Source organism: Crenobacter intestini (assembly GCF_004919095.1).
GTDB classification, from domain to species: domain Bacteria; phylum Pseudomonadota; class Gammaproteobacteria; order Burkholderiales; family Chromobacteriaceae; genus Craterilacuibacter; species Craterilacuibacter intestini.
In genome coordinates this window covers 1-56,009 of sequence record NZ_STGJ01000019.1, presented here as the reverse complement: position 1 = coordinate 56,009, position 56,009 = coordinate 1, and the positions used below count along the sequence as shown (strand labels likewise).

Below are 56,009 nucleotides of genomic sequence, written 5' to 3'. Positions count from 1 at the left end.
CGACTTTTCCAGCCGCATCGGCTTCAAGGGCAACGAAGACCTGGGCAACGGCCTGAAGGCGATCTGGAAGCTGGAAAACGGCTTCCGCGTGGATGGCACCACGGGCGCTGGTTCCAGCTCCGGCACCTTCGCCAACCGCGAGTCCTTCGTCGGTCTGCAGGGCGACTTCGGTACCCTCCGCCTGGGCTTCCTGGACGACGTGCTGACCGATACCGAATTGACCGACTTCTGGATCGGGCCGCGCAACGCTGGCGCTGAACTGTTCCCGAACTACGAGCGTGCCGACGATACCGTCAAGAACGCGGTCAAGTACAACAGCCCGTCCTTCGGCGGCTTTGACTTCAGCGCCTTCTGGGGTACCAACGAGACCAACGTCAACGACAACGGTGTGGCCGTTGACGCCAAGCACACCTACGGTGCGCGCGCTGGTTACGCGGCCAACGGTCTGATGGCCGGTCTGGCCTATCAAGTGGCGACCGATGCCAACAAGGCTGCTAACAAGGACGACAAGTCGCTGCGCTTCGAAGTCGGCTACGAAGCCAATGACCTGTTCGTCGCGGCAACTGCCCAGCAAGAACGCTACTACGATGGCGGTGTGGACGAGATCAAGCAGAACGCCTACGCGCTGTCCGCTTCGTACACCATCGGCCAGTTCACGCCGAAGGCCACCTACTCCTGGCTGAGCAACGACAAGAACTCCGATGCCAAGGATGGTTCGAAGCAGTTCGCGATCGGTGTTGACTACGCAGCCAGCAAGCGCACCACCCTGTTCGCCCAGTACGGCCAGATCAAGTACAACAGCGAGCAGGAAGTAACCAAGAAAGTGAATGGTGTTGACGTTGTGACCGGTCGCGGCGATAAAGGCAGCACCGTCAACGTCGGCGTGAAGCACAACTTCTGATCGTTGCCTTCGGGCTTCGCAAAGGCCGCCTCGCGCGGCCTTTTTTCATTTGCCGTACGCTAATACAATTGTCGTAACGACCCCACGGTGCGACCGACTTGAACGACATACCGCTGTCCCTGCTGTTCCTCTCGCTGGCCTTGCTGCTGGCGATCTCCGCGTTTTTCTCGATGTCGGAAACCGGCATGATGGCGGCCAACCGCTTCCGCCTGAAATCGAAGGCGGCTGCCGGCAGCCGCGGCGCGGCGCGGGCGCTCTCCTTGCTTGGGCGGACCGACAAGCTGCTCGGCGTGATCCTGCTCGGCAACAACTTCGTCAACTCGGCCGCCGCGTCGCTGTCGACCGTCATCGTGTTCCGCCTGTTCGGGCAGAACGAGCTTGCGCTCGGCATTGCCACGCTGGCGGTGACCTTCGCGATCCTGGTGTTCTCCGAGGCGACGCCCAAGGTGCTCGCCGCCAACCATGCGCTTAAAGTCGCCGAGCGGGTCAGCCTGCCGCTTGCGCTGCTGCTCAAGCTGTTCTACCCGGCGGTGTGGTTCGTCAACCTGTTCGTGTCGGCCCTGCTCAATTTGCTCCGCGTGCGCGAGAAGCAGGACAGCGGACAGCTCTCGGCGCAGGATTTACGGCTGCTGGCGCTGGAGTCGACCCGCTTCGACCAGGCCAAGCACCGTAGCATGCTGGTCAACCTGTTCGAGCTCGAGGGCTTCACCGTCGAAGACGTGATGGTGCCCAGGCGCCACATCGAGGCGGTTGATCTCGCCGAGCCGTGGCCGGACTTGCTCGACAAGCTGCATACCTGCCACCATTCACGTATTCTGGTATGCGAAAATGGGTTGGAAAACCTGATTGGCATTTTGCATGTGCGCAAAGTGTTGCATCTGCTGCGCGAGCCGCTGGACGCGGCACGCCTGCGCGAGGTGGTGCGCGAGCCGTATTTCGTGCCGGCGACCACGCCGCTGTTCACCCAGCTGCAGAACTTCCAGGAGAACCGGCGCCGGGTCGGCGTGGTGGTCGACGAGTACGGCGAGCTGATGGGGCTGGTGACGCTGGAGGACATCCTCGAGGTGGTGGTCGGCGACTTCACCACGCAGGCGCCGGACCAGGAGGCGCACGCCAGGCGCGACGCCGACGGCAGCTTCATGGTCGACGCGAGCCAGAGCCTGCGCGAACTGAACCGGGAGCTGGGGCTGGCTTTGCCGACCGACGGGCCGAAGACGCTGAACGGGCTGTTGGCCGAGCATTTCGGCGACATCCCGGAAGTCGGTACCTGCTGGAAGATGCACGGCTGCGTGGTTGAAATCGTCCAGGTCGGCGAGCGCGCGGTGCGCCGGGTGAGGCTCACGCCGCTGGCCAAACGCGCGAAGTAGGCCGGGCCGGCATAACAAGAACAATTTTGGAGGGAGGCGGATGGATCAGAATACCGCGCTGTCGGGGATGGGGCGCGCGCTGGTGCAGCACGGGCGGCTGTCGCAGGGGGAGGCCGACGAGATCGCGCACAAGGCGCAGGCCGACGGACGCTCGTTTGTCGAGGCGCTGGTCGCCAGCAAGCGTTTGAGCGCGGCCGAGGTGGCCGTGTTCGCGTCGCAGTCGTTCGGGCTGCCGCTGTTCGACGTTTCCGCCTTGTCCGCCTCCAGCGTGCCGCGCGGGGTGGTCGACGACGCGCTGATCGTCGAGCGGCGGCTGTTGCCGCTGTTCAAGCGCGGCAGCCGCCTGTTTGTCGGCTGCTCCGACCCGACGCTGTCGCAGGCGCTGCACGCGATCACCTTCAAGACGGGCCTGACCGTCGACGTGGTGGTGGTCGAGGACGACAAGCTGGGCGCGCTGATCGCGCGTTCGCGCGAGGCCGACCCCGGCGCCGCGCTCAACGCGATGATCGACGACGACCTGGGCTCGCTCGAGCTGGTCGACCCGGACGCGCCAAGTGCCGACAAGCTGCCGGACGTGGAAGACGCGCCGGTGGTGAAGTTCATCCACAAGGTGCTGGTCGACGCGATCGCGCTGGGCGCCTCCGACATTCACTTCGAGCCGTACGAGAAGTACTACCGCATCCGCTACCGGGTCGACGGTGCGCTGCGCGAAGTCGCGCGCCCGCCCTTGGCGATCCGCGACAAGATCGCGTCGCGCATCAAGGTGATCTCGCGGCTCGACATTTCCGAGAAGCGCGTGCCGCAGGACGGCCGCCTGAAGATCCGCCTCGACAAGCACCGCGCGGTCGACTTCCGGGTCAGCACGCTGCCGACGCTGTACGGCGAGAAGATCGTGATGCGTATCCTCGACGCGTCGGCCGCGTCGCTGAACATCGAGCAACTGGGCTTCGAGCCCGAGCAGAAAGCGATGCTGATGGACGCGATCGGGCGGCCGTACGGCATGGTGCTGGTGACCGGGCCGACCGGCTCGGGCAAGACGGTGTCGCTGTACTCCTGCCTGAACATCCTCAACAAGCCGGACAGCAATATCTCGACCGCCGAGGACCCGGTCGAAATCAACCTGCCGGGGATCAACCAGGTCAACGTCAACGAGAAGGCGGGGCTGACCTTCGCGTCGGCGCTGCGCGCCTTCCTGCGCCAGGACCCGGACATCGTGATGATCGGCGAGATCCGCGACTTCGAGACGGCGGACATCGCGATCAAGGCCGCGCAGACCGGCCACATGGTGTTCTCGACGCTGCACACCAACAACGCGCCGGCGACGCTGACTCGTCTGCTCAATATGGGCGTCGCGCCGTTCAACGTGGCAAGCTCGGTGCTGTTGATCATGGCGCAGCGCCTGGCGCGCCGCTTGTGCCCTCAGTGCAAGGCGCCGGTCGACATCCCGCGCGAGGCCTTGCTGCGCTCGGGTTTCAGCGAGGCAGAGCTTGACGGCAGCTGGCAGCCGATGGGGCCGGTCGGCTGCGAGCACTGCCGCGACACCGGCTACAAGGGGCGGGTCGGCCTCTACGAGCTGATGCCGATGACCGACGCGATGGTGCGGCTGATCCTCAAGGGCGGCAACGCCGCCGAGATCGCCGACCTCGCCCGTGCCGAGGGCATGGTCGACTTGCGCCACGCGGGCCTGAAGAAAGTGCGGCAGGGGCTGACCTCGCTGACCGAGATCGAGGCGGTGACCAACGAATGACAACCCAGACAAGACGGACGCACGCATGGCGAACGCTCAAGCGATGAAACAGCCCCCCCAGTACAACTGGGCGTGGGAAGGGAAGGGCCGGGATGGCAAGGTGGTGCGCGGCGAGATCCGCGCCGAGAGCGAGGCTGTCGCCAAGATGCAGCTGCGCCGCCAGGGCGTGCTGGTGCACAAGATCGCCCGCCAGCGGGCGAAGCTCGGGCGCAGCATCAGCGAGAAGGACGTCGCGCTGTTCACCCGCCAGCTCTCGACGATGATGAAGGCCGGCGTGCCGCTCCTGCAGGCGTTCGATATCACCGCGCGTGGCCACAACAACCCGCGCATGGTCAAGCTGCTGCTCGACATCCGCGCCGACGTCGAGTCGGGCACCGCCTTGTCGGCGGCGTTCCGCAAGCACCCGCTGTACTTCGACGCCTTGTTCTGCAACCTGATCGCGGCCGGCGAGACCGGCGGCGTGCTCGACGCGCTGCTCGACAAGCTGGCGACCTACAAGGAAAAGACGCTGGCGATCAAGGGCAAGATCAAGTCGGCGCTGATCTACCCGACGGCGATCATCGGCACCGCCTTCATCATCACCGCGGTGATCATGATCTACGTGATCCCGGCGTTCAAGGACCTGTTCTCCAGCTTCGGCGCGGACCTGCCGGCGCCGACGCTGTTCGTGATCTGGCTGTCCGACTTCTTCGTCGAATGGTGGTGGCTGATCTTCGGCGGCCTGATCGGCGGGATCTTCGGCGGTGTCTTTGCGTTCAAGCGTTCGCCCGCCGCGCACCGCGCGATGGACCGCTTCATCCTCAAGGTTCCGGTGATCGGCGAGATCGTCAGGAAGGCGACCATCGCGCGCTGGACGCGCACGCTGGCGACGCTGTTCACCGCCGGCGTGCCGCTGGTCGAGGCGCTCGACTCGGTCGGCGGCGCGTCGGGCAACCAGGTCTACAGCGACGCGACGCAGAAGATCCGCACCGAGGTGAGCACCGGCTCGAGCCTGACCTTCGCGATGGGCAAGAGCGAGCTGTTCCCGAACATGGTGATGCAGATGACCGCGATCGGCGAGGAGTCGGGCTCGCTCGACTCGATGCTCGAGAAGGTCGCCGACTTCTACGAGGAAGAGGTCGACAACGCGGTGGCCGCGCTGTCCAGCCTGCTTGAACCGCTGATCATGGTGGTGCTCGGCGTGCTGATCGGCGGCCTGGTCGTCGCCATGTACCTGCCGATCTTCAAGATGGGCCAGGTGGTCGGCTGATGGAAGCATTCGAGATCCTGCTCGCGCTGCCGCCGGCGGCCTTTGCCGCCCTGGTCGGCGTGTTCGGCCTGTTTGTCGGCAGCTTCCTCAACGTGGTGATCGCCCGGCTGCCGGTGATGCTCGAGCGGCGCTGGGCCGCCGAGTGCGCCGAACTGGGCGGCCAGCCGGTGCCTGAACACCCGCCGTTCAACCTGCTGCGTCCGGGTTCGCGCTGCCCGCATTGCGGCGCGCTCGTGCGGCCGTGGCACAACGTGCCGCTCGCGGGCTACCTGCTGCTGGGCGGGCGCTGCGCCGACTGCCGCGCGCCGATCTCGCCGCGCTACCCGCTGATCGAACTCTCAACCGGCGTGCTGTTCGCGCTGAACGCGTGGCTGCTCGGGCCCGGCGTGTGGCTCTCGGGAGCCTTGCTGCTGACCGCCGCGCTTGTCGCGCTGACCATGATCGACGCTGCCACCCAGCTGTTGCCGGACGACATCACGCTGCCGCTGGTGTGGGCGGGCATCGCCTTTCACCTGGTGTACGGCGTGCTGCCGCTTGCCGACGCGGTGGTCGGCGCGATGGCCGGTTACCTCGTGCTGTGGAGCGTGTACTGGCTGTTCAAGCTCGTCACCGGCAAGGAGGGCATGGGCTACGGCGACTTCAAGCTGTTGGCCGCGCTCGGCGCGTGGCTGGGCTGGCAGATGCTGCCGTTGATCATCCTGTTGTCGAGCCTGGTCGGCGCGCTGTGGGGCATCCTGCAGATCGCGCTCTCGCGCATGGGGCGCGGCCAGCCCCTGCCGTTCGGGCCTTACCTTGCCGCAGCGGGCTATGTCGCGCTGTTGTGGGGGCACGACATCGTGGGGTGGTACCTTGGCCGGCTGTAAGCGTTTCGTGGTCGGCCTGACCGGCGGCATCGGCTCGGGCAAGAGCGCGGTCGCCGAGCGATTTGCCGCGTTGGGCGCCGACATCGTCGACACCGACGCGATCGCGCACGCGCTGACCGCGCCCGGCGGCGCGGCGATGCCGGCGATCGCCGGTTCGTTCGGCGCCGGCGTGGTCGCGGCGGACGGCCGGCTCGACCGCGCGGCGATGCGCGAGCGGGTGTTTGCCGACGCCGCCGCCCGCGAGCGGCTGGAAGCCATCCTGCACCCGCTGATCCGCGAGGAGGCGCTGCGCCAGCTTGCAGGCGGGCAGGGCGTGTACGCGGTACTCGCCGTGCCGCTGCTGTTCGAGAAGGGCGGCTACCTCGAACTGGTCGACCGCACGCTGGTGGTCGACTGCCCGGAAGAGACGCAGCTTACGCGGGTGATGGCGCGCAGTTCGCTGCCCGCCGACGCGGTGCGCGCGATCATGGCCGCGCAGTTGCCGCGCGCCGAGCGCACCGCGCGAGCGGACGACGTGATCGACAATAGCGGCAGGCTTGATAAGCTGGCGCTTCAAGTCGCCGCCAAACACCGTTATTATCTGGCCTGTCTTGCACGCGCGGACTGTCCGCCGTCAACCACCGCACCCACGGATCCCGCGCAGTGATTAGTTTCGAGTTTCCGGTCACCGAACGAACCCGCAGCCTGCTCAGGCTGGAGCAGCTCTATCAGCGGCTGTCTTTCTTCGTCGAGCGCGATCACCCGTACGAACACCATTCGGCCTTGCTGGTGCTGTTCGAGATCCTCGAGGTCGCCTCGCGCGCCGAGCTCAAGTCCGACCTGTTGCAGGAGCTCGAGCGGCAAAAGCAGCTGCTCGACGCCTGGCACGACAACCCGGCGATCGACCAGGCGATGCTCGACGCGACCATCGACCAGATCGAGCGCGTCGCGCAGCAGTTGCTGGGGCTGACCAGCAAGTTCGGCCAGCACCTGCGCGAGAACGAGTGGCTGATGGCGATCAAGCAGCGCTCGGTGATCGCCGGCGGCACCTGCTCGTTCGACCTGCCCTCGTACGCCTTGTGGCAGGCGCGCGACGCCGACGAGCGGCGCGCCGACATCCGCCGTTGGGCGGCGCCCCTGATGCCGACCTCCGAGGCGGCGACTCTGCTGTTGCGGCTGTTGCGCGACAGCGGCAAGACCTTCCACTTCGTCGCCCGCAACGGCGCGTTCCAGCAGATGTCCGGCGGGCGGGTGGTCCAGCTGATCCGCGTCGACTACCCGGCGGGGCTGGATGCGCTGCCCGAATTGTCCGCCAACAAGTACGCGATCAACCTGCGCTTCGTGCAGGCGTACGCGGAAGGCGCGCGGCCGCGCACGCTGGCCCGGGACGTCGAATTCTCGATGACCTTCTGCAAGTTTTGAGGAGACCGCGATGAGCGAAAAGCCAGAAACCGTCCGCGTGGTCGCCTGCCCGCAATGCGGCGCGCCGGTGCGCTGGGAAGCCGCGAGCCGCTACCGGCCGTTCTGTTCCGAGCGCTGCCGCCTGATCGACCTGGGGCAGTGGGCGGACGAAAGCTACCGGGTGCCCGCGTCGCCGCCGGACGGCGAGGACGCGCCGCAGTAAGGCGCACCATAGAAAAAGCGGAACCACAGGTTCCGCTTTTTTGTTTTGCAGTGTGCTCCGCTCAGCCTTGCGCGTACAGCGTGCTTTGCCCGAAGTAGCCCTTGATGCCGGCGAGCAGCGACTCGGCCATCCTGCGCTGGAAGGCCGGGTCGACCAGCTTCTTCTCTTCTTCCGGGTTGCTGATGAAGGCGGTCTCGACCAGGATCGACGGGATGTCCGGCGCCTTGAGCACCGCGAAGCCCGCCTGCTCGACACGCGGCTTGTGCAGGGTGTTCAGGTTGCCCATATGGCCGAGCACCGCCTTGCCGAGTTTCAGGCTGTCGTTGATGGTCGCCGTCTGCGTCAGGTCGAGCAGGGTGTGCGCGAGGTACTTGTCCTTGCCGCCGATGCGCACGCCGCCGATCAAGTCGGCGTCGTTCTGCGTCTTGGCGAGGAAGCGCGCGGCGGTCGAGGTGGCGCCCTTCTCGGACAGCGCGAACACCGACGAGCCGCGGGCGGTCGGCGTGGTGAACGCGTCGGCGTGGATCGAGATGAACAGGTCGGCGCCGAGCTTGCGCGCCTTGGCCACGCGCACGCCCAGCGGGATGAACACGTCTTCGTCGCGGGTCAGGTGCGCGCGCATATTGCGCTGGCTGTTGATCAGCTGGCGCAGTTCGCGCGCGATGCGCAGCACGACGTCCTTCTCGCGCACGCCGGACGGGCCGACCGCACCCGGGTCCTCGCCGCCGTGGCCGGGGTCGAGCACGATGGTGACCGGACGGTCGACGCCGGCCTTGCCCGGCTGCGGCTTCAGCTGCGGGCGCTCGTCGAGCTTGCCGCGGTTGTAGTCCTGCAACAGCGCGAGCAGCGGGTCGTCCTGCGGCTTGGCCGGGTAGAGGTCGACCACCAGCCGGTCGCGGAACTCGGCGACCGGGTTCAGCGTGAACACCTGTGGCGCGATCTCGGTCTTCAGTTCCAGCACCAGGCGCACGGTGTCCGGCGAGAACTGCGCGGCGCGCGCGCTCTTCACGAAGGGGTCGCCGCCGTTGATCAGCGTGCCGATGCCCTGCAGGGTCGCGTTCAGCTCGACCCCCTCGAGGTCGATCACCAGCCGGTCGGGGCTGGCGAGCGTGAACTGCTTGTACTTGAGCGGGCTGCTCGATTCGAGCGTCACCCGCGTGTAGGTGGACGAGGGCCAGATGCGCAGCGCGACGATTTGCGGCACCGCGGCAAAGCCCACCCTGCTCACCGCGAGCAGCCAGGTGGCCGCCGCGGCGCCGACCAGGCGGCGGCGGCTCAGCTTGAGAGTCTTGTCAGGCATTGTCTTCCCGTGTCGTCGTGGGCGGTCAGCCGGTAGCGGCGACCCTCGCCATCCACAGCCAGCGCGACGGTCAAATCCGGCGGCGGCAACAAGCCTTCAGCCTTGTCCGGCCACTCGACCAGACAGAGGCTGTGCGCGCCGAAAAGTTCGGCCAGTCCCGAGTCGTCCCACTCCTGCGGGTCGTTGAAGCGGTACAGGTCGAAGTGGTGGACCTCCAGACCGTCGAAGGCGTAGCTCTCGACCAGCGCGTACGTCGGGCTCTTCACGCGGCCGGCGTGGCCCAGGGCGCGCAAGAGGCCGCGCGTCAGCGTGGTCTTGCCGGCGCCCAGGTCGCCGTCGAGGTAGACGACCATGCCCGGCGTCAGGCTTCCGGCGAGTGCACCGCCCAGCGCGAGGGTGGCGGCTTCGTCGGCCAGAAGGCCGCTTGTGCTGCTGCTATCATCCATGGCCATGATCGAGTGTGGATTGCAAAACGTGGATTATCCAGAATTGGCCCGCCAAATCAAAGCGTGGGCGCTTGAGGCGGGCTTTGCCGGCGCGCGCATCAGCCGCGCGAGCCTGCCGGATGAGGCGAGGGCGGCGCTTGAGGCCTGGCTTGCCGATGGCTGCCACGGGCAGATGGACTACATGGCGCGCCACGGCACGCTCAGGCTTGACCCGGCGGGCCTGGTGCCCGGCGCGCTGTCGGTGGTTTCGCTCAGGATGGATTACTGGCCCGACGCGCGCGACGCGCACGCGGTGCTCGCCGACGGCGAGGCTGCGTATGTGTCGCGTTACGCGCTCGGCCGCGACTACCACAAGGTGCTGCGCAAGCGGCTGCAGGCGCTCGCCAGCCGCATCGAGGGCGAGGTCGGCGCCTACGGCTACCGGGTGTTCACCGACAGCGCGCCTTTGGCCGAGGTGTCATTTGCCGCGCAGGCGGGCCTGGGCTGGCGAGGCAAGCACACCTTGCTGCTCAACCGCGACGCAGGCTCGCTGTTTTTCCTCGGCGAGATCGTCACCGACCTGCCGCTGCCCGAGGACGCGGCCGAAGAAGGCCACTGCGGCCGCTGCACTCGCTGCATCGACGCGTGCCCGACCGGCGCCATCGTCGCGCCGTACCGGGTCGACGCGCGCCTGTGCATCTCCTACCTGACCATCGAACTCCCTGGCGCCATCCCCGAGGCGTTGCGGCCGCGCTTGGGCAACCGCGTGTACGGCTGCGACGACTGCCAGCTCTCGTGCCCGTGGAACCGCTTTGCCAGGCTGTCGGGCGAGGGGGATTTTGCAGTGCGGCATGGGCTCGACGCGGCGAGCCTTGCCGAGCTATTCGCGTGGAGCGAGGCGGACTTTCGCGAGCGCACCGCCGGCAGCCCGATCTGGCGGATCGGCTACCAGCGCTGGCTGCGCAACCTGGCGGTTGGCCTGGGGAACGCGCCGGCGACACCGGCGGTGTTGGCTGCGCTTGCGGCGCGGCGGAATGATGCGTCGGCGCTGGTGCGCGAACATGTTGAATGGGCGCTGGCGCGGCATGGCGCCGACGCCCGTTAGCGCTTATTCAGGCTTGGCCGGCGCGATCACCAGCGACTCGCCCTCGAGGATCAGCTTGCCGCTGACGAAGCACTCGGTGAGCAGCTTGACGCGGCGCTTGGCCGGGTCAAGCTCGGTGACGGTCGCACGCGCTGTCACCGTCTCGCCGATCTTGACCGGCGCCTTGAAGCGGGTCGATTGCGACAGATAAATGGTGCCGGGGCCAGGCAAGCGGGTGCCGAGCACGCAGGAAATCAGGCTGGCGCTGAGCATGCCGTGCGCGATGCGGCCGCCGAACATCGTCTGTTCAGCGTATTCCTGGTTGATGTGCACGGGGTTATCGTCGCCGGAGACGGCCGCGAACATCAGGATGTCGGCTTCGGTGATGGTCTTCGCGTATTCGGCAGAGTCGCCGATCCTGATGTCTTCAAAGTAGACGGTCATGCGCTTGCTCCCGTATTATGCAGTTGAAATGTTGCGGTGCATTGTACACGCAGGTGACGTGTGTCAGGGGAGCGTCCGTGCACGCGGGTCTGGACATTTGCATTTTTGCGACGTCATAATCGGTCAAACGATCGTTTGAACGATCGTCGACGCCGGCCCGCCCCTGCGCTGGCGGCAACATGCCTCTTCACCAGGGTTTGATCAATCTGTTTCGGGCTCTTTAGAGCTGGAGGAATATGAAAGTTCTAGTCGCTGTGAAACGCGTTGTGGATTACAACGTGAAGGTCCGGGCCAAGGCTGACGGCACCGGTGTCGACATCGCCAACGCCAAGATGTCGATGAACCCGTTCGACGAGATCGCCGTGGAAGAGGCGGTCCGCCTGAAGGAAGCCGGCAAGGCGAGCGAGATCGTCGTGGTGTCGATGGGCGTCAAGCAGTGCGAAGAGACCCTGCGCACCGCGCTGGCGATGGGCGCCGACCGCGCCATCCTGGTCGAGACCGAAGCCGAACTGCAGCCGCTGGCCGTCGCCAAGCTGCTCAAGGAAATCGCCGTCAAGGAAGCGCCGCAGCTGATGATCCTCGGCAAGCAGGCGATCGACGACGATGCCAACCAGACCGGCCAGATGGTCGCCGCGCTGTTGGGCTGGGGCCAGGGCACCTTCGCCTCCAAGGTCGACCTCGCCGCCGAGACCGTGAACGTCACCCGCGAGATCGACGGCGGCCTCGAGACCCTCAAGCTCGCGCTCCCGGCGGTGGTCACCACCGACCTGCGCCTGAACGAGCCGCGCTACGTCAAGCTGCCGAACATCATGGCTGCCAAGAAGAAGCCGCTGGACAAGACCACGCCGGCCGATCTGGGCGTCGACGTCACCCCGCGCCTGACCACGCTGAAAGTCGCCGAGCCGGCCAAGCGCAGCGCCGGCATCAAGGTCGCCAACGCCGCCGAACTCGTCGCCAAACTCAAAACGGAAGCAAAGGTGCTGTAAGCCATGGCCATCCTCGTTATCGCTGAACACGACAACCAGAGCCTGAAGACAGGCACCCTGAACACCGTGACCGCCGCAGCCAAGCTCGGCGGCGACATCCATGTGCTGGTCGCAGGCAGCGGCTGCGCGGCTGCCGCCGAGGCCGCCCGCGCCGTCGCCGGCGTCACCAAGGTGCTCATCGCCGACGCGCCGCAGTACGCGCACGGCCTCGCCGAGAACCTCGCCCCGCTGGCGGTTGACCTCGCCAAGGCTTACAGCCATGTGCTCGCGCCGGCGTCCTCGTTCGGCAAGAACCTGCTGCCGCGCGTCGCAGCCTTGCTCGACGTCGCGCAGATCTCCGAGATCTCCGCCATCGAGTCGGCCGACACCTTCGTGCGCCCGATCTACGCGGGCAACGTGCTGGCCACCGTCCAGTCGGCCGACCCGATCAAGGTGATCACCGTGCGCACCACCGCGTTCGAAGCGGCGGCTAACGGCGGTTCGGCTGAGCTTCAGAGCGTTGCCGCGGGCACGGACGCTGGCGTGTCGACCTTCGTCGGCGCCGAGCTGACTAAGTCCGACCGTCCGGAACTGGGCGCGGCCAAGATCGTCGTCTCCGGCGGCCGTGCGCTGGGTTCCGACGCGCAGTTCAAGGCCGTGATCGAGCCCTTGGCCGACAAGCTGGGCGCCGCCGTCGGCGCGTCGCGTGCGGCGGTCGACGCCGGCTACGCGCCGAACGACTACCAGGTCGGCCAGACCGGCAAGGTCGTCGCGCCGCAGCTCTACGTCGCGGTCGGCATCTCCGGCGCGATCCAGCACCTGGCGGGCATGAAGGACTCCAAGGTGATCGTCGCGATCAACAAGGACGAAGAAGCGCCGATCTTCCAGGTGGCCGACTACGGCATCGTCGGTGACCTGTTCACCGTCGTGCCCGAACTGGTCGCCGAGCTGTCGAAGTAAGCGTCACCACAGGACGAGGCCGGCCACAGACGCCGGCCCGCACAGAAGAACGAACCGGCCGACGGTTCGCCCGGGAGACTGCGCCGCGTATGCGGCGCCGGGCGGCGATGCGGCCGGTTTTTGCACATATCGAGACTGCAAGGAGAAATCATGATCTACAACGCTCCGGTCAAGGAAATCCGTTTTGCGCTGAACGAGCTGGCCGAACTGCCGGCGATCTGCTCGCTGCCGGGTTACGAGGACTGCTCGGTCGACCTGGTCGACGCCATCCTCGAGGAAGCCGCCAAGTTCGCCGAAGGCGTGCTCGCGCCGATCAACAAGCAGGGCGACCAGGGCGCCAAGTGGCACAGCGACTTCAGCGTCACCTCGGCGCCCGGCTTCAAGGACGCGTGGCTGCAGTACGTCGAGGCCGGCTGGCCCGGCCTGCGCGCGCCGGCCGACTTCGGCGGGCAGGGCATGCCGGCCTTGGTCGCGCTCGCCGCCGAAGAGATGTGGTGCTCGGCCAACCTCTCGTTCTCGCTCGCGCCGCTTCTGACGCTGGGTGCGGTCGAGGCGATCAACCACCACGCCAGTGAAGAGCTGAAGGCCGTCTACCTGCCGAAGATGTCGAGCGGCGAGTGGACCGGCACCATGAACCTGACCGAGCCGCAGGCCGGTTCCGACCTCGCGCAGGTGCGCTCGAGGGCTGTGCCGGTCGGCGACGGCAGCTACAAGGTCAGCGGCCAGAAGATCTTCATCACCTGGGGCGAGCACGACATGGCGGACAACATCGTCCACCTGGTGCTGGCGCGCCTGCCGGACGCGCCGGCCGGCGTGAAGGGGATCTCGCTGTTCATCGTGCCGAAGTTCCTGGTGAACGAAGACGGCAGCCTCGGCGCGCGCAACGACGTGCGCTGCGTGTCGCTCGAGCACAAGCTGGGCATCCACGGCAGTCCGACCGCGGTGATGAGCTTCGGCGACGAAGGCGGCGCCATCGGCTACCTGGTCGGCGAAGCCAACAAGGGCCTCGCCTACATGTTCACCATGATGAACCACGCGCGCCTGGGCGTCGGCGTCGAGGGCATGGCCGTGTCCGAGCGCGCCTACCAGAAGGCGGTCGAGTACGCGCGCGATCGCGTGCAAAGCCGCGCCGTCGGCTCGCCCGACGCATCCGGCGTCGCCATCATCCGGCACCCGGACGTGCGCCGCATGCTGATGACCATCCGCGCCGGTGTCGAGGCGCAGCGCGCGCTCGCCTGCGTCGCCGCCGCCGCGCTCGACCGCGCGAGCCGTCACCCGGTGGCGTCCGAAGCGGCCAGCAACCAGGCGCTGGTCAACTTCCTGATCCCGATCGTCAAGGGCTGGAACACCGAAGAAGCCAATAGCCTGACCAGCCTCGCGGTACAGGTGCACGGCGGCATGGGCTTCATCGAGGAGACCGGCGTCGCCCAGTACTACCGCGACGCGCGTATCACTGCGATCTACGAAGGCACCACCGGCATCCACGGCCTCGATTTGATCGGCCGCAAGACTTTCTCCGAGGGCGGCGCCACCGCGCGCGCACTCTTGGAAGAAGCCAAACTGACCGCTGGCAAGCTCGCCGCCGCCGGCTTCGCCTCGTTCGCCGCCAACCTGGAAGCCGCCGTCGCCGACGCCGGCCGCTGTGTCGACTACATCCTCGCCACCTTCAAGGAGCAGCCGCAACTGGCGGCCGCCGGTTCGGTGCCCTTCCTCAAGCTGATGGGCATCGTGCTCGGCGGCTGGCAGATGGGCCGCGCCGCGTTGATCGCGCAAGCGAAGCAGGGTGAAGACGGCGCCGACGCCGACTTCTACACCGCCAAGCTCGCGACCTGCCGCTTCTACGGTGAGCACTACCTGCCGCAGGTGTCGGGCCTGGCCGCCGCCGTGGTCGACGGCGCCGGCAGCGTGCTGGACATGCCGGAAGCGCTGTTCTGATCGCTACGCTTGTAAAGAAAAACGCCACGGCTTGCCGTGGCGTTTTTGTTGGCAGGCCCGGTTGGCTGGCAGAACCATGCCGCCCTGGCCGGGGGTCAGACGCCGATCACGCCGCCATCGGTTCGGGTCACCACCACGGTAGCCGAACGCGGGCGGGCCGTGGCGGCGCGGTCCGTCTGGCTGGCCGGCCAGGCGCTGCTAGGCGTTGCCAGCGAGCCGTCTTCGCCTGGGTGCTGCACGTTGAAGAACAGCGTCTTGGCGTCCGGCGTGACCGCGATGCCGGTGATCTCGCAATCCTTGGGGCCGACTAGGAAGCGGCGCACGGTACCGGCCGTCGCGCTGGCGCCCTTGAGGGTGGCGGTGCCGCCAGCCGCGGTGACCTTGCCGCCGTCGCCGACCTTGCCCGGCACGGCGGCCAGCATCATGCAGTTGGTCACGTCGGTGTACGCGCCGTCGTCGGTCTGGATCCACAGCATGCCGCGCTTGTCGAAGTACAGGCCGTCCGGGCTGGAGAAGTCGTTGACGTTGGTCAGGCCGGACAGGTTGACGTCGGCCGCCGCGTCGGCCTGCGCGCCGAACAGGTAGATGTCCCAGGCGAAGGCGGTGGCGGCGCCGCTATTGCCCGCCTCGCGCCAGCGGATGATATGGCCGTTGGGGTTGCCCTTCTGCGAAGTCGTGCCCTTCATGTCCTCGTAGTAGCGCGGGTTGGCGGCGTCCGGCTTGAGCTGGCTGGTGTTGGGGGCGGGCGTGGCGGTGGCGGCGATGCGGTTGCTGTTGTTGGTGAGGGTCATGTAGACCTCGCCGTTCACCGGATTCACCGCGCCCCACTCCGGGCGGTCCATCTTGGTCGCGCCAAGGAAGTCCGCGGCCAGCCGGCAGTGCGTCACCACGTCGGCCTGGTCGGCGAAGGGGTAGAGGGTGTTGCTGGCGTCCAGGCCGTTCTTGTTGTGGGTCAGCTCCAGCCACTGGCCGGTGCCGTCGGCGTTGAACTTCGCGACGAACAGGGTGCCCTCGTCAAGATACTTGGCCCCGGCGGCCAGGCCGCCGTTGACGTCCTTGGCGTCCCATAGCGCCTTGGAGACGAACTTGTAGATGTATTCGTTGCGCGCGTCATCGCCCGAATAGATCACTATGGGCTGGCCGGCCACCGCCGGTGCGGGCCACGCACCTTCGTGGTTGAAGCGGCCGAGTGCCGTGCGCTTCACCGGCGTGGAATCGGGTGCGAACGGGTCGATCTCGACCACCCAGCCGAAGGTGTTGATGGTGTTGCGGTAGTCTTCCTGCGGAGAGTTTCCGGTGACCGAAGACGTCCAGCGGGCGAACAGGTCGTCAGGGCCGGCGGTATCCCAGGCGTAGCGCGATAGGGTGTTTTGCTTGAGACCGTAACGATTGAGCGCGATTACCTCCTTCGGATCTAGGCGCTTGGCGTCGTCCCCATTTGCCCGGCTGATTACGTTGAGAAAGTTTTCCTCGCAGGTGAGGTAGGTACCCCAGGGAGTGTAGCCGTTGGCACAGTTGTTGTTGGTGCCGCGGGTCTTCTGGCCGTCGGTCGAGAACTTGGTGCGCACCAGAGTGCTGCCCTTGACCGGGCCGCCGAACACCATCTCGGTCGCCGAGGTGACACGGCGGTTGTAGCGCGAGTTGCGCACCATGGCCATCTCGTTGCCGCTGGTACCGCGCTTGACCTCGCAGACGCTGACGCCGTGGGCGTAGATCTCCTTTTCAACTTCAGCTGCGATGCGGGGGGTGCCGGCTGTTTTGCCGTTGGGGTGCAGCACGAATGGGCTGACTACATACTCGTGGTTGACGGCGAGCAGGCCGCGGTCGGAACGCTCGGCCTGGTATTTGCCGTCGTCCGAGAGGCCGAAGTAGTACATGCCGTCGTGGCCGTCGCCGATGCGGCGGTTGTACGAATCGGCGCTTTCGCTGCCGTCGCCTTTCCAGGCCGGGTCGGTGAAGTGCAGCGGGTCGCCCAGCGCGTGCAGGACCGACACCCGGTAGCCCTCGGGCACCGAGACCAGGTCGAGCGTGTTCTTGGGGACGGGCTTGAAGCCGAGCGTCAGTTGCGTGGCGCCTCCCGCACCGCCGCCCGTACCCGCGCTGCTGCCACCGCTGCTGCCACCGCCGCCGCAGGCCGTCAGCCCGACGGTACCAAACATCATGGCGGTAGTCGCGCTCATCCCGCCCATCAGCGCCTGGCGGCGGTTCAGGCGGACGGTGAGCAGGTCGTTGATATGCGTATTGGCAGAGTGGTTGACGATCTCGTTGTCGTCGTAGGTGGACAGCTGGGTTTCGCCGGACTGCGGGTGCTTGCTCATCGGGTTCTCCATTATTGATCGGGTAAAACATTCGCATATTCATGCGTCTGTGTTGCCTGGCCGTGAAGGATTTGTGAACCCTGGGTGTCTGGCTTAGGGGGGCTTTGGGGGCATAGCCTGGCCGGCTTGCATGCAGGAGGGGGAGTAGCGCTTTGGTTTTGGTTCAGCCGTGATCTTTCAGGCCAGCTGTCGCCGGTTAGCCAACTTGGTGTTCTGCTTGAAATCCTGTTTTCCAGTATGATTATTTGTCATATTGTTTGTGTAGGCTTTTCAGTCTTGTCAGTCTTGTGCCAGGGCAGGCTAGGCGCCGATCTGACGGTGCTGCGCTCTTGCAGGATCCCTTTTATGAGCATTTCAACCCCGTTCGAACGCTGGCGTTTCGCGATGCCCGCCCGCTTGGCGCCAGCGCTGGCACACGCCTTGCCGTGGCTTTGTCTGCTAGCCTGCGCATTCTGGCTGGGGGGCAGTCTGTCCACACTGCTCGCGCCGCCGGGTGTGCGGGCGCTGGCGCTTACGCAGCCCGCGCCAGCTGCGGACGCCGGACGGGTGGCGGCGTTACACGCCTTTGGCGAGGTGCCAGCTGTACCGGTGCAAGGCACGACGGCCGGTGCATTGCGGCTGATCGGTGTCTATTCGTCGGGCAACGCGCAAACCGATTTCGCGCTGGTCGATGAGGGCGGGCAGGTCAGACCGTGGCGAGTCGGTCAGACCCTCGGCGGCGCTCAGTTGGTGCGGGTGTTGCCGCGCGCGGTGGTGCTGCGCGAGGGTGCGCTCGAGCGTGAACTGGCACTTGTCGGCGCTGTCGGCAATGCGCCGGAGGCTACTGCTCAACCGTCCGCCCCCGCTGCGGCAGTGCCTTCGTTACCTCCGGTCGCGGCTGCACCGGCTATTCCTGCGGCCGAGCCCGTAACGGGTGCCCAACCGGCGTCCGCTGCGGTCCCGCATAACTCGGATTAAATTATTTATGCGACTTGCCAAGCTTGCCGCCGCCTTCGTGCTGGCCTTCCAGATGTCGGCCCACGCCGCGCCTTCCGACCCGGTGATGCTCAACTTCGTCAACGCCGAGATTCCCGCCGTGGTGCAGGCGATCGGCGAGATCACCGGCAAGACCTTCGTGGTTGACCCGCGCGTCAAGGGTACGGTCAATATCGTGTCGGCCAAGCCGGTGCCGCGCGACCTCTCCTACCAGATCCTGCTCTCCAGCCTGCGCATGCAGGGCTTCGCCGCGGTCGAAGGGCCCGGTGGGGTGGTCAAGATCGTGCCGGAGGCCGACGCCAAGCTGCACGCGCGCTCGGGTAGCCCCCGGCGTACCGACGTCGACCGGCTGATCACCAAGGTGTTCGTGCTGAGAAACGCCAACGCCAACCAGCTGGTGCCGGTGCTGCGGCCCATCATCTCGCCGAACAACACGGTCAGCGCGATGCCGCAGGGCAACTCGGTGGTGGTGACCGACTACGCGGACAATATCCGCCGCATCGAGTCGATCATCGAGTCGGTCGAGAGCGCGGCCGGCGGCGACGTCGCCGTGCTGCCGGTGACTTTCGGCTCGGCGATCGAACTCTCTTCCATGCTCGGCAAGCTGATGCAGGCGCAGGGCGAGGGCGCGGGCAAGGTGACGCTGATCCCGGACGCGCGCGCCAACGTGATCCTCGTCCGCGCCGACACCCCCGGCGTGATGGGCAAGGTGAAAAGCCTACTGCGTCTGATCGACAAGCCAAGCCAGGCCGGCGGCAACGTGCGGGTGGTTTATTTGAAGAACGCCGAGGCGGTGCAGGTGGCCAAGGTGCTGCGCACCTTGCTCACCGGCGAGGGTGGCGGGCTGTCGGCCGGCAGCGGCAGTGCGAGCCAGCTTGCCTCTGCTTCGGTCAGCGGCGGCAGCAGCGGCAGCAGCAATAGCGGCGGAAACCTGACGCAGGGGGCGGCCAGCGGCGGCGGCAAGCCGGTGGCGCAGGACGACAGCGTCAGCGGCACCGGCGCGATGGTACAGGCCGACCCGGCCAACAACGCGCTGATCCTCAACGTGCCGGATGCGATGTACCAGAACCTGCGGGGGGTGATCGACCTGCTGGACAAGCGGCGCGCGCAGGTCTTCGTCGAGGCGCTGATCGTCGAGGTGTCGGCCGACCGCACGGTGGAACTTGGCGTGCAGTGGCAGGCGGCGGGCAAGAACGGCTTTGTCGGCACCAACTTCCCGAACCCGGGGCCGGGCATCCTCGGCACCGCGTTGTCGCCATCTCTGGGGAGTGACGCGCAAAGTACCGCGTTGGGCGCGCTGGCCAACTCGGCCGGCCTCAACATCGGCCTGATCGACGGCACCGTCAACATCCCCGGTATCGGCGAGATCCTCAATATCGGCGTGCTGGCGCGTGCGCTGGAGACGCAGGCCAAGGGCAACGTGCTGTCCAGCCCGACGCTGATGACGATGGACAACGAGCAGGCGACCATCGTGATCGGCCAGAACGTGCCCTTCCTGACCGGCCAGTACGCGAATACCGGCGGCAGCAACGGCGCGGCCAACCCGTTCCAGACCTTCGAGCGCAAGGATGTGGGCGTCAAGCTGCAACTGACGCCGCAGGTGTCCGAGGGCGGCATGATTCGCCTGAAGATCTTCCAGGAGGCGTCGTCGGTCGACCCGGCCTCCCTGACCAACCCGGCCGGGCTGATCACCAACACCCGTTCGATCGAGACCATGGTGTCGGTGCGCGACGGCAATATCGTCGCGCTGGGCGGGCTGATCCAGGAGACCGTCTCCAACGGCAACAGCCAGGTGCCGCTGTTGGGCGACATCCCCTTCATCGGCAACCTGTTCAAGTACAAGAACGAGACGCGCAAGAAGAGCAACCTGATGGTGTTCCTGAAACCCACGGTGCTGCGCGACGACGAGGGCGTGGTCACCCTGTCGAACAGCCGTTACGACTACCTGGTCGGCGAGAGCGCGCGCGTGCAGCGCGAGAAGCTGAGCCTAGACCCGGCGACCGCGCTGCAGGCGGTGCCCGCGGGCAGCCTGAAGGACGCGCTCGAGCGCGGCCGGCTGCTGCGGCAAAGCGCGCCGGTGCAGCCATGAGCGCGGCCGCGGCGCGCCCGCTGTTGCCGTACGTGTTCGCGCGCGCATTGCGCGTGCTGCTGGTGGAAGAGGACGACGCGCGGGTGCTGCTTGCCACCGCCGAGGCGACCCCTGCCGCGTGGGCCGAGGCGATGCGCGTCGGCGGCGCCCCCGCCCGTGTCGACACGCTGGACGCCGCCGCGTTCGACAAGCTGCTCGCCACGCTGTTCGCCGACGGGCGCAGCGTCGAGGTTGACGACATTGGCCAGGATATCGACATCAGCCAGATGATGGACTCGCTGCCGGCGGTGGAGGACCTGCTCGAGTCGGAAGACGACGCGCCCATCATCCGCATGATCAACGCGATCCTGACCCAGGCGCTACGCGAGCAGGCGTCCGACGTGCATATCGAGGCGTTCGAGGACCGTTCGCTGGTGCGCTTCCGGCTGGACGGCTCGCTGCGCGACGTTGCGGCGCCACACCGCGCGCTGCACGCGGCGCTGGTGTCGCGCATCAAGATCATGGCCGAGCTCGACATCGCCGAGAAGCGGGTGCCGCAGGACGGCCGCATCTCGCTGCGCATCGGCGGGCGGCCGGTCGACGTGCGGGTGTCGACGCTGCCGACCAGCTTCGGCGAGCGGGTGGTGATGCGTCTCTTGGACAAGGAAGCGACCCGGCTCGACCTCTCGACGCTGGGCATGGCCGACGACACGCTCGCCGAGGTCGACCGGCTGATCCACCAGCCGCACGGCATCGTGCTGGTGACCGGCCCCACCGGCTCGGGCAAGACCACCACCCTCTACGCGGCGCTGTCCCGGCTGGACGCCCGCCACGGCAACATCATGACGGTCGAGGACCCGGTCGAGTACCAGCTGGAGGGCGTCGGCCAGACCCAGGTCAACCCGAAGATCGACATGAGTTTTGCCAAGGCGCTGCGCGCGATCCTGCGCCAGGACCCGGACGTGGTGATGATCGGCGAGATCCGCGACCTGGAGACCGCGCAGATCGCGGTGCAGGCATCGCTGACGGGCCACCTGGTGCTGGCGACCCTGCACACCAACGACGCGCCCAGCGCGGTGACCCGCCTGGTCGACATGGGGACCGAGCCCTTCCTGCTCGCGTCCAGCCTGCTCGGGGTGATGGCGCAGCGTCTGGTGCGCCGGCTGTGCCCGGCGTGCAAGGCGCCGCACCCGGTGCCGCTGGAGGGTGAGCCCGGCGTCGTCCACTACCGGCCGGTCGGCTGCGCGGCGTGCGCCAAGAGCGGCTACCGCGGCCGGCTCGGCATTTACGAATTGATGCTGGTCGACGAGACCCTGCAGAAGATGATCCACGAGGGCGCCAGCGAGCACGCGCTGCGCGCGCACGCACAGGCGCGCGGCATGCGCTCGCTGCGCGAGGACGCGCTGCGTTGGGTGCGCGCGGGCGAGACCTCGCTGGAGGAGGTGTTGCGGGTGACCCGCGACTAGGGGACGCGATGGCTCTTTACCGTTACCTCGCGCTCGACACCGCCGGGCGTGAACAAAAAGGCAGCTTCGACGCGGATAGCGCGCGCGCGGCGCGTGCCCTGCTGCGCGAGCGCGGGCTGACGCCGTTGTCGCTCGACGAGGTGTCGGCCAAGGGCGGCAGCAGGGGGCGGCGTCTGCCGTCGGCCGAGTTGCTGCTGTTCACCCAACAGCTCTCCACCTTGCTCGCGGCCGGCTTGCCGCTCGAGCGCGCGCTGCAGGCGGTCGCCGAGCAGAGCGAACAGGCAGCGACCCGGCTTCTGGTCGGCGCCTTGCGCGCCGACATCGTCGAGGGCAAGAGCCTCGCGCAGGCGATGGGCGCGCAGCCGCAGGTGTTCTTCCCGCTTTATCTGAGCCTGGTGCGCGCCGGCGAGCAGAGCGGGCACCTGGCCGAGGTGATGGCGAGGCTCGCCGAATACCTGGAGCGCCGGCACGCGCTGACGCAGAAGGTGACGCTGGCGCTGGCCTACCCGGCGGTGGTGACGGTGGTCGCTGTGCTGGTGGTCGCCGGGCTGATGAGCTACGTGGTGCCGCAGGTGATCGGCGTGTTCGCGCAGACCAAGCAGACGCTGCCGCTGATCACCCGCCTGCTGATAGCCGCCAGCGACTTCACCCGCAACTGGGGCTGGCTCATCGCGCTGGCGCTGGTGGCGGCCGGGTTTGCCTGGCGCCAGGCGCTGCGCGGCACGGCGTTCCGCCGCGCGGTGCATGTGCGCCTGCTCGCGCTGCCGGTGATCGGCCGGCTGATGCGCGCGGTCAACACCGCGCGCATGGCGAGCACGCTGGCCATCCTGGCCGGCAGCGGCGTGCCGCTTCTCGCGGCGCTGGAGACGGCCGGCGGGCTGGTGACCCTGCTGCCGATGCGCGAGGCGCTGGAGGCGGCCGCCGCCAAGGTGCGCGAGGGCGTGCCGCTGTCGCGTGCGCTCGCCACCGGCCGCCAGTTCCCGCCGGTGCTGATCCAGCTGATCGGAAGTGGCGAACAAAGCGGCAAGCTGCCGGCCATGCTCGAGCGTGCGGCGCTCCAGCAGCAGGCCGAGGTCGAGCGGCGGCTGTCCGCCTTCACCGCCTTGCTCGAACCCCTGCTGATCCTGGTGATGGGCGGCGTCGTGCTGGCGATCGTGATGGCGATCATGCTGCCCATCATCGACATGAACCAGATGGTGCGCTAGGCACCCATAGAGATACACATCGGGAGACTTCAACATGGCAAGACGCAAGCAAAAGGGCTTCACCCTGATCGAAATCATGGTGGTGATCGTGATCCTCGGCATCCTGGGCGCGCTGGTGGTGCCCCGCTTGATGGGGCGGCCGGACGAGGCGCGCGCGGTCGCCGCCCGCCAGGACATCAACACGCTCGCGCAGGCGCTCAAGTTGTACCGGCTCGACAACGCGCGCTACCCGACCAGCGAGCAGGGGCTGTCCGCGCTGGTCAGCAAGCCGAGCTCGGGCCCGCAGCCGAAGAACTGGAAGCCCGGCGGCTACGTCGAGCGGCTGCCGGTCGACCCGTGGGGCAACCCCTACCAGTACGCGGCGCCGGGCACGCACGGCGAGATCGACATCTGGAGTCTGGGCGCCGACGGCGAGCCGGGCGGCGAGGGTGGTGACGCCGACGTCGGCAACTGGCAGCAGTAAGCGGCGATGGCGGCGAGCCGCGGCTTCACGCTGATCGAGCTGTTGGTGGTCATGCTGATCGTCGGCGTGCTCGCCACCACGGTCACGCTGAGCCTCGCGCCCGACAGCCGGCAGCAGGGGCAGGACGCCGCCGCGCGTTTCGCGCGGGTGCTCGAGCAGGGCGTCGACGTCGCGCAGCAGGGCACGCCGATGGCGCTGGTCTGGCAGGCCAACGGCTACCGCTTTACCGAATACGGCGCCGACGCACGCTGGCGGGCGCCCGCCGACGCCTTTTTTGCCGAGGGGCGCTGGCCGGACGGCGTGCGCGCCGAATCCGCGCGCGCGGACGGCGCGCCGTGGCCGGCGGGCGAGCCGCTGCTGCTCTGGCAGGACGGCGAGGCGACTCCGCTCGCGCTCACGCTGACCGACGGGCGCGTGCGCTGGCAGGTGGTGCTCAACCCGCTGGGTTTCGCCCGTGTCGAAGAAGCCGGCGTGGAGGCGGGGCCGTGAAGCGCACGCGAGGATTCACCCTGTTCGAGGTGCTGGTCGCGCTCGCCATCATGGCGATCGCGCTGACCGCGCTGTTGCGCGCCTCGGCGCTGGCCGCCGACAACAGCGAGCGGCTACGCCTCTCCATGCTGGCGAGCTGGGAAGCGCAGAACCGCATCGAGACGATGAAGGCGCTGGGCGAGTGGCCCGATATCGGCGGCACGAGTGGCGAGGTGGTGCTGGTCGACGGCTCGCCGGCGCTGCGCTGGCAGCGCGACGTCAGCGACACGCCGAACCCGGGCTTCAGGCGGGTCGTCGTGCGCATCCTCGCCGCGGGGCCCGAGCCTTACGCGCTCGCCGAGCTGACCGGTTTCGTGAGGCGGCCGCGATGAGGCGCGCGCGCGGCATGACCCTGGTCGAGATCCTGGTCGCGATGAGCCTGCTCGCGATCCTCTCGGCGATGGGCTACAAGGCGTTTTCCGCGCTGATGCTCTCGCGCGAGCAGCTCACCGCCTACTCGGCGCGCTGGACCGACCTAGCGCGGGTATTCCACCGCGTCGAGACCGACGTCGCCGCGCTGCCGACGGCGGCTCAGGCGGCTGCCGTGCCGCCCCCCACGGCTAAGCTCGCCGACACGCTGACGCTGGAGGAGACGGCCGACGGTGCGCAGCGGCTAGTGCTGTCTGCCTACGGCAACAAGAGCCCGTCAGGCCGCATCGAGCGCGTCTACCTCGCCGACGGCGAGGGGTTGTCCTGGCAGAGCCGGCCGCTGGGTTTCGCGCGCGAGGCCGTGCCCGAGACCTACCCGCTCTTAGGCGGCGACACGCGCGCGCGCTTTGCCGTGCTGTTTGCCGGCAACCGCGAGAGCCCGCGCTGGCCGGTGGACGGCGTGCCGCCTGGCGACGCGCGCGCACTGGTGATGACGGTCACCCTGCCTGGCGGGCAGACAGTGCGCCGGATCTGGAGCCTGCCATGAGGCGCGAGCGCGGCATGGCGGTGGTGATGGCGCTCCTGGTCGTCGCGATGGCGGCGACGGCAGCGGCCGTAGTGCTCTGGCAGCAGGGCTTGTGGCTGCGCCAGGTCGAGGCCGACCGCTCGAACGCGCAGGCGAATCTGGTCGCCGACGGCGGCATAGGCTGGGCGATCGAGGTGCTGCGTTACGACGGCGAGACGACCGGCACCGACACGCTAGCCGAGTTGTGGGCGCAACCCTTGCCCAGGACCGACGCGCAGGGCGTCGCCGTCAGTGGACAGTTGGCCGACGCGCAGGGGCGCTTCAACCTGAACAACCTGGTGCAGAACGGGCAGGGGGTGCCGGCGCAGCTCTCGCTCTACCGGCGGCTGCTGACCGAGTTGCAACTGCCGGTGTCGCTTGCCGACGCGCTGGCTGACTACCTGGACGCCGACGACGAGGCGCGTGCAGGCAGCGCCGAGTCGGCGTGGTACCTGACGCAGCCGCGCCCTTACCAGAGCGCGAACGCGCCGCTTGTGCGGCTGGGGCAACTCGCGTGGGTCAAGGGCTACACGCCCGGGGTGATCGCCACGCTCGCGCCGCACGTGTCGGTGCTGCCGGGCAGCGAGCCTGTCGCGGTCAACGTGAACACCGCGACCGAGCCTTTGCTTCGCGCGCTCATCGAGGGCGCGCGCGGCGGCGCCCTGCAGGGGCTGATCAGCCAGCGCGTCGACAACCCGTTCGCCGACGTGGCGGACTTCAAGGCGCGGCTGCCCGCCGACGCGCGGGTGGCCGACGGCGTGCCTATCGGCGTCGCCAGCAAGTACTTCCTGTTGGCAAGCCGCGTCGAGCGCGCGCCGATCAACAGGGCGGTGTCGGCACTGATCGTGCGCGACAGCCGGGATACGCGTCTTATGTGGCGCAGCGACGGCGAACTCGCGCCGCCGCCGCCCGCGGACGGAGAGAAAGAATGAGCATCCTGAGACTGATGTACCGGCCGGCCTGGCCGGACAGCGAGACGGCGCTCCCTTGGGTGCTGCTGGGCGAGCGCGGCGAGCGGCTCGACGGCGGCGACGACGAGCCGGCCGCGTGGCCGCGCACCGGCGAGACCGAACTGGTGCTGCCGGCGGGGCGGACGGTGTTCCTGCGCGCCGCGCTGCCCAGGGCCTCGCGCGAGCGCATGCAGGCGGCGGCCGGCTACGCGCTGGAAGAGCGCCTCGCCAACGACGTGCAGGCCAACCTGTATGCGCTGGGGCCGGCCGACGGTGGCGAGCATGTGGTCGCGGTGACCGAGGCGTTCGGCGTGCGCCGCGCGGTGGCCATGCTGCGCAGCCTCGGGCGTACGCCCGACCGCATCGTCCCCGAGGAGACGCTTGGCTCGGCGACCGAGGGCTGGCAGCTTGCCGCGGCGGCGGACGGCGGGCGCATCGCGCGCCAAGGCGAGGTCGGCGCGTGGTATCTGCCCGCGGGCGCCGCGGGCGACGCGCTGTGGGCGCGCCTGCAGGCGTGCGACGGTGCGCCCGGGGCGGCGCCATCCGTGGCGGCCGCGGGGTGGGTGTCGGGCCGCGCCGCGTCCGCGTACGACTTCGCGCACGGCGAACTGGCCGCCGGGCGCTGGTGGCGGACCTGGGGGCCGGCGCTGCGGGGCAGTGGCCTGGTGCTCGCGCTGTTCGCCGCCTTGCAACTGGCGCTGCTGCTGGGCGAGGCGGGCTACCTTGCCTGGCGCAAGCAGCAGCTCACCACCGAAATCAAGGCGCTGGCCGTGCCGCTGGCCGGTAGCCAGGCCGTGCCCGGCAACAGCGCCTTGCCGATGTTGCGTGCGCTCGACCGCTTGCGCGCCGAGCGCGGCCAGCCGGCCAGGCTGGACGGCACCGCCCTGCTCGCCCGCCTGGGCGAGGTCGCCGGCAGCACGCTCGCGCTACAGCAATTGAACATCGAAGACGGGCGCGTGGTGCTGCGCGCAGCGCAAGTGCCGGACGAGACCTTCGCGCGCTGGCGCTCGCAGCTGGCGAGGCAGGGCGTCGCGCTGTCGCGGCGCGCCGGCGAGGGTGGCGCGCAGGAATGGGTATTGGCGGGGGAGCCATGATGGGACGTTGGCAACAATGGCAAAAGGCGCTGCAGTCGCGTTACCGGGCGCTGAGCCGGCGCGAGCAGTGGCTGGTCGGCACCGCCGCCGTCCTGCTGCTGGTCGGCGTGTTCGACCTTGCGGTGTGGTCGCCGGCGAGCGCCTACGTCGAGAATAATCGCGGGCGCGTCGCGCGGCTGGACGCCGAACTGACGCTCGCGCGCACGCTGTCGGACGAGGCCGCGCGCCTCAAGCGCACCCCGGTGGTGGCCGCGCTGCCGGCGGCCGAACTGGAGCCCTTGGTGACGCGCACGCTGACGGGCAAGCTCTCGGGCAACTGGCAGTTGAGCCGCGAGGGCGAGGAGGGCGTGCGCATCAGCGGCGAGGTGCCGTTCGACGAGTGGATGCGCGTCAGCGGCGAACTTGCGCTCGCGCAGGTGCGGGTGGTGCGGCTGGACGCCACCGCGACCGGCACCCCGGGCATGGTCCGCCTTGACGCGGTACTCGTCCACGCGGGGGGACAGGCATGAGGCGGCTAGGGCAGGCGGCGCTGGTGGCCTTGCTGCTGGTGCTGGGCGTGCTCGCCGCGTGGCCGGCCAGTTGGCTCGACGTGCCGCTGTCGGCGGCGACCGGCGCGCGCTGGCGGCTCGCCGACGCCGAGGGCACGCTGTGGCGCGGCTCGGCGCAGCCGGTATTCGTCGGCGACGACGGCACGGTGCTGCCCGCCTCGCGCCTTGGCTGGAATTGGCAGGGCGCGGCGCTGTGGCAGGGGGCGCTGGCGTGGACGCTGGAGAGCGACGCGGGCGAGGGGCGCCTCTCGCTGCGGCCGGACGGCTGGCAGCTCGAGCGTTTTTCCGCCGCCGTGCCGGTGGGGGCGCTGACCGGATTGTCTGACACCTGGCGGGCCGCCCGGCTGGGCGGCGTGCTGGTGCTGAGCGTCGGGCGCTTTGGCCGGCAGGCAGACCGTTTTGACGGCGAGGCCACGCTAGAATGGCGCGGCGCGTCTTCGCCGCTGACCCGCATCCAGCCCTTCGGCAGCTACCGGCTCGCCGCGAGCGGCGCGGGCGAGCGCGTCGCCTTGCAGCTTGCCACGCTGGCAGGTCCGCTCGCCATCGACGGGCAGGGCAGCTGGCAACCTGGCCAGTTGCCGGACTTCGGCGGGCAGGCCACCAGCCCCGAAGCCGACTACCCGGCGCTCAAGCCGTTGATGCTGATGCTGGGCCTGCCGGACGGGCCGACCAGCGTACGCTGGCGCGCACGGGCCACAATTTGACGTTTGCATGTTGCGGCGCAGTGACGTCGCGGTTATCATGGCAAGGTTTGACCGAACGGGACAGGCGCCAAGGCGCCGGGTCCCGTTCGTCACAATAAGAATGACAAAGAATCAGCAACAATCAGGAGCTAACCAGTGCCTACCGTACCAGCGATTCTTGCCCTGGCAGACGGCACCGTCTTCCGCGGTGAAGCCATCGGCGCCACGGGCCACACCGTGGGCGAGGTGGTGTTCAACACCTCGATGACGGGCTATCAGGAAATCCTGACCGATCCGTCCTACACCAAACAGATCGTCACCCTGACCTATCCGCATATCGGGAACGTCGGCGCGAATCCGGAAGACTCCGAATCCCGCGCCGTTTTTGCATCCGGCCTGATCATCCGCGACCTGCCGCTCACCCACAGCAACTTCCGCGCGACCTCGTCGCTGTCCGACTACCTGCGCGATAACGGCACCGTCGCCATCGCCGGCATCGACACCCGCCACCTGACGCGCATCCTGCGCGAGAAGGGCGCGCAGGGCGGCTGCATCATGGCCGGCGAGATCGACGAGGCGCACGCGCTGGAGATGGCGCGTGGCTTCGGCTCGATGGCCGGGCAGGACCTCGCGCAGGTGGTCAGCTGCCGCGAGCCCTACCCGTGGACCACTCGCGAATGGCGGCTGGGCGAGGGCTACACCGAGCAGCGCGAGCCGCGCTACCACGTCGTCGCCTACGACTTCGGCGTCAAGCACAACATCCTGCGCATGCTCGCCGAGCGCGGCTGCAAGCTGACCGTGGTGCCGGCCAAGACCCCGGCGCGCGACGTGCTCGCGCTCAATCCGCACGGCGTGTTCCTCTCCAACGGCCCGGGCGACCCGGAGCCTTGCACCTACGCGATCGACGCGATCGGCGAGCTGATGGCCGCGCGCGTGCCGCTGTTCGGCATCTGCCTGGGTCACCAGCTGCTGGGGCTCGCCGCCGGCGGCAAGACCAGCAAGATGAAGTTCGGCCACCACGGCGCGAACCACCCGGTGCAGGACCTGGATTCCGGCCGCGTGATGATCACCAGCCAGAACCACGGCTTCCAGGTCGACGAGGCGAGCCTGCCGGCCAATGTGCGCGTGACCCACCGCTCGCTGTTCGACGGCACGGTACAGGGCATCGCGCTGACCGACCGCCCGGCGTTCTCCTTCCAGGGCCACCCGGAAGCGAGCCCGGGGCCGCACGACGTCGCCTACCTGTTCGACCGCTTCATCGCGGCGATGGAAGCGCAGGGCTAAGCGGCCAACACAGGCAAGACAGGAGGCAAGCATGCTGGGCATCACCGATCCCTGGACCTATCTGATCGGCACGATCTTCATCATCCTGCTGCCGGGGCCGAACTCGCTCTACGTGCTGTCCGCCGCCGGGCAGCGCGGGGTGAGGGCGGGCTTCGCGGGGGCGCTTGGCGTGTTCGTCGGCGACGCGATCCTGATGCTGGCGGCCGCCGGCGGCGCCGCCGGCGTGCTCAAGGCGTGGCCGCTGCTCTTTACGGTGCTCAAGTACTCGGGCGGCGCCTACCTCGCGTGGATAGGTGTGCAGATGCTGATCGGCGCGTGGAAGAGCTTCTTCGCGCCGGCGCAGCCCGAGGCCGCCGCCGACGCGGCGTCCGTGCGCGTCGACGCGAAGAGCCCGTTCAGGCGCGCGCTGTCGATCAGCCTGATGAACCCCAAGGCCATCCTGTTCTTCCTGTCGTTTTTCGTGCAGTTCGTCGACCCGGCCTACCCGTACCCGGCGCTGACCTTCGCCGCGCTGGGCGCCATCTTGCAGGTGTGCAGCATGACTTACCTGACGGTCCTGATCCTGGCCGGCAGCCATCTGGCCGCCGCGTTCCGCGCGCGCCGCCGCCTGGCGTCGGTCGCCACGGGCGGGGTCGGCGCGATGTTCGTCGGATTCGGCGCCAAGCTCGCGTCCGCCGGACTCAACTAGACAGCAAACAACGAGAACACCATGCCGAAGCGTACAGACATCCATAGCATCCTCATCATCGGCGCCGGCCCCATCGTGATCGGGCAGGCGTGCGAATTCGACTACTCCGGCGCGCAGGCGTGCAAGGCGCTGCGCGAAGAGGGCTACCGCGTCATCCTGGTCAACTCCAACCCGGCGACCATCATGACCGACCCCAATATGGCGGACGTCACCTATATCGAGCCGATCTCCTGGCAGGTGGTGGAGAAGATCATCGCCAAGGAGCGCCCGGACGCGATCCTGCCGACCATGGGCGGGCAGACCGCGCTCAACTGCGCGCTCGACCTGGCGCGCGAGGGCGTGCTCGCCAAGTACGGCGTCGAGCTGATCGGCGCCACCGAAGACGCGATCGACAAGGCCGAGGACCGCGGCCGCTTCAAGGAGGCGATGGCCAAGATCGGCCTGTCCTGCCCGCTGTCCTTCGTCTGCCACACCATGGAAGCCTCGCTCGAGGCGCAGGCCAAGGTCGGCTTCCCGACGCTGATCCGCCCGTCGTTCACCATGGGCGGCTCCGGCGGCGGCATCGCGTACAACCGCGAGGAATTCATCGCCATCTGCGAGCGCGGTTTCGAGGCGAGCCCGACGCACGAACTCTTGATCGAGCAGTCGGTGCTCGGCTGGAAAGAGTACGAGATGGAAGTCGTGCGCGACCGCAACGACAACTGCATCATCATCTGCTCGATCGAGAACTTCGACCCGATGGGCGTGCACACCGGCGACTCGATCACCGTCGCGCCGGCGCAGACGCTGACCGACAAGGAATACCAGATCATGCGTAACGCGAGCCTGGCCGTGTTGCGCGAGATCGGCGTCGACACCGGCGGCTCCAACGTGCAGTTCGCGGTCAACCCGGACAACGGGCAGATGATCGTGATCGAGATGAACCCGCGGGTGTCGCGCTCGTCGGCGCTGGCGTCCAAGGCCACCGGCTTCCCGATCGCCAAGGTCGCGGCCAAGCTCGCCGTCGGCTACACGCTGGACGAACTGAAGAACGACATCACCGGCGGCGCGACCCCGGCCTCGTTCGAGCCGACCATCGACTACGTGGTCACCAAGATCCCGCGCTTCGCGTTCGAGAAGTTCCCGACCGCCGACGACCGCCTGACCACCCAGATGAAGTCGGTCGGCGAGGTGATGGCGATGGGCCGCACCCTGCAAGAATCGATGCAGAAGGCGCTGCGCGGGCTGGAGACCGGCCTGTCCGGCTTCGACGAGCAGACTCGCGACGAGGCGGCGATCCGCCACGAGCTGGGCACGCCCGGCCCCGAGCGCATCCTGTTTGTCGCCGACGCCTTCCGCATCGGTATGAGCCGCGACGAAGTGTTCGACGTCAGCAAGATCGACCCGTGGTTCCTCGCGCAGATCGAGGACATCGTCGGTGAAGAGGGCCAGCTTGCCGGCCGCCGCATCGAGTCGCTGACCGCGGCCGAGCTGCGCCGCCTCAAGCGCAAGGGCTTCTCCGACCGCCGCCTCGCGCAGCTGACCGGTTGCGACCAGGCGTCGGTGCGCACGCACCGCCACGCGCAGAACGTGCGCCCGGTGTACAAGCGCGTCGACACCTGCGCGGCCGAATTCTCGACCAACACCGCCTACATGTACTCGACCTACGAGGACGTGTGCGAGGCGGCGCCGTCCGACCGCAAGAAGGTGATGGTGCTGGGCGGCGGCCCCAACCGCATCGGCCAGGGCATCGAGTTCGACTACTGCTGCGTGCACGCGGCGCTGTCTCTTCGCGAGTCGGGCTTCGAGACCATCATGGTCAACTGCAACCCGGAGACGGTGTCGACCGACTACGACACCTCCGACCGCCTGTACTTTGAGCCACTGACGCTGGAAGACGTGCTGGAAGTCTGCCATGTCGAGAAGCCGTGGGGCGTGATCGTGCAGTACGGCGGGCAGACCCCGCTGAAACTCGCGCGCGCGCTGGAGGCCGCCGGCGTGCCCATCATCGGCACCAGCCCGGACATGATCGACGCCGCCGAAGACCGCGAGCGCTTCCAGCAGCTGCTGGAGCAGCTCGCGCTCAAGCAGCCGCCGAACCGCACCGCGCGCACCCCGGCCGACGCGATGCGTTTGGCCGAGGAGATCGGCTACCCCCTGGTGGTCCGCCCGTCCTACGTGCTGGGTGGCCGCGCGATGGAGATCGTGCACGAGCCGGCCGACCTCGAGCGCTACATGCGCGAGGCGGTCAAGGTGTCGAACGACAGCCCGGTGCTGCTCGACCGCTTCCTGAACGACGCGATCGAGGTCGACGTCGACTGCATCTCCGACGGCCACGACGTGGTGATCGGCGGCATCATGCAGCATATCGAGCAGGCCGGCGTCCACTCGGGCGACTCGGCGTGCTCCTTGCCGCCTTACAGCCTGTTCCCCGCCGTGCAGGACGAGATCCGCCGCCAGACCATCGCGATGGCGCGTGCGCTGAAAGTGGTCGGCCTGATGAACGTGCAGTTCGCGATCCAGGGCGAGACCATCTACGTGCTGGAAGTGAACCCGCGCGCGAGCCGTACCGTGCCCTTCGTCTCCAAGGTGACCGGCGCGCCGCTGGCCAAGATCGCCGCGCGCGCGATGGCCGGCATCACGCTCGCCGAGCAGGGCTTCACCGCCGAGGTGGTGCCGCCTTACTACGCGGTGAAGGAAGCGGTGTTCCCCTTCATCAAGTTCCCCGGCGTCGACACCATCTTGGGTCCCGAGATGAAGTCGACCGGCGAGGTGATGGGCGTGGGCAAGACCTTCGCCGAGGCCTTCGTGAAGAGCCAGCTCGCTGCCGGCGACCGCCTGCCGCGCACCGGCAAGGTGTTCCTGTCGCTGCGCGCGTCTGACAAGAACGGCGGCATCGAAGTGGCCCGCGAGCTGCAGCGCATGGGCTTTGGCGTGTGCGCGACCCGCGGCACCGCCCGCGCGCTGACCGAGGCGGGCATCGTCGTGCAGGCCGTCAACAAGGTTGCCGAGGGGCGGCCGCATATCGTCGACATGATCAAGAACGGCGAGATCGCGCTGGTGGTGAACACCGTCGACGAGAAGCGCCAGGCGATCCAGGACAGCCACTCGATCCGCCGCTCGGCCCTGCAGGCGCGCATCCCGCAGTACACGACGCTCGCCGGCGCCAAGGCGCTGTGCGTCGGCCTGCAGCAGAGCGACTTCGACGTCTACAGCGTGCAGGCCCTGCATGCCGAAGTGAACGCCTGAAGCCAGTCGGGCGCGCCGGCTATTGGTCGCGCCCGCGTTTTGCCGGTACAATCAGGCAAAAGCTGATCGCAAAAGCCGCCGTCTCACCCAGACGGCGGCTTGTGTTTTTATCGAGGGCGGCCGGGCCGTCCGCAGGAGACTCAAGCATGAATAAAGTCCCGCTGACCGTGCGTGGCGCGGAGCTGCTCAAGGACGAGCTGCAGAACCTCAAGAGCGTCGAGCGTCCAGACGTGATCGCCGCCATCGCCGAAGCGCGCTCGCACGGCGATTTGTCCGAAAACGCCGAATACGACGCGGCCAAGGAGCGCCAGGCCTTCGTCGAGGGCCGTATCGCCGAGCTCGAGGCCAAGCTGTCGAACGCGCAGGTGATCGACCCGACCACGCTGGACGCGGAGGGCCGCGTGGTGTTCGGCGCGACCGTCGAGCTGATGGACCTGGAGAGCGAAGACGAAGTCGTCTACCAGATCGTCGGCGACGACGAGGCCGACATCAAGGTCGGCAAGGTGTCGGTCAACTCGCCGATCGCGCGCGCGCTGATCGGCAAGGAAGCCGGCGACGTCGCCGAGGTGATGGCGCCGGGCGGCATCCGCGAATACGAAGTCCTCGACGTCAAGTACATCTGACCCGTCGCAAAGGATGAACACGCGCCCCGCCGGGCGCGTTTTGTTGTGCAAACGCAGCAGCAGGGAGGAGCATGGATCGCTTGCGCGCAGTGGCCCGCACGTTCTGGGTGGGCGGAATCTGGATGGTCGGCCTGATGGTCGCGCCGGTGCTGTTCGCGTCGCTTAACAAGGTGACGGCGGGGCTGATCGCCGGCAAGCTGTTCGCCAACCTCGCGTGGATCGGGCTGGTGTGCGGCGTGTTCCTCTTGGCCGACTACATCTGGCGCGTCGGCGCGCGCGGCGTGAAGGAGGGGACGTTCTGGCTGATCGCCGGCATGCTCTTGTGCACGGTGGTCAACCACTTCGCGGTCACCCCCATCATCGCCGAGCTGAAGCTGTCGATGAACCAGGCGGCCGAGGGCCTGTTCGGCGGCGGTTTCGCCACCTGGCACGCGATCTCCAGCCTGATCTACCTGGTGCAGAGCCTGCTGGCGCTCGTTTACGTGATGCGCCGCGACAGCTAGGCATTAAAAAAGGCGGTGGCTCGCGCCACCGCCTTGCTCCGGGCGTCGCCCGTTCAGGGCATCGCCTTGAGCGCCTTCTTGTTCTTGGGCAGCACGACGCGCTCCTTGTCGGACGGGCGCCACAGCACCAGGAGCTTGCCGATATGCTGGACCTGGGCGGCACCCAGCTCGTCGCAGATCTGCTCGAACATGGCGACGCGGGCGTCGCGGTCGTCGCCGAGCACGCGAACCTTGATCAGTTCGTGCGCGTCGAGGTTGATCGCGATCTCGCGCATCACCGACTCGGTCAGGCCGCTGTTACCTATCATGACGACAGGCGAGAGTCCGTGCGCCAAACCCTTCAGGTAGGTGCGCTCGAACGAGGAAAGTTCGATTTTCATGGTCAGGCTCGCAAAGCAAAACGGGATTCTACCCAAAAGCGGCGGGCTTTGCCCATGTCCGTGTGTGGAAAATATCAGATAAACAGGGACTTGCCGCCCGGAACGGCGGCTTGGACAAGATATGAAGAGAAGCAAGAGCAGCAACGCGTGGCTCGCCGAGCATGTGAACGACCACTGGGTGCAGCAGGCGCAGCGCGACGGCTACCGCGCACGCGCGGCGTACAAGCTGTTGGAAATCAACGAGAAAGACAAGCTGATCCGGCCGGGCACGGTGCTGGCCGACCTGGGCTCGGCGCCGGGCAGCTGGTCGCAGGTCGCCGCGCGCATCGTCGGCGACAGCGGCCGGGTGTTCGCGCTCGACATCCTGCCGATGGACCCGATCGCCGACGTGCAATTCATCCAGGGTGACTTTCGCGAAGACGAGGTACTCGCCGAATTTGTCGATTTGCTGGGCGGGCGCGAGCTCGACCTTGTAATATCGGACATGGCACCCAACATGTCAGGCATGAGCGTCACCGACCAGGCGCGCAGTTTTCTACTTTGCGAACTGGCGCTGGAATTTGCGCGCGAACAGCTGAAACCCGGCGGCCATTTTCTGGTCAAGGTATTTCAGGGCAGCGATTTCCAGCCTTACCTCCAGGCGATGCGCGAGGTCTTCACCGAAGTGGTGACGCGCAAGCCCAAGGCTTCCCGCGACCGGTCGACCGAAATCTACCTGCTGGGCAGGGGACGACGCTGACATTGCGGGCGCTGCAGATTACAATCGAAATGACTAAACTGGTTTTAACCGTCAGGGCATACAGGAGTCCGCTCGCGTGAACAACATCGGCAAGAATATCGCCATCTGGGTCATCATCGGTTTGGTGCTGATGACTGTGTTCAACCAGTTCAACAAGCGCCAGGATACGCAGAACCAGATCGAATATTCGCAGTTCGTCAGCGATGTCGAGTCGGGCAAGATCCAGTCGCTGACCATCGAGGGCGACCCGCTGCGCGGCCAGTGGCTGAAGGGCAAGCGCACCGACGGCTCGGCGTTCAGCACCTTCGCGCCGTTCGACTACCGGCTGGTCGACGACCTGGTGAAGAACAACGTCCGCTTCGGCGCCAAGCCCGAAGAGCAGCCGTCGATGCTGATGAGCATCTTCATCAGCTGGTTCCCGATGCTGCTCTTGATCGGTGTGTGGATCTTCTTCATGCGCCAGATGCAGGGCGGCGGCAAGGGCGGCGCGTTCTCGTTCGGCAAGAGCAAGGCGCGCATGCTCGACCAGGAATCCAACACCATCACCTTCGCCGACGTCGCCGGCTGCGACGAGGCCAAGGAAGAGGTGAAGGAAATCGTCGACTACCTGCGTGACCCTTCGCGCTACCAGAGCCTGGGCGGCCGCATCCCGCGCGGCATCCTGCTCGCGGGCTCGCCGGGTACCGGTAAGACCCTGCTTGCCAAGGCGATCGCCGGCGAAGCCAAGGTGCCATTCTTCAGCATTTCCGGTTCCGACTTCGTCGAGATGTTTGTCGGCGTCGGCGCGGCGCGCGTGCGCGACATGTTCGAGCAGGCGAAGAAGAATTCGCCGTGCATCATCTTCATCGACGAGATCGACGCGGTCGGTCGCCAGCGCGGCGCAGGCCTCGGCGGCGGCAACGACGAACGCGAGCAGACGCTGAACCAGCTGCTGGTCGAGATGGACGGCTTCGAGACCAACTCGACCGTGATCGTGATCGCCGCGACCAACCGTCCGGACGTGCTCGACCCGGCGCTGCAGCGCCCGGGCCGCTTCGACCGCCAGGTGGTGGTGCCGCTGCCGGACATCCGCGGCCGCGAGCAGATCCTCGGCGTGCACATGCGCAAGGTGCCGATCGCCGCCGACGTCAACGCCGAAGTGATCGCGCGCGGTACGCCGGGCTTCTCCGGCGCCGACCTCGCCAACCTGATCAACGAGGCCGCGCTGTTCGCCGCGCGCCGCAACAAGCGGCTGGTCGACATGGAGGACCTGGAGTCCGCCAAGGACAAGATCATGATGGGCGCCGAGCGCCGCTCGATGGTGATGACCGAGGAAGAGAAGAAGAACACCGCCTACCACGAGTCCGGCCACGCCGTCGTCGCCAAGCTGCTGCCCAAGTCCGACCCGGTGCACAAGGTGACCATCATCCCGCGCGGCCGTGCGCTGGGCGTGACCATGCAGCTGCCGGAACAGGACCGCTTCTCCTACGACCGCGGCTACCTGCTCGACCGTATCGCCATCCTGTTCGGCGGCCGCCTTGCCGAAGAGCTGTTCATGCACCAGATGACCACCGGCGCGTCGAACGACTTCGAGCGGGCGACGCAGATGGCGCGTGACATGGTGACCCGCTACGGTATGAGCGACAAGCTCGGCCCGATGGTGTATGGCGAGAACGAGGGCGAGGTCTTCCTTGGCCGCTCGGTGACCACCCACAAGAACGTGTCCGAGGCGACCATGCAGCAGGTCGACGCCGAGATCCGCCGCATCATCGACGAGCAGTACGCGCTGGCGCGCAAGCTGCTGGACGACAACCGCGACAAGGTCGAGGCGATGACCGCCGCGCTGCTCGAGTGGGAAACCATCGACGCCGACCAGATCAACGATATCATGGACGGCAAGCCGCCGCGTCCGCCCAAGCCGGGTAGCGGTTTCACCCCGCGCAGCGACGACAAGCCGACCACGCCGCCGCCGGCACCCAGCGCGACCCCCGCGCAGGAGCTGTAAGCGTTTCATCCCGCGGGGCGGCAGTCTGACTGCCGCCCCGTTTTTTATTTGTCTTTCCGCTTTGACCCTATGCAGACGCTTTCCTGCGGGCGCTACGCGCTCGACCTCTCCCGCCCCGTCGTGATGGGCATCGTCAACGTGACCCCGGATTCCTTTTCCGACGGCGGCCGCCACCACGCGCCAGAGCAGGCGCTCGCGCACGCGAGGCGGCTGATCGGCGAGGGTGCGGCGCTGATCGACATCGGCGGCGAGTCGACCCGCCCGGGGGCGCCTGCGGTGAGCGTGGACGAGGAACTGGCGCGGGTGATGCCGGTGCTGGAACTGGTCGGCGCGCTCGGCGTGCCTGTCTCGCTCGACACCCGGCGCACGGAGGTGATGCGCGCGGCGCTCGCGACCGGTCTCGTCGACCTGATCAACGACGTGAGCGCGCTGGAGGATGATGGCGCGCTGGAACTGGTCGCCGCAAGCGACGTCGCCGTCTGCCTGATGCACAAGCAGGGCAACCCGGACTCCATGCAGCACGCGCCGGCCTACGGCGACGTGGTCGACGAGGTCGGCGGCTACCTCGCACGGCGCGTCGCGCTATGCGTCGACGCCGGCATTGCGCGGACGCGCTTGCTGGCCGACCCGGGCTTCGGCTTCGGCAAGACGCTGGCGCACAACCTCGCGCTGTTGCGCGGGCTTGGCAGGGTGGGTGCCGCGGCCGGCGTGCCGCTGCTCGCCGGCCTCAGCCGCAAGTCAATGCTGGGCGCGATCACCGGCGAAGTCGACCCTGCCGCGCGCTTGGGCGCCAGCGTCGCCGCCGCGCTAGAGGCTGCGAGGGGCGGCGCGCGTATCTTGCGCGTGCACGACGTGCAGGCGACCTGGCAGGCGCTGGCGGTGCAGGCGGCGCTCACGGCTGACGCCGGCGATGCGGCGTGAGAAAATCCTTTTTTCGGACAAGACAGGCGTAAGCGATGAGCCGTAAATATTTTGGTACCGACGGGGTACGTGGCGAGGTCGGGCGTTTCCCGATCACGCCGGAATTCGTGATGAAGCTCGGTTACGCGGCAGGCAAGGTGCTGGTACGCCACGACGCCGGCCACCGCCCGCATGTGCTGATCGGCAAGGACACCCGCATCTCGGGCTATATGCTCGAGGCCGCGCTGCAGGCGGGCTTCACCGCCGCTGGCGTCAACGTGCTGCTGACCGGCCCCTTGCCGACGCCCGGCATCGCGTATCTGACGCGCGCGCTGCGCCTGGAAGCCGGCGTGGTGATCTCGGCGTCGCACAACCCCTTCTTCGACAACGGCATCAAGTTCTTCGCCGAGGGCGGCACCAAGCTCGACGACGCGCTCGAACTCGAGATCGAGGCGATGCTCGAGCAGCCGATGGAGACGGTCGGCGCGCGCGAGCTTGGCCGTGCGCGGCGCATCGACGGCGCCGCCGAGCGCTATATCGAGTTCTGCAAGAGCAGCTTCCCCAACGAGCGCGACTTGAGGGGCGTCAAGCTGGTCGTCGATTGCGCCAACGGCGCGACCTACCATATCGCGCCCAAGGTGTTCCACGAACTGGGCGCCGAGGTGGTGGTCATCGGCGGCGAGCCGGACGGCTTCAACATCAATGAAAAGTTCGGCGCGACCTATCCCAAGACCTTGCAGGCAGCCGTGCTGCAGAACGAGGCCGACTACGGCGTCGCGCTGGACGGTGACGGCGACCGCCTGATCATGGTCGACCGCCGAGGCCAGGTGTACGACGGCGACCAGCTGATCTACGTGATCGCCAAGGCGCGCGCGGCGCGCGGCGAGCTCAGGGGCGGCGTGGTCGGCACCGTGATGACCAACCTGGCGATGGAGCTCGCGCTCAAGGCGCGCGGCATCGAGTTCGGCCGCGCCAAGGTCGGCGACCGCTACGTGCTCGAGATGCTGCACGCCAACGGCTGGCAGGTCGGCGGCGAGGCGTCCGGCCACGTGCTGGCGCTGGACAAGCACACCACCGGCGATGGCATCATCTCGGCGCTGCAGGTGTTCGCGAGCCTGGCCGAACTGGGCCGTGACCTGTCCGAAGTGTGCCGCGACTGGCAGCCCTTCCCGCAGAAGCTGATCAATGTGCGCCTGAAGGGGCAGGACTGGCGCCAGGCGTCGGCCGCGATGCTCGCCGAGGCGGAGGCCGCGCTCGCCGGCCGTGGCCGCGTGGTGCTGCGCCCCTCCGGCACCGAGCCGGTGGTAAGGGTGATGGTCGAGGCCGACAGTGAATCGCTCGCCGGCGAGTGGGCCGGCAAGATCGCCGCGGTGATCGAGGCCGCGGCCTGATCATTTTCCGTGCGCGAAGACAAAGGCCCGCTAGATAGCGGGCCTTTGTCATGGAGCTTGGAGGTCTCAGGGCTTGGCAGCTGCCGGCTGGGCCGCCGGCGCCGGCGCGTCGCCACCGACCAGCTCGTCGATGTCGATGTCTTCCTCGTCGCTGTCCTTGGGCAGGGTGGTGCCGACCTGCTTGGCTCGCATCTGCATGTACGCGTCGCGGGTGAAGGTGTACGCGTCGAGTGAAGCTTCGTCGATCTGCTCTTCGAGGCCGAGCAGGCGCTCGCGCTGGCTGACGCCGTACAGCCCGTAGAAGGCGGCGGCTTCCGGCGTGTTGTGGTAGACCAGCTGTTCGGGGCCTGGCATCGAGAACGACAGGCCAAGGCCCGAGCCGTCACGCACCGTCGACGGGCCGAAGAAGGGCAGCACCAGGTAGTCGCTCTGCTTCCAGCCCCAGCTGGCGAAGGTGTCGCCCAGCGTGGTCTTGTTGTCGGCAAGGCCGGCCGGCGTCGCGATGTCGATCAGGCCAAACAGACCGAAGGTCGAGTTCAGCGTGAAGCGCATCAGGTCGTTCAGCGCCTTCTCCGGCTCGGCACGCAGCGTGTTGTTAAACAGGCTGTAGAAGTCCTTGAGGTTCGCGTAGAAGTTGCTGACGCCGGTGCGCACCGGGCTTGGCGTCACCGCGCGGTAGCCTTCGGCGACCGGCTTGAGCAGGTTGCGGTCGAGTGCGCTGTTGAAGCCGTACACCTTGCGGTTGAACGGCTCGTACGGGTCGTACGGGTTGTTCGGGTTGCTGGCGCAGGCCGTCAGCAGCGCGCTGGCGACGAGCACCGGCAGCAGGCGGCGGGCGGGGGTCTTCATGCGGTGAGCTCCTCGACCAGGGTTTCGGCGCCGTACAGGCGGGCCAGGCTTGCGAGCGTCGGCGGCGCGTGCTCTACCCGCAGCCGCCCGCCGCGTTTGGCTTGTACGCGTGCAAGTTCAAACAGGAGCGACAGCGCGGCCGAGTCGCACTGGGTGACGGCCGCGAGGTCGACGGTCAGCGTGCCGGACGTGGCTGCCGCGCGCACGCGCGGCAATTGCGGCGCGATCTCGAGCATGGTCAGCGCGCCGGACAGCGCGAGCGTCACATCCGCCATCAGGCGGCTCCCCGCGTGAGCTTGGCGTTCTTGTCCTGCAGCGCGCGGATCAGCCCGTCGATGCCGCCCTTGCGAATCTCGTCGCCGAACTGGTTGCGGTAGACGGTGACCAGGCTCGCGCCTTCGACGCTGACGTTGAACACCTTCCAGCCGGCGGCGGTCTTGTACAGCACGTAGTCGATCGCGACCGGCTTGTTATCCTTGCTGGAGGGCACCACCACTTCGGAGCGCACCGTCGCCTCGCGGCCCTCGTTGTTGAGCAAGACGTTGGGCTTGACGTCGATCTGCGCGTTCTTGAAGCGGGTCATGGTGCCGGAGTAGGTGCGTACCAGCATGGTCTGGAACTCGCGCGTCAGCGCCTGCTTCTGCTCGGGCGTCGCGTCGCGCCAGCCGCGGCCGACCGCCAGCGCGGTCATGCGGGTGAAGTCGAACTTGGGGATGACCAGCGCTTCGACCTGGCCGCGGACCTTGGCGGTGTTCTTGCCGTCTTCCTTCTTCAGCATGTCCAGCACCTGTACGGAGGTGTCCTGGATCAGCGACTGCGGGGTGTCGCTGGCCAGCGCGGGGGCGCAAAGCCCGAAGAAAACCAGTGCGGCGATCAGATACTTTTTCATGTCAATGCATCCACTCGGTGGGTTGTCGTTTTTGGATTCAGTTTAAGTGCTGCGGCAAGCTGGCGCTCAGGGCTGCTTGCTGTCCTGGCCGCTGCCTTCGGCGAAGCTGGTCATGAACTTGCCGATCAGCTGTTCGAGCACCATCGCCGACGAGGTGATCGCGATGCGGTCGCCCGGCTTCAGGTCTTCCTCGTCGCCGCCCTGCACGAGGCCGATGTACTGCTCGCCGAGCAGGCCGGCGGTCAGGATCTCGGCGCTGGTGTCGCGGCTGAACGCGTACTGGCTGTCGATCGCGACGTTGACGCGGGCGAGGTAGTTCTTGGTGTCGAGCGCGATGCCGGTGACGCGGCCGACGACGACGCCGGACGCCTTGACCGGCGCCTTGACCTTGAGCCCGCCGATATTGTCGAACTCGGCGTACAGCGTGTAGGTCTTGTCCGCGCCTTGCGGGGTCAGGTTGGCGACCTTCAGCGACAGGAAGGTGACCGCAGCGAGGCCGATGGCGACGAAGATGCCGACCCAAAGGTCGATGGTTGTGCGTTTCATACCCGTTTATCCGATAACTGTCAGAACATGAAGGCGGTCAGGACGAAGTCCAGCGCCAGGATGACCAGGGCCGAGGTCACCACCGTACGGGTGGTGGCGGCCGATACGCCGGCCGCGGTTGGCGTCGCGTCGAAGCCCTCGAACACCGCGATCAGGGTGACGGCGGCGCCAAAGAACAGGCTCTTGATCATGCCGTTGACCACGTCGACGTGCAGGTCGACGTTGGCCTGCATCTGCGACCAGTAGCTGCCGCCGTCCAGCCCGATCAGGATCACCCCGACGTAGTAGCCGCCGAGGATGCCCATCACGTTGAAGAGCGCGGCGAGCACCGGCATCGACAGCACGCCGGCCCAGAAGCGCGGCGCGACGACGCGGGCGATCGGGTTGACCGCCATCACGTTCATCGCGTCGAGCTGTTCGGTGGCCTTCATCAGGCCGATCTCGGCGGTCATCGCCGAGCCCGAGCGGCTGGCGAACAGCAAGGCGGCGAGCACCGGCCCCAGCTCCCTCAAAAGCGACAGGGCGACCAGCGCGCCCAGGGCGTCGGCCGAGCCGAAGCGCACCAGCGTGGTGTAGCCCTGCAGGCCGAGCACCATGCCGACGAACAGGCCGGAGACGACGATGATGATCAGCGAAAGGACGCCGGCGAAGTAGATTTCGCGGATCACCAGGTGAAAGCGGGTGAGGCTCTGCGCCGAGTTCATCAGGATCGCGAAAAGGAAGCGGCTGATGAAGCCCAGGCGGCGGACCGCCTCGATCACCCAGTGGCCGAGGCGGGCAAACGGTGCGAGCAGTGCGTCAAGCATGGGCGTCTCCCAGGCCTAGGTCGGCCGACAGGGTGGTGGTGGCCGGGTAGGCCAGGTGCACCGGGCCGTCGGCCTCGCCGCGCACGAACTGGCGCACCCACGGCGAAGCGGACGCGCGGACTTCGTCCGGCGTGCCCTCGGCGATCAGCGTGCCGCCCGCGACGAAGTACACGTAGTCGACGATGTTCAGCGAGCGCTCGACGTCGTGGGTGACCATCACCGAGGTGGTGCCCAGCGCGTCGTTGAGTTTCTTGATCAGGTGGGCGATCGCGCCCAGCGAGATCGGGTCGAGACCGGTGAACGGCTCGTCGTACAGCATCAGCTGCGGGTCGAGCGCGATCGCGCGTGCCAGCGCGATGCGCCGCGCCATGCCACCGGAGAGTTCGGACGGCATCATGTCCTGCGTGCCGCGCAGGCCGACCGCGGCAAGCTTCATCAGCACCAGGTCGCGCACCATGGCGTCGGGCAGGCGGGCGTGTTCGCGGATCGGGAAGGCGACGTTGTCGAATACCGACAGGTCGGTGAACAGCGCGCCGAACTGGAACAGCATGCCCATGCGGCGGCGGTGCTCGAACAGTTCGCGCTCGCTCATGTGCTCGACATGGCGGCCGTCGACGATGATCTCGCCCTGCTGCGGTGCGACCTGCCCCGAGATCAGGCGCAGCAGCGTGGTCTTGCCGCTGCCGCTGCCGCCCATGATGGCGACCAGGCGTCCGCGCGGGATCTTGAGGTTGATGCGCTCGAGGATGGTTCGCTCGCCGTAGGCGAAGCTCACGTCCTTAAGCTCGATAAAAGGGGCTGTGTCCACTGTGTTTTCGTTGCGAGAAAGGCGGGCGGATCAAGGCCCAAAGCCCGCCATTCTACCCGCCGCAGCGGTTGCCGGCCAATGGCGGGCAACAAACGGCAACAATGCTGTTGCCGGTTTGCTGCACCGCACAGCCGAATCAGACGCCGCGCAGCAACTCGTTGATGCTGGTCTTGGCGCGGGTCTTGGCGTCGACCTTCTTGACGATCACCGCGCAGTAGAGGCTGTGGCTGCCGTCGGCGGCGGGCAGGTTGCCGGAGACGACCACCGAGCCCGGCGGGATGCGGCCGTAGCTGACTTCGCCGGTCTCGCGGTCGTAGATCTTGGTGCTCTGGCCGATGTAGACGCCCATCGAGATCACCGAGCCCTCGCCGACGATCACGCCCTCGACCACTTCCGAGCGCGCGCCGATAAAGCAGTTGTCCTCGATGATGGTCGGGTTCGCCTGCAGGGGCTCGAGCACGCCGCCGATACCGACGCCGCCGGAGAGGTGCACGTTCTTGCCGATCTGCGCGCACGAGCCGACCGTCGCCCAGGTGTCGACCATGGTGCCCTCGTCGACGAAGGCGCCGATATTGACGAAGGACGGCATCAGCACGGTGTTCCTGGCGATGAACGAGCCCTTGCGCACGACGGCGCCCGGTACCGCGCGGAAGCCCGCTGCCTGGAAGTCCTGTGCGTGCCAGTCGGCAAACTTGGTGTCGACCTTGTCGAAGTAGCGGCTGACGCCGTCGTCCATCAGTGCGTTGTCGCGGATGCGGAACGACAGCAGCACGGCCTTCTTTGCCCACTGGTTGACGACCCACTCGTCGCCCTGTTTTTCGGCGACGCGCAGGTGACCGTTGTCCAGTTCTTCGATGACCTGGCCGATGGCGGCCTTCAGTTCGTCCGATACAGTGGCCGGGGTGATGGCGGCGCGGTCTTCGAAGGCGGTTTCGATCAGCGATTGCAGCGGATGCATATGGTTGAGTCCTTTGGCTAGATGGATGGCGACCGTCATGGTGTCTCGTCTGTAACGGGTTATTGGTAGTTTTGGCGGGTAAAGCGCGCGATGCGGTGGGTGGCTTCGGTGCACTCGGCAAGCGGCGCGACCAGCGCGATGCGGATATAGCCGCGGCCGGGGTTGCCGCCGTGTGCGTCGCGGGCGAGGAAGCTGCCGGGCAGCACGGTCACGTGCGCTTCTTCAAACAGCGCGCGGGCGAAGGCGGCGTCGTCGTCCACGGGCACTTTCGCCCACAGGTAGAAGCTGGCGTCGGGGCGGCTGACTTCGAGCGCCCCTTCGAGCAGCGGCAGCACCGCGTCGAATTTTGCCTGATACGCGTCGCGGTTGGCCCCGACATGCGCCTCGTCGCCCCAGGCGGCGATGCTGGCGGCCTGCACGGGCAGGCTCATCGCGCTGCCGTGGTAGGTGCGGTACAGCAAGAAGCGCTCGAGGATCTGCGCATCGCCGGCAACAAAGCCCGAGCGCAGCCCCGGCGCGTTCGAGCGCTTGGAGAGGCTGGTAAACATCACCAGCCGCTGGTAGCCGCGGCCAAGCTTGTGCGCCGCCTCGAGTCCGCCCAAGGGCGGCGTGCCGAAGTGGATCTCGGAGTAGCACTCGTCGGAGGCGATCACGAAGCCGTAGCGGTCGGACAGCGCGAAGAGTTCGCGCCAGTCTTCCAAGTCCATCACCGCGCCGGTCGGGTTACCCGGCGAGCACACGATCACCAGCTGGGTGCGTTGCCAGGTCGCCTCGTCAACGGCAGACCAGTCGGGCAGGAAGCTGTTGCCCGCCGTGCAGTTGACATAGAATGGCTGGGCGCCGGCGAGCAGCGCCGCGCCCTCGTAGATCTGGTAGAAGGGGTTGGGCGAGATCACAACCGCGTCGCGGCTGCGGTCGACGACGGCCTGCACGAAGGAGAACAGCGCCTCGCGGCTGCCGTTGACCGGCAGCACCTCGCGCGCAGCATCAAGCGTGACGCCGTAGCGGCGAAACGCCCACCCCGCGCAGGCTTCCCTCAGCGCGTCGCTGCCCAGCGTCGCCGGGTAAGCGGACAGCCCATCCAGATTGCCCACCAGCGCGTCGGTCAGCAGCGCCGGCGTCGGGTGCTTGGGTTCGCCGATCGACAGGTTGACGTGCGCGAGTTGCCCGTTCGGGCGCGCGCCGGCGAGCAGCGCGCGCAGGCGCTGGAAAGGGTAGGGTTGCAGACGGTCGAGATCCGGGTTCACGGTAGGCCTTCGCTGTGCACTGCCACAAAAGCTGATCATCTTATGAAATGAATATGAATCTTGCAAAGCAAAAGCGGCTCGCCGTCGCCTGCCTCCTGACCACCTCGCTGGTGTGGGGGCTGATGTGGCTGCCGATCCGCGCGCTGCAAGCGGGCGGGGTCGGCAACTGGACCACGTCGCTGTGCATCTATCTCGTCGCGACTTCGCTCGGCCTTGCGCTGTTCTGGCGCACCTACCGCGAAAAGTTTCGCTTCTCCCTGTCGTTGTTGCCGCTTTTGTTCGCGTTTGGTTGGTGCAACTTCAGTTACGGCTGGGCGCTGACCGAGGGGCCGGTGGTGCGTGTGCTGTTGTTCTTCTACCTGTCGCCGCTATGGACGGCGCTGTTCGCCCGCGTATTGCTCGGCGAGCGGCTGACCCGGACCGGCTACGGCGTGGTCGCCCTGTCGCTGGCGGGGGCGCTTGCCATCCTGTGGCGGCCGGGGGTGTTCGCCGGTGAAATGCCGTTGAGCCATCTGTACGAGTGGCTGGCGCTCTCCGGCGGCATGGCGTTTTCGCTGGGCAATGTGCTGAGCCGCCGCTCGACGCACCTGCCGCTGCCGGTGAAGTCGGCGACGATCTGGCTGGGGGTGGCGATCTTCGCCGCCGGCGCGCTGTCCTTGAAGGGGGAGCTGGGTTCGGTGCTGGAAGTACCGCCGCTTGGCTGGGCGGTGATCGGCGCGCTCGGCGTGACCTTGCTGTGCACCAGCGTGCTGTCGCAGCACGGCGTGTCGCTGCTGCCGGCAAGCCAGGTGACCGCGCTGATGCTCTCCGAGCTGGTGTTCGCCGCGGCGTCGGCCTGGCTGATGGCCGGCGAGCCGGTGCGCGGCAACGAGTGGCTGGGCGGCGCGCTGATCATAGTCGCGAGCCTGTTTTCCGGGCGGATGAGCCGCCCGGCGCGGCAAGAGGCGGCGCCGCGAACCACTGCTCAGTAGTGCGGCGGGATCTCGTCGCGCAGCGAGCCGGACGTGGCACCATCGTCGCCGCCGCGCTGCGTCTGCCGGTACAAGAGGCGCAGTTGCTCCTGCAGCAGGTCGAGCTCCTGCTGCTGGCGCGCCAGCGTCTGGCTGAGCGCGTCGACCGTGTCGTCCAGCCACGCGGCGCGGATCTCCAGCTCGTCGGCACGCCGCTGGGCGTCGCGCGCGGCGAGCCAGTTCTCCAGCTGGGCGACCCGGTACGGCCGCCCGAACAGTCGGTAGAGTTCGACCCAGTCTTCGGCCGCCATCCAGCGCACGCCGTCGCGCGTTTCAGTCCGTTCAGGCTGAAAGGTCCAGTTGCCCAAGTGCGAGGCGACCCCTGCGATCAGCTCGATGGCGGTGCCGTCGTCTGCCGCAAAGCGCGCGAAGTGCCGGCTGCGGTAGGACGGATGCGGCGTGACGGGGAGCGGCTCGGCGATGGCCAACAGGCGCGCCTCGGCCTGCGCGAAGTCCTGTTCGCTGACCACCAGGTCGAGGTCGTGCGGCGCGGCTTCCAGGCCCAGCGTGTAGAGCAGCACGCTGCCGCCGACCCCCCAGGCGAGTCCATCGAGCAGCGGGGCGACCTTGTGCGCGAGCGCGAGCGGGGCGCAAGTCTTCATGTGTTGTCCTTAAGGGTTTACAGAACCATCGCCGCCACCCAGCCGGCCGCCATCAGCGGCAGGTTGTAGTGCAGGAAGGTCGGGATCACGGTGTCGCGGATATGGTCGTGCTGGCCGTCGACGTTCAGGCCGGCGGTCGGCCCCAGCGTCGAGTCGGACGCGGGCGAGCCTGCGTCACCTAGCGCGCCCGCGGTGCCGATGATGGCGACGGTCGCCAGCGGCGAGAAGCCGAGTGCCGCGCACAGCGGCACGTAGATGGCGGCGATGATGGGCACGGTCGAGAACGACGAGCCGATGCCCATGGTGACGAACAGGCCGACCAAGAGCATCGCGAACACCGCCAGCGCGCGGTTGTGGCCGAACAGTTCGGCCGACGCGGTCACCAGCGGCGCGATCTCACCGGTCGCCTTCAGTACCTCGGCGAAGCCCTGCGCGGTGATCATGATGAAGCCGATCATCGCCATCATCTTCATGCCCTCGGTGAACACGTCGTCGGCGTCGCGCCAGCGTACCACGCCGGTCGCGATGAACAGCAAGAAGCCGACCAGCGCGCCCATGATCATCGAGCCGGTGTAAAGCTGCACCGAGAAGGCGGCGACGATGGCGGCAAGCGCGGTGGCGAGCGACTTGCGGCTGACCTTGGCGTGGGTGCGTTCGCTCTGCTCGATGCGGCCCAGGTCATAGTGGCGGGGCTTCCTGTAGCTGACAAACAGCGCGACCAGCAGGCCTGAGAGCATGCCGGCTGCGGGAATGGCCATCGCGTGCATCACGTTGACGCCGGAGACGTCCATCCCCGCCTTGGCGATATTGGCCAGCAGGATCTGCTTGAGGAAGATGTCGCCGAAGCCCACCGGCAGCAGCATGTACGGGGTGACCAGGCCGAAGGTCATCACGCAGGCGACCGCGCGGCGGTCGAGCTTCAGCTTGGCGATCACGAACAGCAGCGGCGGCACCAACAGCGGGATGAACGCGATATGGATGGGGATCAGGTTCTGGCTAGAGACGCTGACCAGCGCGAGCACCAGCAGGAGGCCCCATTTGAGCGTACCTGCCGCATGGCCGTGCTGCAGGCGCGCAAGCGCCGCGTCGGCCAGCGCGTGCGGCAGGCCGGACTTGGCGATGGCGACCGCGAACGCCCCCAACAGCGCGTAGGAGAGCGCGACCGACGCGCCGCCGGTGATGCCCTGGTTGAAGGCGGCGAGGGTGTCGGCGAGCGTGAGGCCGCCGGCGAGGCCGCCGGCGATCGCGCCGATCAGCAGGCTGATCACGACGTGGGTGCGGGCCAGCGACAGGCCCAGCATCAAAAGGACGGCAAGCAGGACGGCGTTCATGGTGTGCTCGTTCGCAAAATCGGGATCCATTCAGGGTAACGGCGGCGGCGGCTCCCTGTCGAGATCGCGAGCATGTACTTTCAAGAAAGTGCCTTGCGCACGTAAAGGTCGAAGCGCGTCGACTTGCCCTCGATCACCACACTGGGCCTGGGCCCTTCAATCGGCGCACCCAGGCGCGGCCGCTTGACGACCACCCGCTTGTCGGCGGCGCCGATCGCCGCCTGCAGCAGCGCCGCGCTGTCCAGATCGTCGCCGATCACCTGCTGGAACGCCTGCATGTCCTTCTTGGCCGCCGCGCTCTTCTTGTCGGTGTCCGGGAACATCGGGTCGACGAACACCACGTCGGGCTTGTCCGCGTCGGCGAGGCTGGCGAGCCAGGCGATGGCGTCGGCGTGCACCAGCGTCATCCGCGCGGCGATGTCGGCGGTGGCGGTGTCGCGCGCGGCGCGCCCGATCGCGTCGAACAGCAGCGCGCACGCCACCGGCGAGCGCTCGACGAGCGTCACCCGGCAGCCCAGGCTCGCCAGCACGAAGCTGTCGCGGCCGAGGCCGGCGGTGGCGTCGACGACGGTGGGCAGCGTCTTCGCGCTCTTGAGGCCGATCGCGCGCGCGACCGGTTGGCCGCGGCCGCCGCCCTGTTCGCGGCGGTGCCGCGCGGCACCTTCGACGAACTCGGCGTACACCGCGCCGTGCTTGCCTTGCGTGCACAATTCCAGCCGCTCGTAACCGAGCTCCAGCCAGTAACCCGCCTCGGGCACGGCCGAGCCCCACTCGAAACCGAAGCGGTCTATCAGTTCTTGTGCGTAGTCGCGGCGCTCGGGCGCGCGCAGGATCAGGGGCAGGGCGGGCATGGCGGTATGGATAGTGGTTCAGGGTGCGCACGATAAGCGAGTGCACCGTCCGCGTCTAGCATAAGGCATGGATCGCCTGGCTGCCTTCTGTCTGGGCATCGCGCTCACCGCGCTGTTGCCCGCCTTGCCCTCGTCCGCCGTCCTCCTGCTGGCGCTGCCGGTGCTGCTTTTGCTGTTTGCGCTGGCACCCGTGGCGAGGACGCGCTGGCTTGCCAGCGGCGCGTGGCTGCTGGCCGCCTGCCTGCTGGGGTTCGCGTGGGCGGCGTGGCGCGCGGAGCTGAGGCTTGCCGATGCGCTGTTGCCCGCGCGCGAGGGCGTGCCGACCGTGGTGGTCGGCGAGGTCGCGTCCTTGCCGGTGGCTGGCGAATTTGCCACGCGTTTTCGGCTGCGGGTACTGGCGGCACCGCCGGGTGTACCGGACACCGTGCTGGTCAGCGACTACCGGCGCCGGGCATGGCCGGCCGGCAGCGTATGGCAGACCACGTTGCGGCTGCGCGCGCCGCGCGGTGTCGCCAACCCGGTCGGCTTCGACGCCGAGGCGTGGTACTGGAGCGAAGGCATTGGCGCGACGGCGACCGTCGGCAAGGCGCGCGAGCCGATGGGCGAGGCGCCGTGGTGGCGCGCCGGCGTCGACCGCGTGCGCGAGGCCGCGCTTGCGCGCATCCGCCGGGAGCTGGGTGAAGGCGACTCGGCGGCGCTGATCGGCGCGCTGACCGTCGGCGCGCAAGGCGCGCTGTCGCCCGGGCTGTGGCAGACCCTCAGGCAGACCGGCACCGTGCACCTGATCAGCATCTCCGGCGTGCACGTGACCATGCTCGCGGCGCTTGCCGCGTGGCTCGCCCTCGCGCTTACGCGGCGCTTCGGTGGCGGCGCGACGCCCAGGGTGTGGGTCGCGCTCGCGGCGCTGGCCGCCGCCTTGCTCTACAGCGCGCTGGCGGGGTTCGCGCTGCCGACGGTGCGTACGCTGCTCGCGCTGTCCGCGGCGACGCTGTTCTTGCTCGCGCGCCGGCAGACGGGCGTGTTCACCGTGTGGTGGGCGGTGCTTGCGCTGGTGCTGCTGGTCGACCCGTTCGCGGTGCTGGCGCCGGGGGTGTGGCTGTCGTTTGGCCTGGTCGGTGCCTTGCTGTGGGGCGGCTTCGGGCGCAAGCCGCAGTCGGGCTGGCGACAGGCGCTCGCCGGGCAGTGGGCGATCGCGCTGGTGTCGCCCTTGCCGCTTTTGTGGCTGTTCGGCGAATTGCCGCTGGTGTCGGCGCCGGCCAACCTGGTCGCCATCCCGTGGGTGACGCTGTTGCTCGCGCCCTTGTCGCTACTCGCGCTCATCCTGCCGTGGCACTGGCCGCTCGCCGCGTGCGGGCACCTCGCCGAAGCGTTCGTGTGGGCGATGCAGGGCTTCGCGCAGTTTCCGCAGTGGTCGCCGCCGGCCTTGCCGCCGCCGCTATTGTTGCTGGCGCTGCCAGCGGCGCTGTTGCTGTTGTTGCCGCTGGGCGTGGGCTGGCGGGCGCTGGCCGTCTGCCTGTGGCTGCCTTTGTTTCTGTGGCGGCCGCCGTTGCCGGCGCCGGGGGAAGTGGAGGTGCGGATGCTCGACGTCGGGCAGGGGCTGTCGCTGCTGGTGCGCACCCACGGCCACACGCTGCTGTACGACACCGGCGCGGGGGACGCCGCGCGCGTGCTGCGTCCGCAACTGGTCGCGCTCGGGGTGCGGGCGCTTGACACGCTCGTCCTGTCGCACGACGACGCCGACCATGCCGGCGCCGCGCCAACCTTGCTGGCGACCTTTGCCGTACGGCAGGTCGTCGCCGGCCAGCCGGAGCGCCTCGCCGCGCGCAAGGTGGCGCGGGCGCAGCCTTGCGGGCGCCGCTCGTGGGTGTGGGACGGCGTGCGCTTCGACTTGCTGCCGGGCGAGGCGGGCGCGGCGGACGACAACGCGGCGAGTTGCTCGCTGCGGGTGGCGACGATGTCGCGCGCCTTGCTGGTGACAGGCGATTTGCCGCAGGCCGCCGAAGAAACCTTGGCCGGGCGCTATGGGCGGGCGCTCGCGTCGGACGTGTGGGTGGCCGGCCACCACGGCAGCCGCACTTCGAGTTCGGCCGCGCTTCTGGGAGTGGTGCGCCCGGCGTGGGCGCTGGTGAGTGCCGGCTACCGCAACCGCTACCGTCATCCGCACGCCGAGGTGCTCGCGCGCTTCGGCGAGATGGGCGTGCGGGTGAAACGCACCGACCTGGACGGCCAGTTGACGGTGCGGCTGGGGGAGACGGTGACGGTCGGGGCGTGGCGCGCCCAGGCGCCGCGCTACTGGCGGGCCGGCGCGAGCGAGCCGTAGAGCTCGCCGAAGGCCTGCGTCAGCTTGTGGCGCGCGTCGAACCAGGGCATCGGCGTGCACGCCTCGTGCGACTCGCGCACGCGCACCGACGCGGGCAGTGGCGGGTCGAGCACCGGCAGGCCGTCGGCGCGCAACTGCTCGACCAGCCGCCTGGGCAGGCTCGCCCGCGGCTGGAACTGGTTGACGACGATGCCTTCGATCTCAAGCGTCGGGTTATGGTCGGCGCGGATCTCGGCGACGTTGTCGATCAGCGCGAGCAGCGCCTGGCGCGAGAAAGTGTCGCAGTCGAAGGGGATCAGGCAGCGGTCGGCGGCGATCAGCGCCGAGCGGGTGTAGAAGTTGAGCGCGGGCGGGGTGTCGATCCACACCTCGTCGAAATGCCCGTCGAGGCTGTCGAGTGCCTCTTTCAGCTTGAACATCTTGTAGCGCGACTCGAGCTTGCCCATCATCTCGGAAAGTTGCGGGTGGGCCGCGAGCAGGCTCACGCCTTCGAACGGCGTCGGACGCACGAATTCCAGCGGCTTCTTGCCGAACAGGCTGATGCTCAGCATCTGCTCGAACAGGCCGGCGGCGCCGCTGGCCGGGTCGCTCTCTAGCTCACCTGTCAGGTAGTGGCTCGCGTTGCCCTGCGGGTCGAGGTCGACCACCAGCACCCGTTTGCCCCGGCATGCGGCACTCGCCGCCAGGTTGACCGCGATCGTCGACTTGCCGACGCCGCCCTTCTGGTTGAACACCACCCTGCGCATAAGCCTGCCCTCCTGAGGGGGCGAGGCTCAGTTGCCGCTTGCCCCGCACACGTATTCGTACTGGTGGAAGCTTGCCGAGTTCTTGACGATCGGCATCGCTCTGATCTGTTTGTCATTATACGTGTACGGTGTGCCGATCTGGCGACCGTTTTCGTCGAACAGCGCGACGCCGGAGAGCCTGACGGTGCGTGCCTGGCAGTCGACGATCCACTGGTTGATCGAGACCTTGTGCGGCGGCGTGTTGAGGAAGTTTTCCTTGCGCGGGTTGAACACGGTCTTGCGGCCGCGGAAGGAGAACTCGCGGTCGCCGACCTTGCGGATGCTCAAGCCGTCGATCTCGTGCAGCACGTTGCCCGACGGCGATACGCCAAGGTTGTGCCAGTCGGCGTTGGCGACCGGCTTGGACGGTACGCTCGGCCGCTCGGTCGGGGTGCGGGTGGCGCAGCCGGCGAGCGCGAGCGCGGCCAGCGAAGCGAGTAGGGTGTATGTACGCATGTGGACCTCCGTTGGACGGCGAGTCTCGCACAAACCGGCGGCTAGGTCAGCCCGCCGCCTTTGGGTCCGAGGCGTTTCGCGCATACAATGGGCCGCTTTCAGCCCTCCTTAAAGGTGCGCCCGGCCCATCATGCGCGAAGCCCTGGATATCCTGCACAAGCTGTTCGGCTACCCCGCCTTCCGCGGCGACCAGGCCCGTATCATCGAGCGCGTCGCCGGCGGCGGCCATGCGCTGGTGTTGATGCCAACCGGCGGCGGCAAGAGCCTGTGCTACCAGATCCCCGCGCTGATGCGGAGCGGCGTCGCTGTCGTCGTCTCGCCGCTGATCGCGCTGATGCAGGACCAGGTCGCCGCGCTGACCGAGCTTGGCGTCGACGCGGCCAGCCTCAACTCGGCGACGCCGCTCGACGAGGCGCGCCGCATCGCCGCCGGCGCGCGCGCGGGCACGCTCAAGCTCTTGTACGTCGCGCCGGAGCGCCTGCTCGGCGGGCGCTTCCTCGAATTTCTCGAAGGCGTTCCCGTCTCGCTGTTCGCGATCGACGAGGCGCACTGCGTGAGCCAGTGGGGGCACGACTTCCGCCCCGAGTACCAGCAACTGGGCGTGCTCGCCGAGCGTTTCCCTGACGTGCCGCGCGTCGCGCTGACCGCGACCGCCGACGCGCGCACCGAGGCCGATATCGTCCATTTCCTGCGCCTGGAAGGCATGCCGGTATTCCGCACCAGCTTCGACAGGCCGAACCTCTTTTATCAGGTGGTCGAGAAACACGAGGCGAAGAAACAGCTGCTCGCGTATATCCAGCGCGAACACCGCGACGAGCCGGGCATCGTCTACTGCCTGTCGCGCAAGCGGGTCGAGGAGTTCGCGCAGTGGCTGTGCGACAACGGCGTGCGCGCGCTGCCCTACCACGCGGGGATGAGCCACGAGGCGCGCGAGAAGAACCAGCGGGTGTTCCTGCGCGAGGACGCGGTGGTGATGGTGGCCACCGTCGCCTTCGGCATGGGTATCGACAAGCCCGACGTGCGCTTCGTCGCCCACGTCGACATGCCGAAGAGCCCGGAGAACTTCTACCAGGAGTCCGGCCGCGCCGGGCGCGACGGCCAGCCTGCGGCCAGCTGGCTGTGTTACGGGCTGAACGACATGGTGCAGCTCACTCAGATGATCCTCGCCTCCGAGGCGCCGGCGCTGCAAAAGCAGGTGGAACTGGCCAAGCTCGACGCGATGGTCGCCTTCTGCGAGACGGCCGAATGCCGGCGCGTGCAGATCCTCGCCCACTTCGGCGAGACCATCCAGCCGTGCGGACATTGCGACAACTGCCTGCACCCGCCGGCGACCTTCGACGCCACCCAATCGGTACAGAAACTGCTCTCTTGCGTGTGGCGGGTCGGCCAGCGCTTCGGCGCGCGCCATGTGGTCGACGTGCTGCTCGGGCGCAGCAACCAGGCCATCGTCGACGCTGGCCACGACCGGCTGTCGACCTGGGGCATCGGCCGCGAGCTGACGCAACGGCAGTGGCGCTCGCTGGTGCGCCAGCTGGTCGCGCGCAAGATCGTCGCCATCGACGTCGCGCGCGGGCAGTCGCTGGTGTTGACCGAGGCGAGCCGGCCCATCCTGCGCGGCGAAGAGCGGGTCCACCTGAGGGTGCTGGTCGACGACACGCGCAGCCGCACCAGCGCGGGCGAGACCTGGCTGCGCACCGAGCGCGAGGAGCGGCTGTGGCAGGCGCTGCGCCGCTGGCGCAAGTCGGTCGCCGACGAGCACAACGTGCCGGCGTACGCGGTGTTCAACGACCGCACCCTGCGCGAGCTGGTCGAGCAGCGCCCGCTGAGCGCGCATGCGCTCAGGCGCATCTACGGGCTGGGCGAACTCAAGCTCGCGCGCTACGGCGATGCGCTGCTCGAGTGCCTGCAGGGGGCGGCCGGCGACGACTGAGGCCGCTCGACGCGTACGGCAAATCCGTTACAATCGATTGGAATAAAAATTAACCCAATCGGAGAAACTGTCATGGCTGTCAACCTGTCCGTCCCCGCACGCGAGGCATTGCGCGCGGTACCCGGTGTCACGCTGGAAGTCGCCGAGGCCGGCATCAAGAAGCCCGGCCGCAAGGATTTGCTGGTGATCACCCTGGACAAGGGCAACACCGTCGCCGGCGTGTTCACGCAGAACCGCTTCTGCGCGGCGCCGGTCGTCGTCAGCAAGGCGCACCTGGACGCCGGCGTGCAGATCCGCGCGCTGGTGGTCAACACCGGCAACGCCAACGCCGGCACCGGCGAGCAGGGCCGCGCGAATGCGCTGGCGGTCTGCGCGGCGCTGGCCGAAGAGCTTGGCTGCGCGCGCGAGCAGGTGCTGCCGTTCTCGACCGGGGTGATCCTCGAGCCGCTGCCGGTAGACAGGCTGATCGCCGGCCTGCCGACCCGCCGGGCGGCCGACTGGCTGGACGCGGCGAACGCGATCATGACTACCGACACCCAGCCCAAGGCGGCCAGCCGCACCTTGCAGCTTGGCGGCCGCGAAGTGGTGATGACCGGCATCGCCAAGGGCGCCGGCATGATCCACCCGAACATGGCGACCATGCTCGGCTTCGTCGCGACTAACGCGACGGTGACCCGCCCGGTGCTGCAGCAACTGGTGCGCGAGGTCGCCGACGTGTCGTTCAACTGCATCTCGGTCGACGGCGACACTTCGACCAACGACAGCTTCATCCTGATCTCGACCGGGCAGGACGCCGACGCGCTGATCGACTCGGCCGAACATCCGG

At 68.0% G+C, this 56,009-nt stretch carries 55 protein-coding genes (1 of these 55 running past the window's edge); 37 read left to right on the top strand and 18 right to left on the bottom strand.

The window, feature by feature from the left end:
- The 8 genes from E5K04_RS14380 to yacG all read left to right on the top strand — a co-directional run.
- Positions 1–901, top strand: partial view of a porin gene (locus E5K04_RS14380; RefSeq protein WP_168929242.1) — the 3' portion only. Its footprint begins 143 nt before the window's first position; only the last 901 of its 1,044 coding nucleotides appear in the window; the start codon falls outside the window, past its left edge; its stop codon occupies positions 899–901.
- Between the two features lie 98 nt (positions 902–999).
- Complete coding sequence (locus E5K04_RS14375; protein ID WP_136555354.1) at positions 1,000–2,268, top strand: HlyC/CorC family transporter; 1,269 nt, start codon at positions 1,000–1,002, stop codon at positions 2,266–2,268.
- 40 nt (positions 2,269–2,308) lie between these two features.
- Positions 2,309–4,015, top strand: coding sequence for a type IV-A pilus assembly ATPase PilB (pilB, locus tag E5K04_RS14370; protein WP_136555351.1), 1,707 nt, complete (start codon positions 2,309–2,311; stop codon positions 4,013–4,015).
- Between the two features lie 43 nt (positions 4,016–4,058).
- Positions 4,059–5,264 (top strand): type II secretion system F family protein, encoded by a 1,206-nt coding sequence (locus E5K04_RS14365; protein ID WP_235844387.1) that lies wholly within the window; start codon positions 4,059–4,061, stop codon positions 5,262–5,264.
- Positions 5,264–6,127 (top strand): prepilin peptidase, encoded by an 864-nt coding sequence (locus E5K04_RS14360; RefSeq protein ID WP_136555347.1) that lies wholly within the window; start codon positions 5,264–5,266, stop codon positions 6,125–6,127. The genes E5K04_RS14365 and E5K04_RS14360 overlap by 1 nt, the downstream gene beginning before the upstream one ends.
- Positions 6,114–6,773, top strand: coding sequence for a dephospho-CoA kinase (gene coaE / locus E5K04_RS14355; protein WP_235844386.1), 660 nt, complete (start codon positions 6,114–6,116; stop codon positions 6,771–6,773). Before E5K04_RS14360 ends, coaE begins: the two co-directional genes overlap by 14 nt.
- The gene (gene zapD / locus E5K04_RS14350; RefSeq protein ID WP_136555343.1) at positions 6,770–7,528 is read left to right on the top strand and encodes a cell division protein ZapD; all 759 of its coding nucleotides are present in this window, start codon (positions 6,770–6,772) and stop codon (positions 7,526–7,528) included. The genes coaE and zapD overlap by 4 nt, the downstream gene beginning before the upstream one ends.
- Before the next feature lie 10 nt (positions 7,529–7,538).
- Entirely contained in the window at positions 7,539–7,730 is a 192-nt protein-coding gene (gene yacG, locus E5K04_RS14345; protein WP_136555341.1) for a DNA gyrase inhibitor YacG, read from the top strand.
- Positions 7,731–7,791: 61 nt separating this feature from the next.
- On the opposite strand, the gene E5K04_RS14340 is transcribed toward yacG, so the two are convergent.
- Together E5K04_RS14340 and tsaE are read right to left on the bottom strand one after the other, a co-directional pair.
- Positions 7,792–9,030, bottom strand: coding sequence for an N-acetylmuramoyl-L-alanine amidase (locus tag E5K04_RS14340; protein ID WP_136555339.1), 1,239 nt, complete (start codon positions 9,028–9,030; stop codon positions 7,792–7,794).
- Entirely contained in the window at positions 9,006–9,476 is a 471-nt protein-coding gene (tsaE, locus tag E5K04_RS14335; protein ID WP_168929241.1) for a tRNA (adenosine(37)-N6)-threonylcarbamoyltransferase complex ATPase subunit type 1 TsaE, read from the bottom strand. Before tsaE ends, E5K04_RS14340 begins: the two co-directional genes overlap by 25 nt.
- A gap of 4 nt (positions 9,477–9,480) precedes the next feature.
- On the opposite strand from tsaE, the gene queG reads away from it, so the two are divergent.
- A complete protein-coding gene (gene queG, locus E5K04_RS14330) occupies positions 9,481–10,560 on the top strand; it encodes a tRNA epoxyqueuosine(34) reductase QueG (RefSeq protein WP_136555369.1) in 1,080 nt (359 codons plus the stop codon).
- A 3-nt stretch (positions 10,561–10,563) separates the two neighbouring features.
- Here the strand turns inward: queG and E5K04_RS14325 are convergent, their stop codons facing one another.
- Entirely contained in the window at positions 10,564–10,983 is a 420-nt protein-coding gene (locus E5K04_RS14325; RefSeq protein WP_136555335.1) for a MaoC family dehydratase, read from the bottom strand.
- Between the two features lie 236 nt (positions 10,984–11,219).
- On the opposite strand from E5K04_RS14325, the gene E5K04_RS14320 reads away from it, so the two are divergent.
- From E5K04_RS14320 to E5K04_RS14310, 3 genes are all read left to right on the top strand, one after another.
- Positions 11,220–11,969 carry an electron transfer flavoprotein subunit beta/FixA family protein gene (locus E5K04_RS14320; protein ID WP_136555333.1) on the top strand — a complete coding sequence of 250 codons (750 nt, stop codon included), beginning with the start codon at positions 11,220–11,222 and terminating at the stop codon, positions 11,967–11,969.
- 3 nt (positions 11,970–11,972) lie between these two features.
- Positions 11,973–12,908, top strand: coding sequence for an electron transfer flavoprotein subunit alpha/FixB family protein (locus tag E5K04_RS14315; protein ID WP_136555331.1), 936 nt, complete (start codon positions 11,973–11,975; stop codon positions 12,906–12,908).
- 150 nt (positions 12,909–13,058) lie between these two features.
- Positions 13,059–14,843 carry an acyl-CoA dehydrogenase C-terminal domain-containing protein gene (locus E5K04_RS14310; protein ID WP_136555329.1) on the top strand — a complete coding sequence of 595 codons (1,785 nt, stop codon included), beginning with the start codon at positions 13,059–13,061 and terminating at the stop codon, positions 14,841–14,843.
- Between the two features lie 95 nt (positions 14,844–14,938).
- On the opposite strand, the gene E5K04_RS14305 is transcribed toward E5K04_RS14310, so the two are convergent.
- The gene (locus E5K04_RS14305; RefSeq protein ID WP_136555327.1) at positions 14,939–17,161 is read right to left on the bottom strand and encodes a PhoX family protein; all 2,223 of its coding nucleotides are present in this window, start codon (positions 17,159–17,161) and stop codon (positions 14,939–14,941) included.
- 345 nt (positions 17,162–17,506) lie between these two features.
- Between E5K04_RS14305 and E5K04_RS14300 the strand changes: the two genes are divergently transcribed.
- The 17 genes from E5K04_RS14300 (at position 17,507) to E5K04_RS14220 (ending at position 34,401) form a co-directional block, all read left to right on the top strand.
- The gene (locus tag E5K04_RS14300; protein WP_168929240.1) at positions 17,507–18,118 is read left to right on the top strand and encodes a type II secretion system protein N; all 612 of its coding nucleotides are present in this window, start codon (positions 17,507–17,509) and stop codon (positions 18,116–18,118) included.
- Positions 18,119–18,125: 7 nt separating this feature from the next.
- Positions 18,126–20,225 (top strand): type II secretion system secretin GspD, encoded by a 2,100-nt coding sequence (gspD, locus tag E5K04_RS14295; protein WP_136555323.1) that lies wholly within the window; start codon positions 18,126–18,128, stop codon positions 20,223–20,225.
- Positions 20,222–21,670, top strand: coding sequence for a type II secretion system ATPase GspE (gene gspE, locus E5K04_RS14290; RefSeq protein WP_136555321.1), 1,449 nt, complete (start codon positions 20,222–20,224; stop codon positions 21,668–21,670). Before gspD ends, gspE begins: the two co-directional genes overlap by 4 nt.
- An 8-nt stretch (positions 21,671–21,678) precedes the next feature.
- Positions 21,679–22,875 (top strand): type II secretion system inner membrane protein GspF, encoded by a 1,197-nt coding sequence (gspF, locus tag E5K04_RS14285; protein ID WP_136555319.1) that lies wholly within the window; start codon positions 21,679–21,681, stop codon positions 22,873–22,875.
- Positions 22,876–22,909: 34 nt separating this feature from the next.
- Positions 22,910–23,338 (top strand): type II secretion system major pseudopilin GspG, encoded by a 429-nt coding sequence (gene gspG / locus E5K04_RS14280; RefSeq protein ID WP_136555317.1) that lies wholly within the window; start codon positions 22,910–22,912, stop codon positions 23,336–23,338.
- A 6-nt stretch (positions 23,339–23,344) separates the two neighbouring features.
- The gene (locus E5K04_RS14275) at positions 23,345–23,827 is read left to right on the top strand and encodes a prepilin-type N-terminal cleavage/methylation domain-containing protein (protein ID WP_136555314.1); all 483 of its coding nucleotides are present in this window, start codon (positions 23,345–23,347) and stop codon (positions 23,825–23,827) included.
- Complete coding sequence (gene gspI, locus E5K04_RS14270; RefSeq protein ID WP_136555312.1) at positions 23,824–24,198, top strand: type II secretion system minor pseudopilin GspI; 375 nt, start codon at positions 23,824–23,826, stop codon at positions 24,196–24,198. Before E5K04_RS14275 ends, gspI begins: the two co-directional genes overlap by 4 nt.
- Positions 24,195–24,782, top strand: a complete 588-nt coding sequence (locus tag E5K04_RS14265) for a prepilin-type N-terminal cleavage/methylation domain-containing protein (RefSeq protein ID WP_136555310.1) — start codon at positions 24,195–24,197, stop codon at positions 24,780–24,782. The genes gspI and E5K04_RS14265 overlap by 4 nt, the downstream gene beginning before the upstream one ends.
- Positions 24,779–25,732 carry a type II secretion system minor pseudopilin GspK gene (gene gspK, locus E5K04_RS14260; protein ID WP_136555308.1) on the top strand — a complete coding sequence of 318 codons (954 nt, stop codon included), beginning with the start codon at positions 24,779–24,781 and terminating at the stop codon, positions 25,730–25,732. Before E5K04_RS14265 ends, gspK begins: the two co-directional genes overlap by 4 nt.
- Positions 25,729–26,844 (top strand): type II secretion system protein GspL, encoded by a 1,116-nt coding sequence (gspL, locus tag E5K04_RS14255; RefSeq protein ID WP_136555306.1) that lies wholly within the window; start codon positions 25,729–25,731, stop codon positions 26,842–26,844. The genes gspK and gspL overlap by 4 nt, the downstream gene beginning before the upstream one ends.
- Positions 26,841–27,353 (top strand): type II secretion system protein GspM, encoded by a 513-nt coding sequence (gene gspM, locus E5K04_RS14250; protein ID WP_168929239.1) that lies wholly within the window; start codon positions 26,841–26,843, stop codon positions 27,351–27,353. The genes gspL and gspM overlap by 4 nt, the downstream gene beginning before the upstream one ends.
- Entirely contained in the window at positions 27,350–28,096 is a 747-nt protein-coding gene (gspN, locus tag E5K04_RS14245) for a type II secretion system protein N (protein ID WP_136555302.1), read from the top strand. The genes gspM and gspN overlap by 4 nt, the downstream gene beginning before the upstream one ends.
- 135 nt (positions 28,097–28,231) lie before the next feature.
- Positions 28,232–29,359, top strand: a complete 1,128-nt coding sequence (gene carA, locus E5K04_RS14240) for a glutamine-hydrolyzing carbamoyl-phosphate synthase small subunit (RefSeq protein WP_136555300.1) — start codon at positions 28,232–28,234, stop codon at positions 29,357–29,359.
- A 31-nt stretch (positions 29,360–29,390) separates the two neighbouring features.
- Positions 29,391–30,047, top strand: coding sequence for a leucine efflux protein LeuE (gene leuE / locus E5K04_RS14235; protein WP_136555299.1), 657 nt, complete (start codon positions 29,391–29,393; stop codon positions 30,045–30,047).
- Between the two features lie 21 nt (positions 30,048–30,068).
- The gene (gene carB / locus E5K04_RS14230) at positions 30,069–33,275 is read left to right on the top strand and encodes a carbamoyl-phosphate synthase large subunit (protein ID WP_136555297.1); all 3,207 of its coding nucleotides are present in this window, start codon (positions 30,069–30,071) and stop codon (positions 33,273–33,275) included.
- A gap of 146 nt (positions 33,276–33,421) precedes the next feature.
- Complete coding sequence (gene greA, locus E5K04_RS14225; protein ID WP_136555295.1) at positions 33,422–33,898, top strand: transcription elongation factor GreA; 477 nt, start codon at positions 33,422–33,424, stop codon at positions 33,896–33,898.
- Positions 33,899–33,969: 71 nt separating this feature from the next.
- A complete protein-coding gene (locus tag E5K04_RS14220) occupies positions 33,970–34,401 on the top strand; it encodes a DUF4149 domain-containing protein (protein WP_136555293.1) in 432 nt (143 codons plus the stop codon).
- Between the two features lie 53 nt (positions 34,402–34,454).
- On the opposite strand, the gene yhbY is transcribed toward E5K04_RS14220, so the two are convergent.
- On the bottom strand, positions 34,455–34,781 hold the full coding sequence (gene yhbY, locus E5K04_RS14215) for a ribosome assembly RNA-binding protein YhbY (RefSeq protein WP_136555291.1): 327 nt from the start codon (positions 34,779–34,781) through the stop codon (positions 34,455–34,457).
- A 121-nt stretch (positions 34,782–34,902) separates the two neighbouring features.
- On the opposite strand from yhbY, the gene rlmE reads away from it, so the two are divergent.
- The 4 genes from rlmE to glmM all read left to right on the top strand — a co-directional run bounded on the left by rlmE (position 34,903) and on the right by glmM (position 39,795).
- A complete protein-coding gene (gene rlmE / locus E5K04_RS14210; RefSeq protein WP_136555289.1) occupies positions 34,903–35,520 on the top strand; it encodes a 23S rRNA (uridine(2552)-2'-O)-methyltransferase RlmE in 618 nt (205 codons plus the stop codon).
- Positions 35,521–35,596: 76 nt separating this feature from the next.
- Positions 35,597–37,504, top strand: coding sequence for an ATP-dependent zinc metalloprotease FtsH (gene ftsH, locus E5K04_RS14205; RefSeq protein ID WP_136555286.1), 1,908 nt, complete (start codon positions 35,597–35,599; stop codon positions 37,502–37,504).
- Positions 37,505–37,573: 69 nt separating this feature from the next.
- A complete protein-coding gene (gene folP / locus E5K04_RS14200; protein WP_136555284.1) occupies positions 37,574–38,425 on the top strand; it encodes a dihydropteroate synthase in 852 nt (283 codons plus the stop codon).
- A 35-nt stretch (positions 38,426–38,460) separates the two neighbouring features.
- Entirely contained in the window at positions 38,461–39,795 is a 1,335-nt protein-coding gene (glmM, locus tag E5K04_RS14195) for a phosphoglucosamine mutase (protein WP_136555282.1), read from the top strand.
- Between the two features lie 66 nt (positions 39,796–39,861).
- Here glmM and E5K04_RS14190 read toward each other — a convergent pair whose 3' ends face one another.
- From E5K04_RS14190 to dapC, 8 genes are all read right to left on the bottom strand, one after another.
- A complete protein-coding gene (locus E5K04_RS14190) occupies positions 39,862–40,644 on the bottom strand; it encodes an MlaA family lipoprotein (RefSeq protein ID WP_136555280.1) in 783 nt (260 codons plus the stop codon).
- Positions 40,641–40,919 (bottom strand): STAS domain-containing protein, encoded by a 279-nt coding sequence (locus E5K04_RS14185; RefSeq protein ID WP_136555278.1) that lies wholly within the window; start codon positions 40,917–40,919, stop codon positions 40,641–40,643. Before E5K04_RS14185 ends, E5K04_RS14190 begins: the two co-directional genes overlap by 4 nt.
- Positions 40,919–41,533 carry an MlaC/ttg2D family ABC transporter substrate-binding protein gene (locus E5K04_RS14180; RefSeq protein ID WP_136555276.1) on the bottom strand — a complete coding sequence of 205 codons (615 nt, stop codon included), beginning with the start codon at positions 41,531–41,533 and terminating at the stop codon, positions 40,919–40,921. The genes E5K04_RS14185 and E5K04_RS14180 overlap by 1 nt, the downstream gene beginning before the upstream one ends.
- A 66-nt stretch (positions 41,534–41,599) precedes the next feature.
- Entirely contained in the window at positions 41,600–42,079 is a 480-nt protein-coding gene (gene mlaD / locus E5K04_RS14175; RefSeq protein ID WP_136555274.1) for an outer membrane lipid asymmetry maintenance protein MlaD, read from the bottom strand.
- Positions 42,080–42,099: 20 nt separating this feature from the next.
- Entirely contained in the window at positions 42,100–42,885 is a 786-nt protein-coding gene (gene mlaE, locus E5K04_RS14170; RefSeq protein WP_136555272.1) for a lipid asymmetry maintenance ABC transporter permease subunit MlaE, read from the bottom strand.
- Positions 42,878–43,693 (bottom strand): ABC transporter ATP-binding protein, encoded by an 816-nt coding sequence (locus E5K04_RS14165; protein WP_136555270.1) that lies wholly within the window; start codon positions 43,691–43,693, stop codon positions 42,878–42,880. The genes mlaE and E5K04_RS14165 overlap by 8 nt, the downstream gene beginning before the upstream one ends.
- 136 nt (positions 43,694–43,829) lie before the next feature.
- Positions 43,830–44,651, bottom strand: a complete 822-nt coding sequence (gene dapD / locus E5K04_RS14160) for a 2,3,4,5-tetrahydropyridine-2,6-dicarboxylate N-succinyltransferase (RefSeq protein ID WP_136555268.1) — start codon at positions 44,649–44,651, stop codon at positions 43,830–43,832.
- Between the two features lie 59 nt (positions 44,652–44,710).
- Positions 44,711–45,898, bottom strand: a complete 1,188-nt coding sequence (gene dapC / locus E5K04_RS14155) for a succinyldiaminopimelate transaminase (RefSeq protein WP_136555266.1) — start codon at positions 45,896–45,898, stop codon at positions 44,711–44,713.
- Positions 45,899–45,951: 53 nt separating this feature from the next.
- Between dapC and E5K04_RS14150 the strand changes: the two genes are divergently transcribed.
- Entirely contained in the window at positions 45,952–46,869 is a 918-nt protein-coding gene (locus E5K04_RS14150; protein WP_136555264.1) for a DMT family transporter, read from the top strand.
- On the opposite strand, the gene E5K04_RS17015 is transcribed toward E5K04_RS14150, so the two are convergent.
- The 3 genes from E5K04_RS17015 to E5K04_RS14135 all read right to left on the bottom strand — a co-directional run bounded on the left by E5K04_RS17015 (position 46,863) and on the right by E5K04_RS14135 (position 49,692).
- Positions 46,863–47,510, bottom strand: coding sequence for a SlyX family protein (locus E5K04_RS17015; protein ID WP_268907638.1), 648 nt, complete (start codon positions 47,508–47,510; stop codon positions 46,863–46,865). The two genes, E5K04_RS14150 and E5K04_RS17015, sit on opposite strands and share 7 nt — an antisense overlap.
- Positions 47,511–47,527: 17 nt before the next feature.
- Positions 47,528–48,841, bottom strand: a complete 1,314-nt coding sequence (locus E5K04_RS14140; RefSeq protein ID WP_136555262.1) for a Na+/H+ antiporter family protein — start codon at positions 48,839–48,841, stop codon at positions 47,528–47,530.
- Between the two features lie 80 nt (positions 48,842–48,921).
- Complete coding sequence (locus E5K04_RS14135; RefSeq protein ID WP_136555260.1) at positions 48,922–49,692, bottom strand: class I SAM-dependent methyltransferase; 771 nt, start codon at positions 49,690–49,692, stop codon at positions 48,922–48,924.
- Between the two features lie 67 nt (positions 49,693–49,759).
- On the opposite strand from E5K04_RS14135, the gene E5K04_RS14130 reads away from it, so the two are divergent.
- On the top strand, positions 49,760–52,012 hold the full coding sequence (locus tag E5K04_RS14130) for a DNA internalization-related competence protein ComEC/Rec2 (protein ID WP_136555258.1): 2,253 nt from the start codon (positions 49,760–49,762) through the stop codon (positions 52,010–52,012).
- Here E5K04_RS14130 and E5K04_RS14125 read toward each other — a convergent pair.
- Positions 51,982–52,758: a ParA family protein gene (locus E5K04_RS14125; RefSeq protein WP_136555256.1), complete on the bottom strand. Its 777-nt coding sequence runs from the start codon at positions 52,756–52,758 to the stop codon at positions 51,982–51,984. The genes E5K04_RS14130 and E5K04_RS14125 overlap by 31 nt on opposite strands.
- A 27-nt stretch (positions 52,759–52,785) precedes the next feature.
- Positions 52,786–53,253, bottom strand: coding sequence for a surface-adhesin E family protein (locus E5K04_RS14120; RefSeq protein WP_136555254.1), 468 nt, complete (start codon positions 53,251–53,253; stop codon positions 52,786–52,788).
- A gap of 130 nt (positions 53,254–53,383) precedes the next feature.
- Here E5K04_RS14120 and recQ point away from each other — a divergent pair, with 130 nt between their 5' ends.
- Positions 53,384–55,183, top strand: a complete 1,800-nt coding sequence (recQ, locus tag E5K04_RS14115) for a DNA helicase RecQ (protein WP_136555252.1) — start codon at positions 53,384–53,386, stop codon at positions 55,181–55,183.
- Positions 55,184–55,255: 72 nt separating this feature from the next.
- The coding region (locus E5K04_RS14110) for a bifunctional ornithine acetyltransferase/N-acetylglutamate synthase (RefSeq protein WP_205700382.1) at positions 55,256–56,009 on the top strand (754 nt) is incomplete at its 3' end.

Coding starts and splice junctions, on each gene's coding strand:
- recQ (WP_136555252.1), top strand. CDS start 53,384: ATGCGCGAAGCCCTGGATATCCTGCACAAGCTGTTCGGCTACCCCGCC.
- E5K04_RS17015 (WP_268907638.1), bottom strand. CDS start 47,510: ATGAAGACTTGCGCCCCGCTCGCGCTCGCGCACAAGGTCGCCCCGCTG.
- E5K04_RS14340 (WP_136555339.1), bottom strand. CDS start 9,030: ATGCCTGACAAGACTCTCAAGCTGAGCCGCCGCCGCCTGGTCGGCGCC.
- gspG (WP_136555317.1), top strand. CDS start 22,910: ATGGCAAGACGCAAGCAAAAGGGCTTCACCCTGATCGAAATCATGGTG.
- E5K04_RS14140 (WP_136555262.1), bottom strand. CDS start 48,841: ATGAACGCCGTCCTGCTTGCCGTCCTTTTGATGCTGGGCCTGTCGCTG.
- folP (WP_136555284.1), top strand. CDS start 37,574: ATGCAGACGCTTTCCTGCGGGCGCTACGCGCTCGACCTCTCCCGCCCC.
- E5K04_RS14130 (WP_136555258.1), top strand. CDS start 49,760: ATGGATCGCCTGGCTGCCTTCTGTCTGGGCATCGCGCTCACCGCGCTG.
- tsaE (WP_168929241.1), bottom strand. CDS start 9,476: ATGGATGATAGCAGCAGCACAAGCGGCCTTCTGGCCGACGAAGCCGCC.
- gspM (WP_168929239.1), top strand. CDS start 26,841: ATGATGGGACGTTGGCAACAATGGCAAAAGGCGCTGCAGTCGCGTTAC.
- yhbY (WP_136555291.1), bottom strand. CDS start 34,781: ATGAAAATCGAACTTTCCTCGTTCGAGCGCACCTACCTGAAGGGTTTG.
- carB (WP_136555297.1), top strand. CDS start 30,069: ATGCCGAAGCGTACAGACATCCATAGCATCCTCATCATCGGCGCCGGC.
- gspN (WP_136555302.1), top strand. CDS start 27,350: ATGAGGCGGCTAGGGCAGGCGGCGCTGGTGGCCTTGCTGCTGGTGCTG.
- E5K04_RS14120 (WP_136555254.1), bottom strand. CDS start 53,253: ATGCGTACATACACCCTACTCGCTTCGCTGGCCGCGCTCGCGCTCGCC.
- E5K04_RS14135 (WP_136555260.1), bottom strand. CDS start 49,692: ATGCCCGCCCTGCCCCTGATCCTGCGCGCGCCCGAGCGCCGCGACTAC.
- E5K04_RS14265 (WP_136555310.1), top strand. CDS start 24,195: ATGAGGCGCGCGCGCGGCATGACCCTGGTCGAGATCCTGGTCGCGATG.
- E5K04_RS14325 (WP_136555335.1), bottom strand. CDS start 10,983: ATGACCGTCTACTTTGAAGACATCAGGATCGGCGACTCTGCCGAATAC.
- E5K04_RS14310 (WP_136555329.1), top strand. CDS start 13,059: ATGATCTACAACGCTCCGGTCAAGGAAATCCGTTTTGCGCTGAACGAG.
- E5K04_RS14320 (WP_136555333.1), top strand. CDS start 11,220: ATGAAAGTTCTAGTCGCTGTGAAACGCGTTGTGGATTACAACGTGAAG.
- E5K04_RS14300 (WP_168929240.1), top strand. CDS start 17,507: ATGAGCATTTCAACCCCGTTCGAACGCTGGCGTTTCGCGATGCCCGCC.
- glmM (WP_136555282.1), top strand. CDS start 38,461: ATGAGCCGTAAATATTTTGGTACCGACGGGGTACGTGGCGAGGTCGGG.
- E5K04_RS14305 (WP_136555327.1), bottom strand. CDS start 17,161: ATGAGCAAGCACCCGCAGTCCGGCGAAACCCAGCTGTCCACCTACGAC.
- E5K04_RS14275 (WP_136555314.1), top strand. CDS start 23,345: ATGGCGGCGAGCCGCGGCTTCACGCTGATCGAGCTGTTGGTGGTCATG.
- queG (WP_136555369.1), top strand. CDS start 9,481: ATGATCGAGTGTGGATTGCAAAACGTGGATTATCCAGAATTGGCCCGC.
- mlaE (WP_136555272.1), bottom strand. CDS start 42,885: ATGCTTGACGCACTGCTCGCACCGTTTGCCCGCCTCGGCCACTGGGTG.
- E5K04_RS14190 (WP_136555280.1), bottom strand. CDS start 40,644: ATGAAGACCCCCGCCCGCCGCCTGCTGCCGGTGCTCGTCGCCAGCGCG.
- E5K04_RS14180 (WP_136555276.1), bottom strand. CDS start 41,533: ATGAAAAAGTATCTGATCGCCGCACTGGTTTTCTTCGGGCTTTGCGCC.
- dapD (WP_136555268.1), bottom strand. CDS start 44,651: ATGCATCCGCTGCAATCGCTGATCGAAACCGCCTTCGAAGACCGCGCC.
- gspD (WP_136555323.1), top strand. CDS start 18,126: ATGCGACTTGCCAAGCTTGCCGCCGCCTTCGTGCTGGCCTTCCAGATG.
- greA (WP_136555295.1), top strand. CDS start 33,422: ATGAATAAAGTCCCGCTGACCGTGCGTGGCGCGGAGCTGCTCAAGGAC.
- gspL (WP_136555306.1), top strand. CDS start 25,729: ATGAGCATCCTGAGACTGATGTACCGGCCGGCCTGGCCGGACAGCGAG.
- E5K04_RS14125 (WP_136555256.1), bottom strand. CDS start 52,758: ATGCGCAGGGTGGTGTTCAACCAGAAGGGCGGCGTCGGCAAGTCGACG.
- gspF (WP_136555319.1), top strand. CDS start 21,679: ATGGCTCTTTACCGTTACCTCGCGCTCGACACCGCCGGGCGTGAACAA.
- mlaD (WP_136555274.1), bottom strand. CDS start 42,079: ATGAAACGCACAACCATCGACCTTTGGGTCGGCATCTTCGTCGCCATC.
- gspE (WP_136555321.1), top strand. CDS start 20,222: ATGAGCGCGGCCGCGGCGCGCCCGCTGTTGCCGTACGTGTTCGCGCGC.
- E5K04_RS14185 (WP_136555278.1), bottom strand. CDS start 40,919: ATGGCGGATGTGACGCTCGCGCTGTCCGGCGCGCTGACCATGCTCGAG.
- E5K04_RS14220 (WP_136555293.1), top strand. CDS start 33,970: ATGGATCGCTTGCGCGCAGTGGCCCGCACGTTCTGGGTGGGCGGAATC.
- yacG (WP_136555341.1), top strand. CDS start 7,539: ATGAGCGAAAAGCCAGAAACCGTCCGCGTGGTCGCCTGCCCGCAATGC.
- pilB (WP_136555351.1), top strand. CDS start 2,309: ATGGATCAGAATACCGCGCTGTCGGGGATGGGGCGCGCGCTGGTGCAG.
- E5K04_RS14315 (WP_136555331.1), top strand. CDS start 11,973: ATGGCCATCCTCGTTATCGCTGAACACGACAACCAGAGCCTGAAGACA.
- E5K04_RS14360 (WP_136555347.1), top strand. CDS start 5,264: ATGGAAGCATTCGAGATCCTGCTCGCGCTGCCGCCGGCGGCCTTTGCC.
- E5K04_RS14150 (WP_136555264.1), top strand. CDS start 45,952: ATGAATCTTGCAAAGCAAAAGCGGCTCGCCGTCGCCTGCCTCCTGACC.
- gspK (WP_136555308.1), top strand. CDS start 24,779: ATGAGGCGCGAGCGCGGCATGGCGGTGGTGATGGCGCTCCTGGTCGTC.
- E5K04_RS14365 (WP_235844387.1), top strand. CDS start 4,059: ATGAAACAGCCCCCCCAGTACAACTGGGCGTGGGAAGGGAAGGGCCGG.
- leuE (WP_136555299.1), top strand. CDS start 29,391: ATGCTGGGCATCACCGATCCCTGGACCTATCTGATCGGCACGATCTTC.
- rlmE (WP_136555289.1), top strand. CDS start 34,903: ATGAAGAGAAGCAAGAGCAGCAACGCGTGGCTCGCCGAGCATGTGAAC.